The sequence below is a fragment of the Ulvibacterium marinum genome, from assembly GCF_003626755.1.
Taxonomy (GTDB): Bacteria; Bacteroidota; Bacteroidia; order Flavobacteriales; family Flavobacteriaceae; genus Ulvibacterium; species Ulvibacterium marinum.
Genome location: NZ_RBCJ01000007.1, coordinates 1 through 57414 on the forward strand (window position 1 = coordinate 1; position 57414 = coordinate 57414).

Annotated in this window: 47 protein-coding genes and 1 pseudogene; 18 read left to right on the forward strand and 30 right to left on the reverse strand. The window is 40.7% G+C overall.

The features are described from left to right. The 15 genes and pseudogenes from D7Z94_RS24945 to D7Z94_RS25010 form a co-directional block, all read right to left on the reverse strand. A partial coding sequence (locus tag D7Z94_RS24945) for a PKD domain-containing protein (RefSeq protein WP_147416006.1) occupies positions 1–1769 on the reverse strand: 1769 nt, incomplete at its 3' end. Between the two features lie 466 nt (positions 1770–2235). Next, the gene (locus tag D7Z94_RS24950) at positions 2236–2685 is read right to left on the reverse strand and encodes a hypothetical protein (protein WP_120714394.1); all 450 of its coding nucleotides are present in this window, start codon (positions 2683–2685) and stop codon (positions 2236–2238) included. A 217-nt stretch (positions 2686–2902) separates the two neighbouring features. Then, on the reverse strand, positions 2903–3271 hold the full coding sequence (locus tag D7Z94_RS24955) for a hypothetical protein (protein WP_120714395.1): 369 nt from the start codon (positions 3269–3271) through the stop codon (positions 2903–2905). Between the two features lie 128 nt (positions 3272–3399). Then, a pseudogene (locus D7Z94_RS24960) lies at positions 3400–3962 on the reverse strand (REP-associated tyrosine transposase). A 238-nt stretch (positions 3963–4200) separates the two neighbouring features. Beyond that, the gene (locus tag D7Z94_RS24965) at positions 4201–4647 is read right to left on the reverse strand and encodes a hypothetical protein (protein WP_120714396.1); all 447 of its coding nucleotides are present in this window, start codon (positions 4645–4647) and stop codon (positions 4201–4203) included. Positions 4648–4654: 7 nt separating this feature from the next. Then, on the reverse strand, positions 4655–4819 hold the full coding sequence (locus tag D7Z94_RS25730) for a hypothetical protein (RefSeq protein ID WP_158594730.1): 165 nt from the start codon (positions 4817–4819) through the stop codon (positions 4655–4657). 138 nt (positions 4820–4957) lie between these two features. After that, positions 4958–5479: a hypothetical protein gene (locus D7Z94_RS24970; protein WP_120714397.1), complete on the reverse strand. Its 522-nt coding sequence runs from the start codon at positions 5477–5479 to the stop codon at positions 4958–4960. After that, entirely contained in the window at positions 5457–6926 is a 1470-nt protein-coding gene (locus tag D7Z94_RS24975; RefSeq protein ID WP_120714398.1) for an RHS repeat domain-containing protein, read from the reverse strand. The genes D7Z94_RS24970 and D7Z94_RS24975 overlap by 23 nt, the downstream gene beginning before the upstream one ends. Before the next feature lie 292 nt (positions 6927–7218). Continuing rightward, complete coding sequence (locus D7Z94_RS24980) at positions 7219–7677, reverse strand: hypothetical protein (RefSeq protein ID WP_147416008.1); 459 nt, start codon at positions 7675–7677, stop codon at positions 7219–7221. A 9-nt stretch (positions 7678–7686) separates the two neighbouring features. Further along, positions 7687–8808, reverse strand: a complete 1122-nt coding sequence (locus D7Z94_RS24985) for an RHS repeat-associated core domain-containing protein (protein WP_120714400.1) — start codon at positions 8806–8808, stop codon at positions 7687–7689. Positions 8809–9116: 308 nt separating this feature from the next. Further along, positions 9117–9545, reverse strand: a complete 429-nt coding sequence (locus D7Z94_RS24990) for a hypothetical protein (protein WP_120714401.1) — start codon at positions 9543–9545, stop codon at positions 9117–9119. A 6-nt stretch (positions 9546–9551) separates the two neighbouring features. Further along, complete coding sequence (locus D7Z94_RS24995; RefSeq protein ID WP_158594731.1) at positions 9552–15416, reverse strand: Ig-like domain-containing protein; 5865 nt, start codon at positions 15414–15416, stop codon at positions 9552–9554. A gap of 34 nt (positions 15417–15450) precedes the next feature. Further along, the gene (locus D7Z94_RS25000) at positions 15451–19089 is read right to left on the reverse strand and encodes an RHS repeat protein (RefSeq protein ID WP_120714403.1); all 3639 of its coding nucleotides are present in this window, start codon (positions 19087–19089) and stop codon (positions 15451–15453) included. 45 nt (positions 19090–19134) lie between these two features. Beyond that, positions 19135–20214, reverse strand: a complete 1080-nt coding sequence (locus D7Z94_RS25005) for a hypothetical protein (RefSeq protein WP_120714404.1) — start codon at positions 20212–20214, stop codon at positions 19135–19137. A 6-nt stretch (positions 20215–20220) separates the two neighbouring features. Then, positions 20221–20598 (reverse strand): hypothetical protein, encoded by a 378-nt coding sequence (locus D7Z94_RS25010; protein WP_120714405.1) that lies wholly within the window; start codon positions 20596–20598, stop codon positions 20221–20223. Between the two features lie 270 nt (positions 20599–20868). Between D7Z94_RS25010 and D7Z94_RS25015 the strand changes: the two genes are divergently transcribed. Both D7Z94_RS25015 and D7Z94_RS25020 read left to right on the forward strand, forming a co-directional pair. After that, on the forward strand, positions 20869–22788 hold the full coding sequence (locus tag D7Z94_RS25015) for a DUF294 nucleotidyltransferase-like domain-containing protein (protein WP_120714406.1): 1920 nt from the start codon (positions 20869–20871) through the stop codon (positions 22786–22788). Continuing rightward, positions 22788–23447 carry a 3'-5' exonuclease gene (locus tag D7Z94_RS25020; RefSeq protein ID WP_120714407.1) on the forward strand — a complete coding sequence of 220 codons (660 nt, stop codon included), beginning with the start codon at positions 22788–22790 and terminating at the stop codon, positions 23445–23447. The genes D7Z94_RS25015 and D7Z94_RS25020 overlap by 1 nt, the downstream gene beginning before the upstream one ends. Before the next feature lies 1 nt (position 23448). On the opposite strand, the gene D7Z94_RS25025 is transcribed toward D7Z94_RS25020, so the two are convergent. Continuing rightward, complete coding sequence (locus D7Z94_RS25025) at positions 23449–24402, reverse strand: phosphoribosylaminoimidazolesuccinocarboxamide synthase (RefSeq protein WP_120714408.1); 954 nt, start codon at positions 24400–24402, stop codon at positions 23449–23451. 7 nt (positions 24403–24409) lie between these two features. After that, complete coding sequence (locus D7Z94_RS25030; RefSeq protein WP_120714409.1) at positions 24410–25363, reverse strand: PhoH family protein; 954 nt, start codon at positions 25361–25363, stop codon at positions 24410–24412. A gap of 132 nt (positions 25364–25495) precedes the next feature. Here D7Z94_RS25030 and D7Z94_RS25035 point away from each other — a divergent pair, with 132 nt between their 5' ends. The 5 genes from D7Z94_RS25035 (at position 25496) to dnaN (ending at position 30291) form a co-directional block, all read left to right on the forward strand. Continuing rightward, a complete protein-coding gene (locus tag D7Z94_RS25035; protein WP_120714410.1) occupies positions 25496–26326 on the forward strand; it encodes an SAM hydrolase/SAM-dependent halogenase family protein in 831 nt (276 codons plus the stop codon). Continuing rightward, a complete protein-coding gene (locus tag D7Z94_RS25040) occupies positions 26327–26623 on the forward strand; it encodes a putative quinol monooxygenase (RefSeq protein ID WP_120714411.1) in 297 nt (98 codons plus the stop codon). Between the two features lie 4 nt (positions 26624–26627). Continuing rightward, a complete protein-coding gene (gene gldF, locus D7Z94_RS25045) occupies positions 26628–27359 on the forward strand; it encodes a gliding motility-associated ABC transporter permease subunit GldF (protein WP_120714412.1) in 732 nt (243 codons plus the stop codon). Then, positions 27359–29023, forward strand: a complete 1665-nt coding sequence (gene gldG, locus D7Z94_RS25050) for a gliding motility-associated ABC transporter substrate-binding protein GldG (protein WP_120714413.1) — start codon at positions 27359–27361, stop codon at positions 29021–29023. The genes gldF and gldG overlap by 1 nt, the downstream gene beginning before the upstream one ends. Positions 29024–29172: 149 nt before the next feature. Next, on the forward strand, positions 29173–30291 hold the full coding sequence (dnaN, locus tag D7Z94_RS25055; protein ID WP_120714414.1) for a DNA polymerase III subunit beta: 1119 nt from the start codon (positions 29173–29175) through the stop codon (positions 30289–30291). A 69-nt stretch (positions 30292–30360) separates the two neighbouring features. Here the strand turns inward: dnaN and D7Z94_RS25060 are convergent, their stop codons facing one another. Then, positions 30361–30726 carry a DUF4870 domain-containing protein gene (locus D7Z94_RS25060; RefSeq protein WP_120714415.1) on the reverse strand — a complete coding sequence of 122 codons (366 nt, stop codon included), beginning with the start codon at positions 30724–30726 and terminating at the stop codon, positions 30361–30363. 161 nt (positions 30727–30887) lie between these two features. On the opposite strand from D7Z94_RS25060, the gene mnmE reads away from it, so the two are divergent. Together mnmE and D7Z94_RS25070 are read left to right on the forward strand one after the other, a co-directional pair. Beyond that, positions 30888–32276 (forward strand): tRNA uridine-5-carboxymethylaminomethyl(34) synthesis GTPase MnmE, encoded by a 1389-nt coding sequence (mnmE, locus tag D7Z94_RS25065; RefSeq protein ID WP_120714416.1) that lies wholly within the window; start codon positions 30888–30890, stop codon positions 32274–32276. Between the two features lie 192 nt (positions 32277–32468). Next, a complete protein-coding gene (locus D7Z94_RS25070) occupies positions 32469–33605 on the forward strand; it encodes a tyrosine-type recombinase/integrase (protein ID WP_120714417.1) in 1137 nt (378 codons plus the stop codon). On the opposite strand, the gene D7Z94_RS25075 is transcribed toward D7Z94_RS25070, so the two are convergent. From D7Z94_RS25075 to D7Z94_RS25105, 7 genes are all read right to left on the reverse strand, one after another. After that, on the reverse strand, positions 33595–35370 hold the full coding sequence (locus D7Z94_RS25075; protein WP_120714418.1) for an efflux RND transporter periplasmic adaptor subunit: 1776 nt from the start codon (positions 35368–35370) through the stop codon (positions 33595–33597). The two genes, D7Z94_RS25070 and D7Z94_RS25075, sit on opposite strands and share 11 nt — an antisense overlap. A gap of 6 nt (positions 35371–35376) precedes the next feature. Further along, a complete protein-coding gene (locus D7Z94_RS25080; RefSeq protein WP_120714419.1) occupies positions 35377–37878 on the reverse strand; it encodes a heavy metal translocating P-type ATPase in 2502 nt (833 codons plus the stop codon). Next, positions 37875–38603, reverse strand: a complete 729-nt coding sequence (locus D7Z94_RS25085) for an acetolactate decarboxylase (RefSeq protein WP_120714420.1) — start codon at positions 38601–38603, stop codon at positions 37875–37877. The genes D7Z94_RS25080 and D7Z94_RS25085 overlap by 4 nt, the downstream gene beginning before the upstream one ends. 79 nt (positions 38604–38682) lie before the next feature. Beyond that, positions 38683–38940 carry a heavy metal-binding domain-containing protein gene (locus D7Z94_RS25090; protein WP_120714421.1) on the reverse strand — a complete coding sequence of 86 codons (258 nt, stop codon included), beginning with the start codon at positions 38938–38940 and terminating at the stop codon, positions 38683–38685. Between the two features lie 11 nt (positions 38941–38951). After that, positions 38952–40172: a TolC family protein gene (locus tag D7Z94_RS25095; protein ID WP_120714438.1), complete on the reverse strand. Its 1221-nt coding sequence runs from the start codon at positions 40170–40172 to the stop codon at positions 38952–38954. Next, positions 40172–43930, reverse strand: coding sequence for an efflux RND transporter permease subunit (locus D7Z94_RS25100; RefSeq protein WP_120714422.1), 3759 nt, complete (start codon positions 43928–43930; stop codon positions 40172–40174). Before D7Z94_RS25100 ends, D7Z94_RS25095 begins: the two co-directional genes overlap by 1 nt. Positions 43931–44049: 119 nt before the next feature. Beyond that, the gene (locus D7Z94_RS25105) at positions 44050–44478 is read right to left on the reverse strand and encodes an HYC_CC_PP family protein (protein ID WP_120714423.1); all 429 of its coding nucleotides are present in this window, start codon (positions 44476–44478) and stop codon (positions 44050–44052) included. 194 nt (positions 44479–44672) lie between these two features. On the opposite strand from D7Z94_RS25105, the gene D7Z94_RS25110 reads away from it, so the two are divergent. From D7Z94_RS25110 to D7Z94_RS25150, 9 genes are all read left to right on the forward strand, one after another. Beyond that, positions 44673–45041, forward strand: a complete 369-nt coding sequence (locus D7Z94_RS25110) for an ArsR/SmtB family transcription factor (RefSeq protein WP_120714424.1) — start codon at positions 44673–44675, stop codon at positions 45039–45041. Beyond that, complete coding sequence (merTP, locus tag D7Z94_RS25115; RefSeq protein WP_120714425.1) at positions 45038–45634, forward strand: mercuric transport protein MerTP; 597 nt, start codon at positions 45038–45040, stop codon at positions 45632–45634. Before D7Z94_RS25110 ends, merTP begins: the two co-directional genes overlap by 4 nt. Next, positions 45634–45840 (forward strand): GDCCVxC domain-containing (seleno)protein, encoded by a 207-nt coding sequence (locus D7Z94_RS26050; protein ID WP_120714426.1) that lies wholly within the window; start codon positions 45634–45636, stop codon positions 45838–45840. Before merTP ends, D7Z94_RS26050 begins: the two co-directional genes overlap by 1 nt. Positions 45841–45845: 5 nt before the next feature. After that, positions 45846–46640: a cation transporter gene (locus tag D7Z94_RS25125; protein WP_120714427.1), complete on the forward strand. Its 795-nt coding sequence runs from the start codon at positions 45846–45848 to the stop codon at positions 46638–46640. Between the two features lie 498 nt (positions 46641–47138). Further along, the gene (locus D7Z94_RS25130) at positions 47139–47855 is read left to right on the forward strand and encodes a hypothetical protein (protein WP_120714428.1); all 717 of its coding nucleotides are present in this window, start codon (positions 47139–47141) and stop codon (positions 47853–47855) included. A gap of 146 nt (positions 47856–48001) precedes the next feature. Next, positions 48002–48289: a helix-turn-helix domain-containing protein gene (locus tag D7Z94_RS25135; RefSeq protein WP_120714429.1), complete on the forward strand. Its 288-nt coding sequence runs from the start codon at positions 48002–48004 to the stop codon at positions 48287–48289. 275 nt (positions 48290–48564) lie between these two features. Beyond that, positions 48565–48861: a mobilization protein MbpA gene (mbpA, locus tag D7Z94_RS25140; protein WP_120714430.1), complete on the forward strand. Its 297-nt coding sequence runs from the start codon at positions 48565–48567 to the stop codon at positions 48859–48861. Positions 48862–48866: 5 nt separating this feature from the next. Beyond that, the gene (locus D7Z94_RS25145) at positions 48867–49727 is read left to right on the forward strand and encodes a relaxase/mobilization nuclease domain-containing protein (protein ID WP_317125795.1); all 861 of its coding nucleotides are present in this window, start codon (positions 48867–48869) and stop codon (positions 49725–49727) included. 4 nt (positions 49728–49731) lie between these two features. After that, positions 49732–50187 carry a DUF6730 family protein gene (locus D7Z94_RS25150; protein WP_120714432.1) on the forward strand — a complete coding sequence of 152 codons (456 nt, stop codon included), beginning with the start codon at positions 49732–49734 and terminating at the stop codon, positions 50185–50187. 178 nt (positions 50188–50365) lie between these two features. Here the strand turns inward: D7Z94_RS25150 and D7Z94_RS25155 are convergent, their stop codons facing one another. The 5 genes from D7Z94_RS25155 to D7Z94_RS25175 form a co-directional block, all read right to left on the reverse strand. Then, the gene (locus D7Z94_RS25155; protein WP_120714433.1) at positions 50366–51748 is read right to left on the reverse strand and encodes an amidohydrolase family protein; all 1383 of its coding nucleotides are present in this window, start codon (positions 51746–51748) and stop codon (positions 50366–50368) included. Positions 51749–51758: 10 nt separating this feature from the next. After that, positions 51759–53072: a metal-dependent hydrolase family protein gene (locus tag D7Z94_RS25160; protein WP_158594732.1), complete on the reverse strand. Its 1314-nt coding sequence runs from the start codon at positions 53070–53072 to the stop codon at positions 51759–51761. Positions 53073–53409: 337 nt separating this feature from the next. After that, entirely contained in the window at positions 53410–54870 is a 1461-nt protein-coding gene (locus tag D7Z94_RS25165) for a serine hydrolase (RefSeq protein ID WP_120714435.1), read from the reverse strand. Positions 54871–55091: 221 nt separating this feature from the next. Then, on the reverse strand, positions 55092–56198 hold the full coding sequence (locus tag D7Z94_RS25170; protein ID WP_120714436.1) for a serine hydrolase domain-containing protein: 1107 nt from the start codon (positions 56196–56198) through the stop codon (positions 55092–55094). 94 nt (positions 56199–56292) lie between these two features. Beyond that, positions 56293–57096, reverse strand: a complete 804-nt coding sequence (locus D7Z94_RS25175; protein WP_120714437.1) for a helix-turn-helix domain-containing protein — start codon at positions 57094–57096, stop codon at positions 56293–56295. Positions 57097–57414 lie beyond the last annotated feature (318 nt).

Below are 57414 nucleotides of genomic sequence, written 5' to 3' on the forward strand. Positions count from 1 at the left end.
GCGTTATCGGCATCTGCTTGGGTAGTATGGTAGCTTACCGAGAAATCGGCCGGATCCTGTCCGTCCAGTACCTCATTGTCCTTGGTGGAGAGGTCGAAGTCAAAAAGCCCGTCCGTGTCCGTATCGCAGACCGTCCGATCGGTTACCGGATGCAGTACCGGGGCCTGTTTTACCACGAGATCGAAGCTTGTTATATCGTAACAGGCGGTATTGCCATTGTTCGAGATACGGGCGAAGATGGTCTCTACGGGATCTGTGTTCACATACATCGTCGGCAAAGGGTTTGTCCCGCCTTGGGCGTCCGCAAAGCTTGGGTAGTAGGCCACCGTAAAGTCCGTAGCGGGCTGTGCGCCCAAAACCTCCGCATCCTTTGTGGACAGGTCGAATTCGTAATTCGCGGCCAAGCTACAGACCTCGTAGTCCGCCGCCGGGTTAGCCGTTGGTGTTTCATAGATGGTAATTACTTCCGACTCAATTCTGGTCCCGGAGGCCGAGGTGACCGTTGCGTTAACGGTATAGCTTCCTGAGTTGACGTATATATGGGATGGACTTTCCTCCGTAGAGGTATTGCCATCTCCAAAATCCCAGGTTACCGAGAGAATAGGCTCCGTAAAATTTAGTTTGAAATCTGTAGGTGAACCGGAACAAAATTGATTCACCTCAAAGGATACCAGGAAGAACGATTGGATAAAAGGAGGAAGTCCATAATGCGATAATCTCCCATTGAGGTCTACGGCAAACTTTACAAAACTACAAGCCAAACCAGGATTGTTGGGCGCCTCGATAACACTTAAATGGGTCTCATTGCGATGGGTCATATAAATTTTTCCATCCAGGGCCAATTGAAGCCCTCCAGTAAAATCGCCAATTTGTTGATAAATAAGTACTTCGCTTGACCTCAAATCGGCACTTTCCGTATCATATTGATATAGACTGCCGTAGATATCGGTTATATAAAGCATTCGACTATCCGGCGAGAATTCGAGTCCGTAGTAATCGCCATCAGGATCATCGGCCGCAATTCTCAAGTTGCTCAAGACACCAGTTGCACTGTTGAAATCAAAGACCTCCACGGTATTGTAATAGTTGCAGGAACCTATTTTGGACCCGTCCGGAGATGCCTTTAGATAACCCAGGGCCTGATCTCGTAAATAGGCTTGGGAAAGATCTACGCCAATATTCGTATTGACCGGGGTTGCGGAGACGCCCATATCCGTGACCAAGTAGGCCATATAGGTATCGCTCCACCGTTCATGGGCCAATACCCAGATATCCCTACCGTTGGCATGCTCAACAGCGGTCAATTTTTCGGCTACCCTACTCCTGAGCTGTACATTCTTTACCGCTGTAACATCGCCCAAACCACCATTAAGGTTCATATCCACCTCGGAGTACATCAATCCGTCCGCACCGCCAACATCATCCACCGTAAAAATGTAGAACAAGGTAGAAGAACCTGGCCGGGGTACTATTATAGCCGATTGGGTACTGGAAAAATCCCCCATTAGACCATTGCCATTGGGCATTACCTGATGATTACGGTTCCATACATGGGTTCCATCGGTATAGAACAGAATGTTGCCATTAGGGTCCGATATGGTAGCGCAGCCTTCCTCAGTGTCCAACGCCCCATCCGTTAAGGCCACAGGGGCCCCGCTATTAAAATCCAGCCCCGCATTGTGGCCAAAATACCAAATGGCGGTTTCTTTCTGGGCGTTTAAAACGAATGAAAAAACTAGGAAAAAAACCAGGGGGAATACGTTTTTCAAGGCAAGGTTTGGTTTTAGTACTAAATTGCTATAAAAGTACAAAAATAGTGGGTAAAATACTACAAAACGAATTGGTTTTAGATGAAATGCAAGGGATTTCGATGGGAGGTCACGAAAATGACGAACTATGAAAAACCCTGCGTAACCTTTATATTAGAATAAGAACCGCTATAAAGGGCTTATAGATTGCGCCAACAATTTTGAGCAGTGTCAATTTGGAACCTTATTCGCTTCCAAAACCTTTTGCAATCTGCCTTAAAAAGCTATAAAAAGAGTAATAAACCAGAACAGGCCTTGGAATAAAGGCCTGTTCCTTTTGTAATGCATTAATTATTATCTTACACTTCTAGAAAATTCACAACATGCCAATTTGGAACATTATCCTTCCCTAGTCTTTCAATTTCCCGGTTATGTCCAGCACACAATTAAAACCTCACAGATTAGGGTCACAGCATTACATTATCTCTTATTCTTCAACACCAATAAGTTTTCGTTTGTTAAACTCTTTGATATAATCAGCCTTGGTGATATTATCATTTATATAATCCTCCATAGTTTTACCCTGTAAAATTTTTGTGTATTCTGAACTCATTTTACCACCGGATATTTTTAAACTATTTCCTGAAACAATAAACTCAAAACTAAAGATTGTATCCTTTTTGTTCTCTTCAAGGACGAACAATTTTCCTTCAGCTATTCGATAATAATTGGAAAATATTATCTCGTTAACCTCTTCCGAAAAAACATTAATTGTTTCGTCATCAATGAAGAGTTCAGTATGAATCTCAGAACTGTCATCAGATTCAATACTTTTCCAATTACCTAGAATGCTATCGTTTTCAGTTTTAACAACATAACTAATTGATATTAGAATTAATCCAATAATTATTATTGTTAATGCTCTTTTTAAACCCATATTAATCTTTTATTTTGTTCTAAAAGTTTTTATGCCAAGCGCCAATGGAACACTTTTCAGTTCCAAGGCCTTGTTTAATGGGCCAGAAAAACCTATCAAAAAAGGCGATAACCAGAATAGGCCTTGATTACAAGGCCCATCTTTTTTATGATTCATTGATAATCAGTATACACCTTTAGAGAATTTGTTAAGGTGCTACTTTAGGACACTACCCATACTATCTTCTAGTAAGTACAACGTTTTTAAACTTTATCCTGTTTCTGTTTATCACTTCAAGTTTATGTTCTTTATCTGGCATATTCCCTGAGGATAATATTTCTCCAATATCATCTGACTCATTACATTTTAGGTATACGCTTTGCCAGTTCAGCTCCCAAGAGCCTTCACATTTAGGGTTAGCATCTTGAGACTTTATGGAGAACACAAAAGTATTATCAGGCCTTAAGTTTAGACTATAGCTAACACTAATAGTTTTGTTTGCAGTCTGCTTTTTATAAAATTCTCCCGCCATATCAGATTGTAAAATCTTTGATGCTCCACAAGAATACAACAAGCAAACAACACCTAAATGAATTAATTTTCTCATTATCTTTTAAAATAAATTGTTGGTACCATACGCAGATTAAGATTTGAAGGTTGTTTCCTCAAATTGGCCCCTCGCTACCGCCAGTTTATAACTGGTGGCGCACCTCATACGATAAACGAACATAACCGCTATCCCAAAAAACCAATATCACCTATTTCCAAAACGGTTTTATCCTCGGCAAAGTTTCTGGCACTACTGTATTTCCATTCTGTAGGCTCGGTAACAAAACCTGATTCCACGGGGTTGTTGTGGATATAATCGATTTTTTGTTTGATGACCTTAGTACTCCATAATTCAATGGGTCTGTTATGGTGTTGCCAAAATTGATACTTCGAAACATTGCCCTTTTTCTTGCCCGCTCTTTCGAACATTTGTAAAAGCCATTCCCTTCTACTTTCTTGTGGATTCCCTTCAATCGCCTTTACAACCTTTTTTGAAGTATGTTTCTTAAAATCACGTAATACCCCGGAGGGGTCCTCGTTCTCGGAACGAAAAACAAAATGGACATGGCTTGGCATAAAACAATAGGCATATAGTTCCATCCCATCCCTTTTTCCTTTCTACAATGATTGATACTCTCCGCCAGTATCTTGAAATACTCCTGTCTCGTAAAGACATCGATCCAATGGATCGTGGCAAAGGAAACAAAATAAGCAGCCGAAGGATTATGGAATTTATAATTTCTACTCATACGTTAAAAATACGAAAGCCATGGAATTTGATTACAGTTCTTACAAATCTACGGTAGACTGCTTTGAGCAGTGGAAGAAAGCAATTTGACCACCAGTCACAGACTGGCGGGAGCGGGGAACCAAGACAGGCCCTGATTGCAGGACCCGTCATTTTTTAATCCATTGATAAACGAAATACAATTCTAAAGCTCACAAAATTTTCTATTCGGAAAAGCTACCGTTAATCACTAAGGATAGTTATTGAACAGTATCCTTTTCAAAAACAAATCCTGTTTCATAGTATATGTAAATCTTTTCCCTATACCCATTTCTTGACTTTTTCCATATTACGCTCGGCAATAGACTTTTATCCGGTTTATCCAAGATACTGTCAACCTGGAACATAAAACTATAATTTAGCCAGTTGGAAAATCTGAGAGTATTATCTGGTTCTTCTGACCATTTACCTGTATTTTTCAAAATGGGACTTACTCCTATTCTAAAGCTAGATTCGTCCTTAAAAATTTGTTGTTTAAAAGTATTGTCTCTATTAATGGTCAAAACTTCCGTCTCATATGAGGGGTATTGGAATATATAGTTTCCATAAAAGTCCTTAGTGATTTTATCGGGTCTTAACTGCTTCCAACAAGATATGTTAGTAAAAAGAAGAACTGAAAAGGTAATTACTTTAATAAAGCGTTTCATATGTGAATCAGTTTTGTATAAATTTCCAAACCTCCATATTATAGTTAACGTTAATCGTTCTGAATTGACCTTTGGGCCCATAAGGATTTGGTTTAGGATATACTGCAGTGGGGTCTTCTATATCGTACCCACCTGCTGTGGCCGAAAGTCTGGTACCTGAAGTCGCTGTCATATGGTCCCTTATTACTACGCGTATCTTAACAAAGGAACCTTTATCCGTATTGACTTTTTTAATAAAGCTAACACTAGCAACAAAACTACCATGAAAGCCACGTGCGGGGGACCTTTTTACTAGTATAAATTTTTACAATTATTTTGATTTTGGAACTTTAGACGAACTAATTAGTTCGTCTAAAGTCATGTAGGAAGCATCCTTTATTAATCTTAAACACTTGGTCTCTTTATTTTCTAAAACAACCCACTCCGGGTAATTGGAGTCTATAAGTAAATTGTCAAACGTATAAAAACCGTTCTCAACCAAGTTTCTTTTCATTTTAAATTTTTCAGATTTCCCCAATTTTTTAAAATGAAACGTTATTCTAAATTCCGAGTAAATGTCAAAATCACTCGGTACGTCGTCTTCTTTTTCCATTAATGACGAAAAAGCGTTGATTCTATAACCCAAATAATCTTGATTTGAAGAATCGATAGTTACTTTAACCAAATAGTTTATTTCTCTTAAATCATAATTACTCTTGAAATAATCTATATACCCATGTGTCGTGCTATAAATATCCAATGCACACTGTTCCTCTTTACAAGAGGCAAAAAACACCACCATTGGAACTACAGTTGCCAATATACATTTTCTAATACTCTTTCCAACCATCATATCGCGAATTTATGAAGTGAGGATATTTTGAATTTACCCCTCTGTTTCTGTTCGTTTTGTCTTCAGGACTAGGACGTCCATACCCCAAGTTAGGATTATTGCGGTCACCTGGATGGGTGTGTACCTTTGCAACCTTGCTTCCCAGAACATTTCCTGTGAACGCATCCTTTACTTCGGAGCTGTTTCTTGGACCTACCACATCTTTTGAAGAAGAGGAAGTATTCCCTAACCATGGAGATATGGCCAATCCAGTACCCTCAACTTCTGGAGTATCAAATTCCCATGCACTTAGTTCTATTTCAGAACTAAAAGAAATAAACTCCATAACCTCTAGGCCTTCTTGTTCAAAACCTTCGTTAAATACCAAACCTTCATTTTGAATATCGTTTTCAGCAATGCCGTCTTCATCCAACTCTCCAGCAACATCCTTTATATTACTAGCCTCCTTAGAAAAAGTCTTTCTGTCACCGTCTTTTTTGAATTCAGCTTCACCATCATCATTTTGTTCCCAAGTACCTGTATAAATAGTATCCGTATCATCATTAGTCTCCTTTAAAAGAACTAATGATCCAGTTTCTGTGTCTAGTCCATAGTCATCCAATAGACCTGATGGGTCTACCCTCAAAATCGGATTATTCTGTACAAAGTTGTACGGTGTCAGCCAATCTCGTTCTTCCGCTAGGGGGTCAATGGATATAAACCTTCCAATGGCTGGATTATAGTTCCTAAAGTCCATTTCATAAAAATCAAGACCTAATGATTCCTCTAACTCTACCCCTTGGAACTTCCATTTCTGCGCCGTGCTATTTCCATTGGGTGAAATGACATCATTATATCCCTGATGTTTCAACCCATAGGGATAGTAATTGTTCTCCTCCACAATCTCCAACTGGCCGTTGTCATCCGTATAGCTCAACCGCACGTTGCCTAAATGGTCCAGATATTGGTAGACATAGTCATACCCCTCGACTGCGCTCGGGGTGACATAACCCTCTGGATCGATAAAGTAGATCGGGTTGTCAAAGGCATAGTTGTAGGGTGAATGCCTACGCATCTGATCCGCCAAGGGATCGATGTTCATCCACCTACCCAAGGCCGGATCGTAGTTCCTGGCCGTAATATCAAGCCATGCAAGGTCCAATTCATCCTGCTCTTCCTTCCCGCCATAACCGTACTTGTGGTTGCGGCCGTTTACCACACCATTGTACCCCATGTGCTTTAGCCCGAAAGGATAATAGTTGTTCTCTTCCCGGATCTCGGAAGTAGCTACACTACCATCTCCGTCATCGTCCGCAAAGGACAAACGGATATTCCCCAGATGGTCCTTGTACTGGTAGATATAGTCGTACCCTCCGGATCCGTCCGGCTCAATGTAGCCCTCGGGGTGGTTAAGGAACTGCAGATTTCCACCTTCATACACAAAATTACCTGCATAATCGGTTGTCACAGAACTTCCGTCGGTAACCGTTTTTTGTAATTTGATACCGTTGGCGTCGGGAATACCATTAGGATTTCAAAGAACTTTTACGAGATGAATGTCAAGCGCCAATTTGGAACACCATGCAATGCCAAAGCCTCATTTAATGGTCTCTAAAAAGCTACCAAAAAGGCGATAGACAAGGACAGGCCTTTATTATAAGGCCCGTCCTTTTTATAATCCATTGATAATCAAGTTATACTTATAATAAATTTACAAAAGCGCCAATTTGGAACATAACCGAGATTGACTTATTATCGCATTAAGCCCAACTTTCCAACCTCCAATTATTCTCTAAATTTTCTATCAATAAAGTATCGTTCCATATACCCCAGGGAGATATTTTTTTTTGTTCTGCGGTCAGTACTTCAACCGACTCCCGTTTCCAAGTTTTAGAATCGATAATTTGCCATCCGCTATCAAACATATGTTCTGTTCTGTAATATCGGGGACAAGAAAAGTCTTTGGGCAAGGGAACATTTTCAACAAAACTCACAATCTTCTTTTTGTATGCTGCGCTCAAGGGAAAATCAACATAGTAAAATTCCTCCGATATTACATCTTTGATTGTTTTAGGTTTCTGCTCTAGTAAATGATAAAAAACCTTAACTTTTTCAACCTCTGAGGTGTCTTTGGGCAACTTTACGCACTGTAAATATCCCTTGCCTTTAGATGTTTCTATTTCAAAAACATCTCCTAATTCTAACTTCTTTTTTGTCATTGTAATCATCTATTTAATCCCAACTGTTTCTAATAATTCATAGCCTCTTTTAAGAGCCGCCGCATATTTAGGGTTAGTTTTAGCTATGCTATTTATCTTATTCAGTAACTGTCCTGTCTGACCTTCTTTGCCTCCCAATTTATAAATTTCAATCAGTGCTTGTTCTACTGCACGCGCATCCGCTTTAGTTAGATTTTTCAGTAAAGGCTCTATTATAAAGCCTCTAGTCCTTAGGTGTTCAGCAGCTCTTCTAGCGAGATTATTAGTGATTCCTACATATCTGAACCCTTTGGAGCCTTTAACAAAATAAACAATGTATTTCGCAGTATTTTTTATTCCTCCGATAAGTGGAGAGATTTCAAATTCTTCAACATCTTTGCTATATTGGAGTACAAAACCTTCTGGTAAAGTTTCTAATGAGCTTGAGAAAAGGTCGTCAATTTCTAAATATCCTCCTTCTGAGTATTTTTTCCCTTTTTGCTCTTTCCCAATAACATTTTCAGCACTTCTCTCATTCAGATAAATATTGTCATCCCCATCGTCCTTATAATCTATTATTCTACCTGTATCATCAACTACCGTGGAAGTAATATGTTGCGGTCCAAAATCCGTTGCACCAATGAAGTCATGATTATCATCTTCATTTAATTCGTCTGTTGCATAAGGTGCCATCCCGTCCGGATCTATATAAAATATCGGATTGTCAAAGGCGTAGTTGTATGGCGAATGTCTCCGCATCTGGTCCGCCAAAGGATCTATGTTCATCCACCTACCCAAAGCCGGGTCATAGTTTCTAGCCGTAATATCAAGCCATGCCAGGTCCAGTTCGTCCTGCTCTTCCTTGCCGCCATAACCGTACTTGTGGTTGCGGCCGTTTACCACACCTTTGTACCCCATGTGCTTTAGCCCAAAAGGATAATAGTTGTTCTCCTCCCGGATTTCGGAAGTAGCTACACTACCATCTCCATTGTCATCCGCAAAGGACAAACGGATATTTCCTAAATGGTCCTTGCACTGGTAGATATAGTCGTACCCACCGGATCCGTCCGGCTCAATATAGCCCTCGGGATGGTTAAGGAATTGCAGATTTCCACCTTCATACACAAAATTACCTGCATAATCGGTTGTCACAGAACTTCCATCGGTTACCGTTTTTTGTAATTTGATACCGGTGGCGTCGGGAATACCATTAGGACTTCAAAGAACTTTTATGAGATGAATGTCAAGCGCCAATTTGGAACACCATGCAATGCCAAAGCCTCATTTAATGGTCTCTAAAAAGCTACCAAAAAGGCGATAGACAAGGACAGGCCTTTATTATAAGGCCCGTCCTTTTTATAATCCATTGATAATCAAGTTATACTTATAATAAATTTACAAAAGCGCCAATTTGGAACATTACCCCCCATGAGGATGGCTTTGCTTTAAAAAGTTTAATCCTAATTTGCAAGACCGTTTAACCGCTCTATGTCTTTTAACAATTTACTGTCACTAGAAGCAAATTCCCAAAAAGAAGAATCGCAAAGTTCCACAATGTATTTTGGAGCTTTTAACGAACCATTCTTATAATTCTCCAAATTGTAAGATTTTATTCCCTCTTCTGTATCTCCTCCTATTAATAATAGGTTGGTTAATTGAACATTAGGGGGCGTAAGCTTCTGTAGAAAAGAAGAATCAACAAAAACTCCAGAGCTCTTATTTATATCATTTTCTAGCTTTTGCATAGGGGTTGCTTCAACTTTACCAAATCCGTCTATCCACAATATTTTCCAGTAAACTTTGTTGGAAAGCTCTACTTCATTAATAATATCCATTAAACCGATGTTTAAAATACTATTAGAAGTCCCATTTAATTTGATCTTTTTCATAATTAATTATTCTTCTAAAGGTTCTGCTTTTCCTCTTTGTTGGGTACCCCCTGTCTGACTTTCATTGTATTTATGCTGATGAGGGTTTGAATGTTCATTTGGTCGACCATGATCAGTAAAATCAACATCCCTGACAGGTTTTCCTTCTGAATCAAATTCCCTTGCCTGTTTATAATTACCATTTCTTCCTTCTTTAGTTCCAAGTTGGGTATGTGACGTGCCTTCCGCTTCGGGATCGGGTTTTGGCTCGCCATTTTTATCTCTTCTTAAGGAATCATTACTTGTTCTTTCTGAATTTGACGAGCCCTTATTGGAATCGGCCTTCATGTTATCAATGGTGTTGCTCATCGTATTCACACCAATGGCCGTAACAGCTGCTCCGACAGCCATGGTCGCACCACTTGCAGCTGCTCCTGGACCACCAACGGGAGCACCTACGCCAGTAGTGGCCACCGCAGCGGATGCCACAAGACCGGCACCGCCCGCTGCCGTCATTCCACCTCCCTCTATTGTGGTTATCACCGAGATAGCGATTGAAGTCGAATGACCTGCAATCCTACCGGACCTGAACTCTTGCGATCCCGTATCGTGTTTATTCCTGAGATTGGTCCCGAAAACGTTGTCTGAAATGGTCAAAAGGAAACCTTTTGCACGATCGCAGCAACCTTGGGGCTTCATACCGTCAGGATCCGCAAAATAAATAGGATTGTCAAACGCATAGTTATAAGGTGAGTGCCTACGCATCTGATCCGCCAAGGGGTCGATGTTCATCCATCTACCCAAGGCCGGATCGTAGTTCCGTGCAGTCACATCGTACCACGCCAGATCCATGTCCTCTTGGTACTCCTTACCGCCAAACTTCCAACGCTGGGCCACATCATTACCTAAGGCGGAGACATTACTATTATACCCCAGGTGTTTCAACCCGAAGGGATAATAGTTGCTCTCTTCCACAATCTCTAACTGTAAGTTTTCGTCCATATAGCTCAACCGTACGTTCCCCAAATGGTCCACATACCGGTATACGTAATCGTAAGACTCTTGTATTGCGCCTGGTGTAACGTAGCCTTCCGGGTGGGAGAAAAACTGTAAGGTGGTACTGGTGGCATTGCCCTCATAGATGTAGTTTCCACTATATTCAGTATGTACTTCAGAACTTCCCTCGGTCGCAATCTTTTTCAATTTCACGCCCGTGGCGTCGTAAATATAGGCAATTGTTCCGTTATTTCCGTTACCATTCACCACAATAGTTGTAGGAAGGTTTAGATGGTTGTAGGAAATGGAGGTTATCCCCTTATTGGCGTCGCTAATCATATTTCCGTTATCGTCATAGGTATAGTCCGTTCCAGTGGGGTTGCCGTCCAAAAAGCCGGTATCTACCGTACTGATGTCCGTTACCGTCTGTAACTGGTTGCCCGTATATTGGTAATCCAGATTGTCCATGGTGCCAAAATCGGCGCTACCGCTCGGGTTGGCCACCAGGTTCCCCTTCCGCATCAGTTCGGTAATATTTCCGTTCTTGTCATACCGCACATTGGTAAGGCTATACCTGTTGTCTGTTGTATCGTCCGTGGCGGACGTTATGCGGTTCAACGCATCATAGCTATAGGTATAGGCCGTACTTACCGTATTACCACTTGGATTGGGGCTTTGGCTATTCCATTCCGTTCGGGAAATATTGCCGTTGTACAGCTTTTTGCTCGTGTCCGCAATATCATTGTACTGTAGCGCAAAACCATAGAGTTGGCTGCCCAGATTGCCGGGATCATTGATCTGCTTTAACCAACCCAGCACGTTATAGGTATAGGCTACCTGTTGCAAGCCCGTGGATTGCAATACATTGGCCTGGCTGTCCCCGCCTACTTTTTTCTGTTGCAACAGCCCCAGATCATCATATGCGTTCAGTACTATCAGTTCCTGCCCTCCGCTTACGGCATTGGGGTCTATTCGCAAATGGGCGCCGGGCAAGAGGGTGGCATTGGTAACCGTAATACTGGTACCGGCCACCTGCTCGGTACTTACCGTAGTTCCGGTAAGGCTCAAATCGGCCGTTCCCCCACTACCTGGGCAGGAATCGCCAAGCGTCCCGTCACCGATACATTGGGTCTGGGCCAAGAGGCGACCTACATGGTCATAGGTATAATTATCGATTGTTACGATCGTGGTACCGTTCTTGGTATGGGCACTCCGCATTTTTTGGGGCCTACCGGCAAAGTCCAGCTGGGTCTCAACGACATCTATGGCATTGAGGTATTCGTTTTCGCCATAGGTATAGATCGGCCGTGCCTTGTCATCATAATAGGTAAGGGTAACAATCCAGTCGGCCTGTCCTGAGCCCGCCGAAGGATCCAATACCTTTACCTTGGTCACCGTGGCCAGACCTTTTACCTGGGTGGTATTGGTCGCTACACTTCCCAAAAGCGTGACCGAGGCAGGTGCACCGGTGGGCATATCGATATTGGCATAGCTATCATAGTAGCTTATCGTCAAGACCTCTGTACCGGTGCTGTTCGGATAGGCGCCATTGTCATAGTAGATTTCTACGTCATCGGTAAAATTGGCGTTCTGGTCCGAAGTCTGTCGGCTTACCCAGAGGTCACCGGAAATACCTTCGGCATCGGTCTGTACCTCCGTACGTGTTTTGGCCGTACCCCCGTTCATCTCAATAGCCTTACCCGTATAGGCCACGCGGCCAAAGGCATCGTACTTGGTAAAGAGCCATTCCCCAGTAGCCCGCTGATTGGCATCCTGGGTCATTATGGGGCGGTCCAATTTATCATAGACGATGTATTCCTTTTCCTTGCCCGGCAGTTGTTTTTCCACCAAACGGTTACGATGGTCATACACATAACGGTAACCCAGATCTGGCATCGCCGTATTGATGATTGCAAGGGTGGCCGTACTGCCTTCCATCTCCGGGGTCAATACAAAACTGAGATTGCCATAATCGTCATAGATATAATAAGTATCATGGGTGGTAGTCTCCGGAGTGGGGGATCCGGAAACGGCATAATGTCGCCTAAGCAAGATACGGCCCTGTTTGTCCTTAAATTCTTCGGTGGTATGCAATTTGGAACTGGTACCATCATGATTTTCGTCCCGGGTTATGGTCTTGCTCAACTCCCGTACCGGATAGTAACCGTCCTCCACCAGGGTGGGCGTATAGGTTTTGGCGGCAAAAGCCAGGGTGACCTTAAAACGGCGGACCTCATTGGCCACATTGGTCTGGTAGGCCAGTTCTTTTTCATGGCCGTTGCCCAATTTCCAATCCTCCCCGGGCATGGCCTGTTTGTCCACGCGGTTCAAGGGCGAGGCCTCATAGCCCTGCTGACCAAAGGGGTTGATGTCCGCCACATTGATGCCTACGAAATCGTCGGCATAGCGGTTCTTGTAATACTGTTTGGTCAACGCTTCCACATTGCCGAAGCGGTAACTTCCCAAGGTACTGTCCGGTTCCAGGAAGGGCAGCCATTCCTTGTCCTGGCGGCCGTAATCGTCATAGCCCATATGGGTGATGATGTCCAAACTGTCCGGGGACTGGCGAATGGCATTCTGCTGCATAGGCCGTCCCAGCCCATCAAAATAGGTGATGTCCTGAATATAGCCATCATCCTCCAAAAATTTGGCGTTGGGTACGGCACCGGCCCGTTCCACTTGGTAATTCCGGGTATAGATATAATTCTGGTCCGCCAATTCGGTAGCGGAACAAACATTGCCCGGCGAATAGAAATTGGGACACTGATCCAGGGCATTGCCCACATAACCTGCGGGAGGGGTACACAATACCGCACTGGCACTACCGGAATCCCCCAGGCCGTCCTCATCCAAATCCTCATACCATATCCGGGCATCCTGAATCAGTGGGTCGTTGTCATCGCAATCGCCCATAGGGAGTATGGCATAGGTATAATCAACACCCGGGCTGGTACAGGAAACCTGGGAAGAAACGGCATGGTCGTCATTGTCCGCATCCAAATACCAGACTGTATCCGGGTTTATATACTGGTTGTCATCATCGCAATCGTCCAACGGAAGTACGGTTTGGGTATAGCCGGGACCGGGATCGTTGCAGTCCACCGTGGTGGAAACGGCATGCTCATCGCCATCGGCATCCAAATACCAGGTAATCCCGGTGGTGATGGTGGCGGTAATGGGATGTTTGGTCCCCGCAAAACATTCCGTTTGCGTATGATAGCTCTCCGCATAATAGATAGTAGTAGCACTTATGCTGGGAGTGGTATAGGTCAGCCCAGTAGCCAGATAGTTGTCGCCGGAATCATACCAACGGATGGTATTGCCATGCTGGCCTGGAGTAGCACTCAACGTGAAGGTGTTGGTACCACATTTGCTTTCGCCATTGCCCGAGGCCACCAATGGAATGGGATCAACTCGTACACTAATGGGCTGCCTTACCACGATATTCGTAGGACAACCGAAGGAGTTCATCAAGGTACCGTCCACATAATAGATCTTTTCGCCGTTTACATCCATATCGGCATAGGTCAAGGTAGGTTGAAAACTAGCCCCTACATGTACACTAGATCCCCCAGTGACGGATTCGTACCAATTGTAGGTACTGCCGGCCTCCCCGCCGGTGGCGGTCAAGGTAAAGGTGGCCGATCCACAGATATCCATGGCGGCCGGGGAATCGTCTCGAAGATTTAGGGTCCGTACATCCGTTTGGTCGCTATAGGTGGCGGTAACCTGTTCCCGTGGGCCGATACAGCCGTCGTTGTTGCGTACGGCCACCCAAAAACTCTGGGTCTGCGCCGTAACCGTATAGGACGTCCTATACTCTCCCACCTGACTCACGATCTGGGGGGTGACCGTTCCGGAACCGGTGGCACTGGTATACCAGATATGCGCATCGGTGGTACCGGTGCCGGATTCCGCTTCTAGAACAATGGTATCATCGCATTGATTACTTGCATTTGTAACGAAAGGAACAGAAGGGAGGGCATTGATCATTGCCGTTACGTTTCTTTTGGTCCCCTCGCAACCGTCCACCAGTATGCTTACCTGATAGGTGCGGGTACTGGTTATGGTCCCCGTGGAAAAGGTACTTGACGAACTGGTCTGGGCAACACTTCCATTGGGATTGTACCAACGGTAGGAAGCTCCCGAAGGGGCACCGCTCGCGGTAAGGTTGAAGTTGGTGGGGCCGCAGTCCTCCACATCGGAGGCGTTCGGGGTGGGTACGGGATCCTTGAAGCTTACCGTAATGGTCTTGGTCTCCGTGCGGGTACCACTATAGCAGTTGGTACTGGTCATAGTGGCCCTTACCCAAAAGGTGGTATCCCCGTTGCCGCTGTAGGTCAATGTGGGGTTATAGCTACTCCCCGTATGTACCGGGGTACCCGAGGTGTTGGAGGTAGTGTACCACCTATAGGTACTGCCACTGCCCCCGCCCCCGGCACCGATGTTGAAGGTGGCCGTAGGACCACACTGTTCCCCGCTGTAGTTCAGCGTTAGCGAGGGTGGAGTGGTATCCGGGGTGATAAAGGTGACCTGCACCTTGGTCCGAGCGCTCTCCTGGCCGCTACTGTTCCGAGCTGCCACCCAATAGGTGCCGCTTTGGGTCATTGTTTTTTCCGTTGTATATAGCGTAGTCGGAAAACCGGGCACTACGATATCATGTGATGCCGTCTGGCTACCGGTCTGTGTAGTATACCATTTGTGGGTAACTATACCTCCTGAAAAATCGTTTTTATTGGAGGTCACGGCAAGCTTTCTACTCGAGTTACATCCATTGGTCACATTTGCCGTACTTGTAGTCGGTGCCGGGGGGGTTTGGGAAAAGCCAAATGCACTGATCATCACAGCGATTAAGAACATCTGGTATTTACATGGGAACTGAAATAAATTCTTCATGATATTGGGGGTATGTTTTGTTATCGATTTGGTCTTAGTTGCTCTGGCCTTTGTAATGGTACTCATAGTCCGTCACCAGATGGCCATCGGCATCGCGCACCTCAACAAGGCGGTTGGCCGTATCATAGGTATAGGTCATGGTATAGCCCCTGGGGTCGGTAACGCTGGTTACACCCACAAGAGGGTTATAGGTATAGGTGGTTACCATGGCCTGTGGTAGTTCGGACCGTAGTTTTTGCAGCTCGGTCCGCATGGCGATATCCGTGGTGGCGGGATTATCAATGACATTGAAATTCACCGTGGTCGCCAATGCCTGGGTATGAGTGGCATGTTCTATCTTGGCCACGGGGTATTTCCCATCATAGCCCCAGATGTAGGTAATGGTGGTACCGTCCTGTTTGGAGACTTCCAGGGGATTTCCCAAATCGTCATAACTCAAGTAATTGAGCCGCGTCTCCATGGGGTTGTTCGTAAGGTGGTAATTTCCCTTTAAGGTCTGTACCAACTCGGGCCATACCTTATAGGAATTGGGACCCGGAGCGGTATCCCAGTCCTTGTAGATCGTCCGTTGTACCGTTCTTTCCCCATTGATGGTGGTCTCGGTCTGTACGGGTTCGGCAATCCGGTGCAAAAGACTGTCTCTTTTTAAGCGATCAATCAACGCCTTTTCAGGAGCTGATAGGTCAGGACTGCCCAAAGAGCTTAGGGTAGTCACGTCATCCGGATAAAAGGTCTTGGTGATGACCTCCTCGCCTTTACTGTTGATCAGTTTACTTTCCGTACGCTGTAGATGCAGGGGATTTTCATACTTGAATTCCTGAAGGGTCACCAGGGAATCGATACCCTCACTGTTATAAATGGTCTCCTTGGTTCCCGTCTGTTGGATCAGATTGGAATAGTGCGGATAGAGTTGAAACTTCATGGCATCGCAATAACGGTAAACCAGACCATCCTGGGTGATATCCGAAATGGGTAGTTCCTTACTGGCACTGATTACCCGATCTTGGTTCTCGTACAAACGAAAAAGATTGAACTGACCACTAGTAATCCCATTGATTTCATAGGTATTTGCCATTTCACTGACCAAGCTATAAGTACCTCCTACCCTCTTATAATTCTTTTCCGAAATTAAAAGCCCGTTATGGGGTACCCGTATGGGCGGAAACTTATGATAACTATCCTCGTATGCCGGTTGTGTCACCGATCTAAAATGATCCTGCTGGTTGTGAAAGGTTTTAATGGTCTTACCATTGTTGCCACCGGCACCGATTGTCGTTATCTCTACTTTATCGTATCCTACATAGCCTCCTGCATCCTTTGAAAAGGCATTATGGGAGCTTGCCGTACCTAGAACCCGAGGCTGAAAACCGGTGGTTCCGTAAAAAAAACCGTTGGGATCGACAGAACTGTAACCCCGTACCGCTGTCTCATCAATGGCAAAATTGGGTAAGGTCTTGATCTTTCCATAGGACCGCTCCACTTCCAGATTGTTTTCAAGGGTCGTATAGTGGTAATTGTACATCCGTTTGATTTCCTCTGTACCGCTGCTGTCAAAATCGGTTATAGATTTTACCCGTAATCCACCACCGATGGAGTACTGCTTATCAACGCTTATTTCTATGTCCTCCCATTGTGCATGAATATCTGCCATACCGTAATAGAGGCCATTGCTACTATTAAAATGAGCTTCGATTACATATTCTTGATCGGTCAATTGAAAATTACCGGCATTGACATCATAATACCATTCCTCAGTATCGGAATAGTTGATTACGGCTCCGTAGCCGGAGTTTTGCTCAACAGTTAGGTTGTCCCATTCCGTATTCCCAGTGGATATATGAAAACGTGGTCTGATCAAAGTACCGTCCAGCTTTTTAATCTCCACATAAAAGTCGTTTTGAAAGTCTGGAGCAGGTGGCTTGCTATTACTATAGGCCCCAGAGGCATTCCATCCGGTTACCGTTACATTGTAGGTTAGTTTTAAGACCCCAAATTGATTGGGTTTAATGGTTATCCGCACGGTATCGTCAGTAGACTCTGGAGTTGAAACTACGGCCGCCCGTTGACTTACGGGTATTGTTGGGGTCGGGGCTTCATTAAAATTACCGGTATCAGCATAGGTATTCAGTTCATAATCAAATTCAGTAGATCCTTTGGTCGGATAGGTTATCTTTTTTAAACTGAATGTTTTGGTGTGTTCCTCGGAAGGTAGCCTGTTGGCCTTTTTGTCCTGTACAAAAGTAGAATATTGGGTAAGATGACTATAGATGTACGGGATAAAAATGTCCGAATTGAAAGAACCATTGTAAAAACCCCAGTAATCCTGACCCATGGTTGTTTTATTGGGGATGAAATTAGGTTGGAAGTACTCGAAAGAGTGTTGGCTAATATCATTTTCAATGACCGAATCCAGTTTTAGACGGAGATTCAGATCTGGATAATCACCGTTCAAAGCTCCTATCCTTTGGCCAAAATCACCATTTTGTAGCGATATGTTCTGATACTGGTAGGTCTTTTCGGAACCAAAATAGCTGTAATTAAAATTGTGCTTATTCACGGTATCGCCTACTGCATTGGTAGTTATTATAGATTCCAAATATCTTCCATTGAGATCCTTCCGGTCAATAAGCGATGAGTAATTTAAAGCAGTAGTTTGTGTGCTTTGTCCGTCCGCCTTCTTTGCGGTAATGGAATCAAGATAAAAGTTATCCGTTTCCGTGATGGGACCGGAATAGCTCTCGTAATTTTTCGTAGGATTTGTAGTACCACCAGTGGTTGCCAAATAGCTCTGGGTAAAAGAAGGGAAAGGTTTTGTTTTTTCGGTAGTGTCATAACTAAATTCGGCGGTGTTCCCATAGATATCCGTAATTTTTTTTAAAAACCACGTGGAGATATACGTCTTAGGACTCGGCCCTGCGAGAAATGAGGTTGTTGCCCTTTCTGTGAATTCGTAAAGAGTACCATCTTCGGTTATTATGTTAAAGTTTACCAAACCCATATCGAGTGTGGTGAAAACATCCAGACCCTTCTTGTTCAACAATACGACATCTCCCTGTTTGTTGAACACAAATGAACCGGAGTAGCCATTAAAATTGAAGTGGAACATATCGGGCATAAAATCAAAGTCGTCCGTACCGGAGCCGGGTGCCGGGGGTATGTTATATGTTGCTTCTTGCGAGGTTTGTTGATTCACGATAAAACGACATATTTCTTCCATCGAATTTGCAGGATTCAAGGCATCCACAAAGGCATGGGTATCCGGGTTCCAGGCATTGGTTATCGGGTCGCGTTCCGGAGGAAGATCAGGATGAACCTTGGCATGGTTCAAATACCCAAAAAGAGGTTCAAAATCATCCATGCCATTTACGCTACGAGTTATGGCTCCACCGGCATTTAAGGCCCAGCCCAGACCTACGATACCGGACTCCTCGGAGACCTGGATACCGCCAGTGGCGTAGCTTAGGGAAAGAGGAACGGAAATACCGCCCTCATTTACCGTATATAAGGGAATGGATACGTTGGGTAGACCGCTATATTCCGTAACCGGGGTAATCACCGATTTAAATAGGGATGCCACATTGGGATTGGGGGGAACCACCTGTTTAAGGTCTACCTGTGCGTTGGACCATAATGCGCATAGCATCAGGGCTGCGAATAAGGGAATACTTTTCATGATAAATCGTTTATAGTATATTTGATTTGGGTTGTTGTAATCTACCTATTGGGTTTTGGGTCGTTCTTCCAGTTTCAAAATCCTTTTTTCCAGTTGAAGGATGTATAGCATCTGTTCCTCTATCTTCTCTAGGAGCAGTTTGTTCATCTCCCCAAGTTCAATACCATTGACCTCTACCTCGGCTGCCGAAGGAATATTGATCAAATGGCCCTTTTCGTTGATGTGTTCTTCTACTTCTTTCAAGGTGGGCAGGTCATAACCTTCAGCAAAGACATAGTCTGCCCAGCCGACAAGGTCTACTTTGACCTCCCTGGTATGGACCGTCCCGTCTACCGCCAGGCGATAATTGGCCTGAGCCGTAGTCCCTATACCCACATTGCCGGCCGTATAATCGATATCGTTCCCTGAGGTGGTCCAAACCGTCGAACCACCCGAACCGCTATTGGGATCAATCAATTCTGCTATAGTAGGTTCAGAACCATTGATTTCATAAAGGGTGGGCCTAGAGAAAAACTGGCTGTCCGAAGTGTTCGTATCTTGATACAAATAGTTTCTATGGACGAGCCAATGGGTCGTTGTAGACATTTTGAAATCCGTTAGATTGGCGACCTTTACGCCATTAATATCAAAGATTCCCCCTTGATTGGTAAGATCAGTATGGCCGTGTCCATAAACATATCCTACCAAAAGATACCATTGGTCCAATTGGGGCAAATCCCCCCAAAAGAAATAAGGACTGGTAATTGAAGTTCCATCCAAATTTCTACTGGATGCAGTTTCACTTAATGTAAAGGCATGGAAACCAAAAAGTGTAGATCCATCAGTAGAATTGGTTTTTTTAATCCAAGTGGTAAACCTATAGTCTTTGGACGGATCTATGGTGTTATAACTTGTATCCCAACCGCCATCTGCGTCATTGCCCGAATCCGGAGCGGCCTTCCATAGAACTTCAGCATCCCCATAAGGATTTGTTCCTACTTCACGTACATTCTCGGCATCCGTTCCAAATTTAAAAAAGTCGGTTACATTTCCATTACCTACACTCCAGCTAGAGGTATCCAAAAGATTGGTCTGGCACCATGCCAAGGCTGGAAATATCAAAAGTGCAAATACAATTTTTCTCATCTTATTTTATAGTTTATTATAGTTTAGGTCTCTTTCATTGTTTTTTAACTGCGAAGATTGTGTCCATGCGCTACCAAACCTTTTGAATTTTTCTTTTTTCAGCGCAGCAAGATGTAAATCCGATTTGCAACGATCAAGAGGAACGAGACCGTTTTTCCCGTTTCCTTGGTATTCGCATTTAGTCTGTGAAGAAGGTCCACCAGGAGGACCATCCGCCAAAAAAACAGAAAGCATAATGGAATGGCTTTCTCTATGAAAACTCCTCTTATGGGTAGTAGAACTGATAGTGAATAGATTCGAGGTATTCGGCAAGGGAAAACTCGAAAACACAAATGGGAATGTAACAAGACAGCCAAGGGCACGTCCAGCGGGGGAAGCTTTCATATCAAGTAGGTTAAATTTGGGTTTGGTGTTTGTTTTGAACTATTTAATTCACATATTTTGTAAGATTTGTTTTCAAATATATAGTTTTTAATCTATGTTCAAAAACGATTTTATCTCTTTTCGATGAAATGCAAATTCCATTAACTAAAAATGGTACGGGAAATACCCTTAGGTAGCCGATACTTTCATCACCCACCTAAAGATTATAATTCACCCTCTTTTTTCCTTTCTTTCCGAATCATGAAGTAACTTTAGCTCTAAAATAGCGGTATGAAAAATACCATCTCTGAAAGGGTGGCGGATTTTCTCCAAAACTTCCCTCCTTTCAATGCATTGGAAAAATTGCAATTGGATGGGCTATCCCAGCAGGTATCCATTGTCTATTATGAAAAAGGTGGTTTGGTCTTTTCGGAGGACGAAACACCCCATGATTTTTTTTACATTGTCCATGAAGGGGCCATTACCCTTCGAAAAACTGCTAATAACGAAATTGTGGACATTTGCGATGAGGGGGACATTTTTGGACTTCGGCCTTTAATGGCCCATGAAAACTACAAATTGGAGGCACGGGCCCATGAGGAAAGTATCCTATATGGCATTCCCATATCATTATTTAAGCCTTTTGCTAAAGAAAATGAAGAAGTGGGTAATTTTCTTATCGAAAGCTTTGCGTCCAATACCCGTAACCCCTACTCCAAAGTACATAGGGGAAAACTTTACGGTAACGAAAGTGCCCAAAGCATAAACCCCGAGGTAAAATTATTGGACCTACAACCCGTAAATTATTCCAAAAAATTGGTGAGTTGTACCCCCAATACCAGCATGAAACAATTAGCTGAAACCATGACGAAGCATAGGATCGGATCCATATTAGTAATAGAAGATGAGCTACCTATCGGTATTATTACGGACAAGGATTTGAGAAATAAGATTGTTACAGGCCACTTTCCTATAAACACCCCCGCCTCAAAAATAATGTCCCGGCCCTTGATTACCTATCCCAGAAAAATGACCGTGACCCAAGCCCAAATGGCCATGATGAAAAGCAATATAAGTCACTTGGTGCTTACCCGTGATGGTACACCCTATACCAAAGCCGTAGGTATTCTTTCCAAGCATGATGTTATGGTGTCCTTGGGGGACAATCCTGCTGTCTTGGTGAAGGCGATCAAACGCGCAAAAAAATACAAACAGATAAAGCCTCTACGAAAAAGTATTCAACATCTTTTACAGGGATATTTAGATCAAAATATTCCCATGGGGCTAACGGCCAAAATAATATCCGAACTCAATGACACCTGTATAAAACAGATTATCGCCATCTCATTAAAAAAAATGAGGAAACCGCCACCAGTCAAATTTGCATGGTTGTCCATTGGTAGCCAAGGGCGTAGCGAACAACTGTTGCACACCGATCAGGACAATGCCCTGCTCTTTGAAGATGTGGCGGAAAATCAGTTGCCCAAAGTCACCAAATACTTCTTGACCCTAGCCAAACATATTACTCATGGACTTAAGGTAATTGGCTTCGACTACTGCCCCGCCGAGATGATGGCGTCCAACCCAAAATGGTGCATTAGCCTGCAGGAATGGAAAGATAAAGTGTCCCACTGGATTATCAATCCAGGGCCGGATGAGGTGCTCATGTCCTCCATATTTTTTGATTACAATGTTTCCTATGGGGATAAGGAAATAGTAAATGCGCTATCCAAGCATATTTTCCAATCCATGGAAAAATATCCTATTTTCTTTCTGCATCTGGCTAGCGGTGCGCTTCAAAACCCAAGTCCGACTGGATTCTTCCGTCAATTTTTGGTGGAACAGGATGGAGCGCACAAAGATTTCTTCGACCTAAAACGAAGAGCATTGATGCCCCTTATCGATGCAGCACGAGTACTCATTTTGTCACATTCCGTTAAAGCGATAAGTAATACCTGGGAACGCTATGAAAAATTAGCGGAATTGGAACCTAAGAACAAGGAGTTTTATTTGGCCTGTTCCTATGCGACCAAGGCACTTTTGAAGTTTAGGACAAAACAAGGGCTATTGCATCATGACTCCGGTAGGTATATTGCCTTGGAAAAATTGAACAAAGAAGAAAAGATAAAGTTGAAACGAACCTTTAAGACCATAAAGGAAGTTCAGGAATTGCTTTCCGTTCGCTTTAAGGTAACCCATTTATTAGGGTAATGGGGCTTTTTAATAAAAAAAGAAGAAGCGATTTGCCTTTGTTCTGGAAGGAATACGAAGCTTTGTTCCAAAAAAAACCAACTGAAAATCTGCAGGAAGTCCGCTTTGTGGTATTGGATACGGAAACTACGGGTTTTGATTACGCGAAAGACCGTATCCTTTCCATTGGAGCCTTGACGCTACAGAATACTAAAATTAGCGTCGCCGATAGTTTTTCGGCCTATCTGGAACAAGAGATTCATTCCGAAAAAACCGTTAAAATACATGGCATCCGCAAAGAGGGAAGGAATGATACCATTCCAGAAGAAGAGGCATTACAGAGCTTTTTGACATTTTTGGGAAATGCCGTTATAATAGCGCATCATGCCCTATTCGACATACATATGATCAATGCCGCCTTAGACCGGTTAGATCTGCCCGATTTAAAAAACCAATATCTGGACACCTCTACCTTATATAAAAAAACACGTTTACGGTCCAATCTATTACAGCAACAGGAAAACTATACCTTGGACGAACTCGCCGATAAATTCAATATCTCAAAAAAGGATCGCCATACAGCTTTGGGCGATGCCTATATCACTGCAATAGCCTTCCTTAAAATATTGGCGAAATTGCGGGAGAAAAGAGAGGTGACCTTAAAATGGTTATTAAAATAAATCAGGAATTGTCAAGATATTCCAAGACGTTCCTTTCGATCCGTTCCTGAATATTCCCAATATCGGCTTTGATAAAAGTCTCCCCTGTAATATTTTCGTATAATTCTATATATCGCTCGGACACCGTTTGAATGTATTCATCCGTCATTTCGGGCACGGCCTGTCCTTCCAACCCCTGAAAACCATTCTGTATCAGCCATTGGCGGACAAATTCCTTGGACAATTGTTTTTGGGGCTCTCCCCTATCCTGCCGTTCTTGATATCTGTCAGCATAAAAGTAGCGCGAAGAGTCCGGAGTGTGAATCTCATCGATCAGAACTATTTTGCCTTCCTTGGTCTTTCCAAATTCATATTTGGTATCTACCAATAAAAGTCCTCTTCCGGCAGCAATTTCAGTACCCCGTTGGAATAATGCCATGGTATATTTTTCAAGAACCAAATAATCTTCTTCACCAACAATTCCCCGTTTCAGGATGTCTTCACGGGAAATATCCTCGTCATGATCCCCCTTTTCGGCCTTGGTAGCCGGAGTGATTATAGGTTCCGGAAATTTGTCATTTTCTTTCATGCCCTCGGGCATAGGCACTCCACAAAGGACTCGCTTTCCTTTTTTGTATTCCCTAGCCGCATGTCCGGAAAGGTAGCCTCGAATAACCATTTCTACCTTAAAAGGTTCACAGGCATGGCCTATGGCCACATTTGGATCTGGAGTGGCCAACAACCAATTCGGAACAATGTCTTGGGTAGCTTCCATCATTTTGGTCGCTATCTGATTCAAGATTTGGCCTTTATAGGGAATCCCTTTAGGCATCACCACATCAAAGGCGGAAAGTCGATCTGTGGCTACCATAATCAATACATCACCTTCCAGTGCATACACCTCTCGGACCTTCCCCTTATAGATACTTTGTTGGCCTGGAAAATTGAAATTGGTCGTCGTAATCGTGTTGCCCATATTCCTATTAATTTTGATGTTCTATGTTCTTATAGGCATCAATTACTTTCTTGACCAATTTATGTCGGATAACATCCTTATCGTCCAGATAGATCATTTCTATCCCATTCACATTTTTAAGAATAAGAAGAGCCTCCTTTAGGCCGGAAATCACTCTTCGAGGCAAATCTATCTGTCCTGGATCGCCTGTAATCAAAAACTTGGCACTTTTCCCCATTCGGGTCAGGAACATTTTCATCTGGGCATGTGTAGTATTCTGGGCCTCATCAAGAATTACGAATGCATGATCCAGGGTACGGCCCCGCATAAACGCCATGGGAGCAATCTGTATGGTACCGTTTTCTATATAATGGGCCAATTTTTCCGAGGGAATCATATCTCGTAGTGCGTCATATAAGGGCTGCATATAGGGATCCAACTTTTCCTTGAGGTCCCCCGGCAAAAAGCCCAGATTTTCACCGGCCTCGACTGCAGGCCTCGTTAATATAATGCGCTTTACCTGCTTTTCTTTTAATGCCTTTACGGCCAATGCTACCCCGGTATATGTTTTTCCCGTTCCGGCCGGGCCAATGGCAAAGACCATATCGTTTACATTTACTGCATCTACCAGTCTACGCTGATTTGCAGTCTGCGCCTTGATAAGTCTTCCGCTTACACCGTGCACCAGTACGTCGCCGCTTTTATCCGAGGACTTATAATCTTCTTCGGTCGTACTTGTGAGCACCCTTTCGATTACATTCTCGTCCAATTTGTTATATTTCGCAAAATGTGTTGCGAGCATATCAAAACGCCGATCAAACTCCTCGAGTCGCTCTTCGTCCCCGTATACCTTGATCTTATTGCCCCTAGCTACAATTTTTAACTGTGGGAAATACTTTTTTAATATGTCTATATTCTCATTTTGCCGTCCAAAAAACTCTCTGGGGCTTATTTCGGTAAGTTCTAAGATAAGTTCGTTCAAAAATTATTGGTATTTAAAGAATTAAGGGTAGGAAAATTATAATTTCGCCAGGCTGTTTTTTTGTTTAATTTTGTTCAACAAACTTAAGTAAAATTTCAGTTTGCATAACCAAAAACATATCAACATTGCTGCATGGCAATCATTACCCTTACTACAGATTTTGGATTAAAAGACCATTTTTCCGGCACATTAAAGGGTGCCATCTACAAGGAGCTTCCCGATGCCAAAATTGTTGATATTTCGCACCAGATAAGCCCTTTCAATATCCATGAGTGTGCCTATATCCTGGAGAACTCTTATAAGAATTTTCCAGAAGGGAGCATACACATTGTTGGAGTGGACGCAGAACCTACCCAAGAAAATCAACATATAGCGGTCTTGGTGGACGGGCATTATTTTATAACCGCCAATACCGGGGTAATCGGTCTTATCACCTCTGAGTTGAAGCCCGAAAAAGCGGTAGAAATACATTTGCCCAATGTAACTTCCGGTCCTTTCCCCACCCGGGATATTTTGGTCCAAGTGGCTTGTCATATTGCGAGAGGGGGAACTTTGGAGGTAGTGGGCAAACCATTTGACCAACTCAAGGAGTTAAGGGATTTCTCGCCAAGAACAAATGAGAATGGCAAAAAGATTACGGGTAGCGTGATTTATATTGATAATTATGGGAATGTAGTTACGAACATCCACAAAAAGTTTTTTTTGGGCTATAGAAAAGGAAGGGATTTTGAAATACAGGCAAGAACAACAAAACTAAAGGAAATTCATGATAACTATAGCGACATCATAAATTTTGATCTTGACAAAAACAGGCGCAAAGGCGCAGGGGACTTGCTGGCCATATTTAATTCTTCGGGCTATATTGAGCTGGCCATTTACAAAAGTAATCTAAGCACGGTAGGCGGAGCCTCTACCCTATTGGGATTGGACTATAGGGATACCGTAATCATTAATTTTCTCTAAATGTTGGTACGTATTGTAAAATTGACTTTCAAAAAAGAAAATATTGCTAGTTTTGAGCGGATTTTTGCCGAAACCCAACAAAAAATACAGGATTTTAAAGGTTGTTCATTATTGGAACTCTATCAGGACATCAACGATCCCGCCATTTTTTTCACTTACAGTCACTGGGAAGATACCAAGTATTTGGACGACTATAGACAATCCGATCTTTTTAAGGAAACCTGGAGCAAGACCAAGATACTTTTTGATGCAAAGCCGGAAGCTTGGAGTATCTCCAAAAAGAATATGGTAAACTAGATATATGTTGGCGATTTTTAAAAGAGAAATACAATCTTTCTTTACCTCTTCTATAGGTTATTTGGTAATTGGACTGTTCTTTTTACTTAATGGTCTTTTCCTATGGGTATTCAAAGGCCCTTTCAATATTTTTGACTACGGTTTTGCGGATTTAGGAAACTTTTTTCTTTTGGCACCTTGGATATTCTTGTTCTTAATTCCGGCCCTGACCATGCGAAGTTTCTCGGAAGAAAAGAAATTGGGGACATTGGAACTGCAACTCATTAAACCGATAACCCATTGGCAACTGGTTATGGGGAAATTTCTTGGAACCTTTGTTTTGGTATTGGCCATTTTACTTCCCACCTTCCTCTACGTGTATACAATTTCGCAACTAGGTGTCACCATCGGAAATCTGGATATGGGATTGGTCTATGGATCATATGTTGGCCTTTTGTTTTTGGCGGCGGCATACAATGCCATTGGCTTGTTTACTTCGGTCTTGACCGAAAACCAGATAATTGCCTTTATTCTTTCGACCGTATTATGCTTTTTTATGTATTATGGTTTCGAAGCTCTTGCTACTGTATTTTCGAACGGTAAATTGGGGCTATTTATTAGGGAATTGGGCATGAAATCCCATTTTGAAGGTGTGGCCAGGGGAGTCTTGGATAGTAGGGATTTCATTTACTTTATAAGCGTCTCGGGATTCTTTTTACTATTGGTCGTAGTTCAACTTAAGCACGGAAAACGGTGATGAAAAAGAACGCTGCATCCATTCTAAAAGGGGTTGTCCTATTGCTGGTCTTGAACATCCTTTCCAGCTTTTTCTATACTCGTTTTGACCTTACAGAGGACAGGAGATACACCCTGACCGAGCCTTCGATTAACGCCGTATCTAATGTTGAAAGCCCTATTATTGTCGATATTCTTTTGGAAGGAAATCTTACACCCGAGTTTTTAAGGTTAAAGACTGAAACAAAATCCATATTGGAGGAATTTGCGGAAGTAAACTCCAATCTAAAATTTAATTTTATAAATCCCTTGGAGGGGGAAGAGCAAATTGATGGTGTTATAACCGACCTTCAATCCCTTGGACTTACCCCCACTCGGGTTACCACAGGGGACAACGCATCCGTTTCCCAGGACATCGTTTTTCCCTGGGCCATGGTGAATTATAGAAATGCCACGGTAAAAGTACCCCTTCTAAAAAATAAGTTAGGCGCCACCGCCGAAGATCGTATTAACAATTCGGTGCAGCATTTGGAATATGCCTTTGCGGATGCCTTTACCAAGATTTCGCTAAAGGAGAAGAAACGCATTGCCGTTATTAAAGGAAATGGTGAACTGGAGGATATCTTTATCGCAGATTTCCTATCCACTATCCGCGACTACTATAATCTTGGGGCCATTACACTGGATTCGGTTGCCCCTAATCCGCAAAAAACGCTGGATGACCTTAGCAAATATGACCTGGCACTAATCGCCAAACCTACTGAGGCTTTTTCCGATGAAGAAAAATTCATCCTGGATCAGTTTATTGTAAATGGTGGGAAATCGGTTTGGTTGATTGATCAGGTGGCCATGGAGTTGGATAGTCTTTTCAATGAAAAAGGCACTGCTATGGCCCTACCCAGAGATTTAAACCTCAACGACTTCTTTTTTAATTATGGTGTCCGTATCAACCCTGTCCTGGTCAATGACCTATATTTTACACAGATTGTCTTAGCCAGTGGAGAAGGTAATAATTCCCAATACGAACCGGTTCCATGGTACTATAATCCTATGGTGTTTTCCCAAAATGGCCATCCTATCACTACTAATTTGGAAGCCTTACGATTTCAATTTGCAAATGCCATGGATACGTTGTCCAACTCCAATACCAAAACTATACTTTATAGTAGTTCGCCCCTTTCCAAAGTAGAGGGCACACCCAAACAGATTCGCCTGGACATTTTGAACGCCCCTCCGGACAAGGATTTGTATACCAATGGAAACAAGGCATTGGCCGTACTGATCGAAGGGGAGTTTAAATCCGCCTTTGCCAATCGTATAAAACCGGTACAACTTGAGGGGACTTTGGAGCAAGGAAATGAAAATAAAATGCTAGTCATCGCCGATGGTGATGTTATAAAAAACCAACTGCAAAATGGAAGACCACTTGAATTGGGTTATGATAAATGGACCAATAATTTTTATGGCAACAAGGAATTTTTGGTGAACGCCTTCAATTACCTGTTGGACGATACCGGACTTATAAACATCCGCAACAAAAAAGTGGCGATTCCTTTTTTAAGCACTCAAAAAATAGCAGAGGAAAAAATGAAATGGCAGCTAATAAATATAGGTGTTCCCATACTGCTGACGCTGATTTTCGGCTTTGTTTTCAACTACTGGAGGAAACGAAAATACGCCTCCTAACTGTTGATAAGTTTGTTTCGGTAAAAAATTCATTTAAAATATCTTTGTTTGATTACCATTGGCCGATAGTCGCCCCATTCAAATAAGGTTGGGGACAATTCCCCTGACATATCGTTAAGTCCATGGTCTAAAAGTAAAAAGAACAGCGAATGAAATTTATAGTATCCAGCACTTATCTGTTAAAACACCTACAGGTGTTGGGCGGAGTAATCAATAACAGCAATACCCTGCCCATCTTGGATAATTTTCTTTTTGATCTAAAGCAAAATGAATTAACAGTCTCCGCTTCCGACTTGGAAACCACGATGAGTTCTGTATTGAAAGTAGATTCAGAAAATGAGGGTACTATAGCCGTCCCGGCACGATTGTTACTGGAGACGCTAAAGACCTTTCCGGAGCAGCCCTTGACTTTTGTTGTAGAAGATAACAATACTGTTGAGATAAGTTCCAATCATGGTAAGTATGCCTTGGCCTATGCAGATGGTGCCGAGTTTCCCAAGGCGGTAGAACTGGCAAATCCAAGCTCCACGGTCATCATGGGCGATATCTTGGCCACCGCAATTTCCAAGACCATATTTGCTGCCGGAAACGATGATTTACGACCCGTAATGAGCGGCGTTTTTTTTCAGTTTTCATCGGAGAACCTCACTTTTGTGGCCACGGATGCCCATAAACTGGTAAAGTACCAGCGTTCCGATGTATCCGCATCCCAAGTAGCGGAATTCATTATGCCCAAAAAGCCATTAAATCTCTTGAAGGGAATTTTGGCAGGAAGCGAGTCCGAGGTAACCATAGAATACAATGACAGTAATGCCAAATTCAGTTTTGAAGATACAGAACTAATATGTAGGCTGATCGATGGAAAGTATCCAAATTACGAGGCCGTAATACCTAAGGAAAACCCGAATAAATTGACCATTTCCAGAAATCAATTTTTGAGTTCCGTCCGCAGGGTTTCCATATTTTCCAATAAGACTACCCATCAGATACGATTGAAAATCGCGGGGGCTGAATTGAATATATCCGCAGAAGATATTGATTACAGTAATAAGGCCGAAGAACGCCTTACCTGTTCCTACCAGGGTGATGATATGCAAATAGGATTCAATTCCCGTTTTTTGACCGAAATGTTGAACAGTCTCGGTGCGGATGACGTTTCCCTTGAAATGAGCCTGCCCAACCGTGCTGGAATCCTGACCCCGGTAGACGGCTTGGACGAAGGGGAAAACATTACCATGTTGGTAATGCCGGTAATGCTAAATAGCTAGTTCTTACCAAATCCAAAAAGGTGCCTTTGGAATTCCAAAGGCACCTTTTTTATTTCATTTCATATAAGATCACGAAAAAAACCGAAAGGTCATAAAATAGCTCGGGGATTCCCCATTACTGGCCCTAACTGCGTTCACTATAGGGAGTACAAAGCTTACTATTCCAACAAAGATGAGTGATAGAATTCCCAATCCAAATAATAGGATAGCCGGAATACTTAGGATTATCAAAAGAATTATACTTAATTGAAAATTGATGATGGCTTTTCCATGTTCATCCATTCCAATGACCTTGTCCTTTGAGGTCAACCAAATGAAGAGTGGTACGATCAGTCCCCCAAAACCGGTGACATAAGTGAGTAATTGTGATAAATGTGTGATGGCCAATAAGGAGTTATCACTCCGTAAGGCCGCTTTCTGATTTACGATTTCCATTTTTTAGATTTTTTTGATTGATGTACTTATGTGACGCGAAAAACTCATTTTTGTTACAAAATCCACACGCCATAGCACCTAAAGCCTGGACAAATCCCTAATCTTCTGGATTTGCCTATCCCCTGCCTCCATTTTGACTATTTTTGCAAGAAATTAAACCGATGCTATCCGATGACACCATAATAGCTTTGGCCACACCTTCCGGTGCTGGTGCCATTGCGGTTATCCGTATTTCTGGAAAGGAGTCCATTGCGTTATCCGCAAAACACTTTCGCTCTGTTTCCGGAAAAAATCTGGCAAAGCAAAAGAGTCATACGATTCATTTGGGGCATATTGTGGACGGTAAAAGGGTATTGGATGAAGTTTTGGTATCCCTGTTCAAGGGCCCGCATTCCTATACCGGGGAAGATGTAATCGAGATTTCCTGTCATGGCTCACCATATATTCAACAGGAAATCATTCAGTTGTTTATTAGAAAGGGATGCCGAATGGCCCAAGCAGGAGAATTTACACTATGGGCTTTTTTGAACGGTAAAATGGATCTAAGTCAGGCAGAAGCCGTGGCCGATCTCATCTCTTCCGAGAATGAGGCCAGCCATCAAGTTGCTATTCAGCAGATGCGCGGTGGTTTTAGCGATGAAATCAAAAGATTAAGGGAAGAGTTATTGAATTTTGCTTCACTTATCGAACTTGAATTGGACTTTTCCGAAGAAGATATAGAATTTGCCGATAGGGATCAGTTTAAGGCATTGTTGAGTAGGATTCAGCTCGTTTTAAAACGTTTGATCGATTCGTTCGCGGTGGGCAATGTCATCAAAAATGGCATCCCTGTAGCCATTGTAGGTGAACCGAATGTGGGTAAATCTACCCTCTTGAATGCACTACTAAACGAAGATAGGGCACTGGTATCGGAGATTCCCGGAACTACCCGGGATACTGTTGAGGACGAAATCAGTATTGGTGGAATCGGTTTTCGCTTTATCGATACTGCGGGGATACGGCAGACCCAAGATGTGGTGGAAGGTATGGGGATTCAGCGAACTTTTGAAAAGATAGATACAGCCCAGGTAATCCTGTATCTCATCGAATCGGTGAAATTCAGCGGACAGGGTACAAGCTTTAAGTTGGAGATTGAAAAATTAAAGAGCAAATACCCCCAGACGCCTTTGGTTGTTGTGGCCAATAAAATGGATCTTCTGGATGCGGAAGGTGTTTCCCAGATCAAAAATGAAATCGAGGATGCACTCTTGCTATCCGCCAAAAAAGGCACTGGTGTTGAAGCGTTAAAATCCAAACTGCTTGAATTTGTAAATACCGGGGCACTGCGGAACAATGAGACCCTAGTGACCAACTCCCGTCATTACAATGCCCTCTTAAAGGCCTTGGAAGAAGTAGAGAAAGTACAATGGGGCATGGAAAATGGAATTTCGGGAGATCTATTGGCTATTGATATCCGCCAAGCCTTATATCACTTTGGTGAGATTACCGGTGAGATTTCTTCAGACGATTTATTGGGGAATATTTTTGCCAATTTTTGCATCGGGAAATAAATAAGTATTTCATTTGGTCTCATATGGTTCTATTTGGTTTCATATGACTGTAAATCAATAAGTTGTTGAAAAGTATTTTTCTTTTCTCTTTCTCTTAATCTCCTATTTTCATACATTTATTACACCATTTTTACACCTCATTTATTTTTTTTACCCAAAAGGTGTAAAAATTACACCTCGAAAGCAATAATTATGAAAATCAATCTAAAGCAGAAAAAATTAAAAAACGATAAGTCGAGTTTATTTCTTGAATTCTACAATGGTTATCGCATAGATAAAAATGGGGTTAAAAAACATCTGCGAAAATTCGAATACTTAAAACAGTATGTTTTTGACAATCCGAAAAATGCAGAGGAAAAAAGAAAGAACAAAGAAACGCTCCAATTGGCCGAAAATATATTAGCAATAAGAAAGGCTGAATATATCCAAGGGAAATACAAAATCAAGAACGATAAGAAAGGAGAATTAACCTTTTTAGAGTACTATGAGCAGCTTAAAGAAGACCGCTTTGAAACCAAAGCGAATTATGGCAATTGGGATGCAGCTCTAAAACATATCGAAAAATATTGTCCTGCCCATAAACAGCTAAAGGATATTGACACCGATTTTGTCAAAGGGTTTAAGCGATATTTGAACACCAAAGCCAAAACCAAGAGTGGTACTCCCCTATCCCAAAATTCCAAATACACCTATTTCAATAAATTTAAAGCAGCCTTACGAGAAGCATATACCGAAAACTATTTGGAAGAAAATGTACTGCGGTCAGTTAAAGGTTTTGAGCAGGGCGAATCTACTAGAGAATATCTTACCTATTCTGAATTACAGGCATTGATACAAGCAGAGTGTAAGTATCCAATTTTAAAGAATGCTTTTATTTTCAGTTGTCTTACGGGTTTAAGATGGAGCGATATTGACAAATTAAGATGGTCAGAGGTTCGCGATGAAGATACGGGGACTAGAATTATATTTAGACAGAAGAAAACAGACGGACTCGAATACCTCTATGTTTCAGAGCAATCAAGAAAACTGCTAGGAAAACGAGCCAACGAAAGTGATAGAGTTTTTAGGGGCTTGAAATATGGTGCTGTTTATAACACCGAGATTTTAAGATGGTGTATGAAAGCTGGAATTACAAAGCATATAACTTTTCATAGTGCAAGACATACCAATGCGGTACTACTGCTAGAAAACGGTGCGGATATTTATACCGTGTCGAAACGTTTAGGACATAGGGAAATACGAACAACAGAAATCTACACTAAGATAATCGATGAAAAAATGAAGGAAGCAGCTAATCTGATTCCTGAATTAGATTTAACTATTGAGTAGAATCAATTATACTGCCACAAGTCAACATTGCATCTCCGTAATATGGATTTTTTATTTCTTCATCTATGCTTAACCAAATTGCACCTTTGTTGCTATTGGCCATAGGACATTTTTGAACATACAATGTTTCTGTTGGCGATTTGATGTTCATTGCAAGGGCCACAATATTTTCATTTAAAACAACCAATTGAGCTCTTTGGTTTTTTAAATCCGTACTTGCTGAGATAGCACCCAAGATTTCAACACTTTTAGATAGATGCGATTTTTCCATCTTACCCAAATCACTTACATCTATTGCTTTCATTTTTGCTAATGCCGTTTTTGCTATAGCAGAAACTTGACTCGCGTCACTATCCACAAAGGCGTCTTCCATCTTAAAATAGGGTCTTAGTGCAGCTTGAAAAGCTGTTTGAAATGCCATTGGTAGTTTCATTTTCATTGTTGAAATAGCATTGGATTTATTTTCTGAATCTCCTTGCATTCCTAAATGACCTTCGTGACCCATCATTGTTTTCCCACCAGACTTGTTCATCATTGATTTCTTGCCTTGTAATTGGGCTGCTGCGTCTACCGTGAATGTACCATTGGTCACAATTTCTTCCCCATTCTCTAATCCTGAAGTAACCGTAAAATTATCTCCGCTACGAAGCCCAACAGTAACTTCTCGCATTTCAAAAACAGGCCTATTTGGATTTGGTTTTACATATACCAATGAGCGTTCTCCTGTCCATAATACAGCACTTGCTGGAATATTCAATGATTCTCCCGGAACTTGCGCTGTGCCTTTTATCTTTCCAGAAACAAACATCCCTGGCTTGAATAAACTTTCGTTATTCTTTAGGGTTGCACGCACCGTCGCAGTTCTTGTACTACTATTCAACACAGGGTCAATAAATGATATGACTGCATCAAATTCTTTATTAGGATATGCGCTCGTGGCAACCTTTATTTTTAGTCCTTTTTTAAACTGTGAAATTTGATTTTCATAAGCATCAAATTCTGCCCAAACTGAATTAAGGTTACTTACTTTTAGAATAGGCTGACCTTGTTTTAAATAATCACCTTCTGCCGCCATTACCATCGCTACTGTTCCTGAAACCGTTGCGTATAACGGGAAGTTTTCACGTACTTCTCCCGTTAACTCTATATTGTCGATTTGACTTGCAGAAAGCTTCCATAGTTTCAACTTATTACGAACAGCTTTATATAAAGCTGGTTGAGATTCTTTTAAAGAAGTCGCTGTAATTAATTCCTGTTGAGCCGCTACAAGATTAGGGGAATAGATTGTTGCTAATAATTGCCCTCTTTTTACTTCTTGCCCTTCAAAACTTACATTTAATTTCTCCAAACGACCATCAAAATAACTTGCTTGAATAGCATTGTTTTCCTCATTTGTAGCTATTTTACCAGATAATGAAATTACCCCATCTTCATTACCTTCCATAAGGTTTCCAACAATGGTAGTTTCAATATTTGCTAATGCTATTGCATTTTCTGTCATCTGGATTTGGTTTGCCAATAGACCTTCTGAACTTGCTTCTGCAGGAATCAATTCCATACCACAAATTGGGCAATCACCAGGTTCTTGCTGCATAATTTGCGGATGCATTGAACAGGTCCACATTTTATTGGTTGAATCCTCAGAATGGTCATGGACTTCCGTTATTTTTTGATTGCTTGAATCCGAGCTATTACCGAATATTAAGTAACCTCCTAGTAGTCCAATAATTACTGCGATACCGAGATATAAGATGTTCTTTTTCATAACTAATTAATTAATTGATTTTGTTTTGAGTCTGAGTGCATTTACAATTACTGAAACTGAACTAAAACTCATTGCTAATGCGGCAATCATTGGTGATAAGAGAATTCCAAAAACAGGAAATAAAACCCCTGCCGCTATGGGTATACCTAGTGTGTTATATATCAAAGCGAAAAATAGATTTTGTTTTATATTCCGCATTACTTTATCACTTAAATTTCTTGCTTTTACGATACCATGTAAATCCCCTTTTATTAGGGTAATCATTGCACTCTCAATTGCAACATCTGTTCCCGTACCCATTGCGATACCTACGTCACTTTTTGCTAGGGCTGGAGCATCATTGATTCCATCTCCTGCCATTGCCACGACATGGCCTTCGTCTTGTAGTTTCTTGACCTCTTCCAATTTATTTTCTGGTAACATTCCAGCCTTGAAGTTTGCTAAGTTGAGTTCGTTGGCAACGGCTTGTGCAGTATCGTGATTATCGCCAGTAAGCATTATTACTGAAATTCCTTTATTTTGAAGTGCTGCAATGGCTTTGGCACTTGTAACTTTAATTTTATCACCTATCACCACGTAGCCAGATACATGGCCATCTACTGCCAGATAGGAAACGGTTTTTCCTTGTTTTTGAAATGATTGCGCTTCGGCTTCCATTTCTGATGATATAGTTGCATTAGCATACTCCATCATTTTGGCATTTCCTAAGTCCAGCTTTTTACCATCTACTTTTCCTTCGACTCCTTTTCCCGTAACGGCACTAAAACCATCCACTTTACGGATTTCTATTTTTTGTTCTTTCCCATACTTGACGGTAGCTTCGGCAAGTGGATGTTCGCTAGAACTGTTCAAGGAAGCTATAAATTGAGTTATTTCACTTTCAGAAAATGAATCATTGAACGACCCCATTTTTTCAACAGTTGGTTTTCCTTCTGTTATCGTTCCTGTCTTATCAACTATCAAAGTATCTACCTTGTCCATTTTCTCTAAAGCCTCGGCGTTCTTTATTAGCACGCCATTCTGCGCCCCTTTACCGACACCTACCATTACTGACATTGGTGTCGCCAACCCTAATGCACAGGGACAAGCAATAATCAATACTGCAATCGCATTTACGAGCGCGTATACATATGCTGGTTCTGGACCCCAAATTGCCCAAACTGCAAAAGTGACTAGAGAAATGATAACCACCACAGGTACAAAATATCCTGAAACGGTATCTGCTAGCTTTTGAATAGGTGCACGACTACGACTCGCATCGTTTACCATATGAATGATTTGGGAAAGCAAGGTGTCGCTGCCTACTTTTTCGGCTTTCATTAAAAAGGACTGATTACCGTTAATAGTTCCGCTGCTTACTTTATCATTCTCGACTTTATTTACCGGAATAGGTTCGCCTGAAATCATTGATTCATCTACGGTGGTATGACCTTCTGTAATTACACCATCCACAGGGATTTTTTCCCCTGGTTTCACTCGAAGGATATCTCCTTTTTGGATTTGGTCTATGGCAACTTCTTCTTCATTGCCATCAACCACACGTACCGCTTTATTTGGTGCGAGCTTTAATAATTCTTTGACAGCTGAATTAGTCTTACTGTGCGCTCTAGCCTCTAAAACTTGCCCCATTAATACAAGGGTAAGTATTACTGTTGCGGCCTCAAAATAGACATGTACTGCTCCTGAATCAGTTTTAAATTGTTCAGGAAAGAAATCAGGAAACAACATCCCAAAGACACTAAACAACCACGCCACACCGGCACCGATGCCTATGAGCGTAAACATATTGAGATTCCACGTTTTTATACTTTTATAGGCACGTTCAAAGAACATCCAAGTTGCATAGAAAACTACGGGAATAGATAACCCGAACTGAATCCAATTCCACGATTTTTGTTCCATTATATTGTATAATGGATGATTAGGAATCATCTCGCTCATTGCGATTATGAAGATAGGCAGCGTAAAAGCTACTGCTATCCAGAATTTCTTGAGTAACTTTTTATAGGTCTTCTCTTCCGAGGAAAGGTCTGGCTGCATAGGTACTAAATCCATTCCGCAAATGGGACAAGCTCCAGCTTCGTCCTTAACAATTTCGGGATGAATTGGACAAGTCCATTGTTCTGAACTCGTCGCAGATAAATTTTGTTCTTCTACTAAGTCCATTCCACAAACTGGACAATCACCTGGCTGGTCATATGTTTTGTCGCCTTCGCAATGCATTGGACAATAGAAAGTACCAGTTCCTTTACCTTTCGGCTTTTCCTCTTTGGTTTCTTTTGCTTTATGATGTTCTCCTAATTTATGTATGCTATAAGAACTTCCATCTTTTTGCATTGCTTTTTGAAATGTCTCAATTGGAATATGAGATTCCATTTCGATAGTTGCTTCTGCTTTCTCTAAATCTACCGAAACATTATTCACACCTTCCACTTTAGAAAGTGTTTGCTCTACGTGATTACGGCAACCGTTGCAGGTCATACCGTCTATGTGAAAGGTGTGTTTCATTGGTTTGGAAGTTTTAGTATCAATTGCTTGTCTAACATCAGTTCGTCAACGTGCCCAGCAATTGCATTATCATCAGTTTTGAAATGCATATGCATATTAGTGGTATGATGCGTAAATACTGCCTTGTGTTTTGTGGAATAGAAACCAATAATTTCAACATCTGCTTGCTGTATGCTTCCACTCAAACCAGATTCTTTATGCTTCTTATGATTATGAACAGTATCTCCTTCTTTCCAATTTATCACGTGCCAGTCTAAAGTAGCAACTTGGCCTTCTAACAAGAAAGGAAAAGGTTCTTCCACATTAATACCATTAGATTTCGCAGTTTCAAAAATTCTCTTTTCTAAATCAACTTTAGTTGTGACATTCTCAATATTAAAACCATTCCATGTTTCAACTTCCGCATAAACAAGTAAAGCAGCTTTGATGGCATAAGAATCGGTGATACTAATACTACTATCAATTACAACACTATTATGTGGTTGACTGTCAAATATTTGTATTTCACCTTTTAAATCCGCTATTGCGCCAAGAGCATAAAAATGTTTCTTTTGTGACAGGGTATCTAATGAAATTGTAGCATCTATATTTCCTGACATTACGTTTCGCAAAGCTCCCGAATACCTAACTTTTACATTAGTAGATTCATCAGTACAAGAATTAGTTAAAAAACTCAACAGAGCCATTCCAAGTAACACGTAAAAGCTGTGATTATACATCTTCATTTTCTTATGATTGTTTAGAAATGCAAAGAGGTTTAGTCTTCTCTTTCAGAATACCTACTCTAATTATCTTTCGACTTTTCTAGTGAGTATGGCCATTTGCCGTATGGTCTTCGTTTTTCACTAACGTCATTCCACAGGTAGCACATTTACCTTCTTTATCGCTACCACTATCTTCGCAATGCATTGGACATACGTAAGCCGAAGTATATTCTTTTCCTTGGTTCTCAGCGTTTGTTTCCGTTTCCGTTAGTACCTCTTTTTTATTGTCTTTACAAGAGACCATTGTAATTGAGGCTATTACTAACATTGCTCCTAAAATTGTTCTGAATTTTTTCATTGTTTTTCTGTTTATTGAGTTATTAAATAATTGACTACCGCACTTTGGGCATAGTAGGTTGTTATGGCACTTATCTGATTGATTTGGAACTTTAATTGCAATTCTTGTATATCGAGAACATCATTAAAATCTATAGTACCAGTTTCATAATTTTTAATGAGGATTTCTTCCGCATCATTAGCTTGCTTCAAGTTTTTCTCTTGTGTATTGTATTTAATTCTAGCTTGATTGCGTTGTGATATCGCTTGAGCAAAAGCAGACTCTAAAACATTCAGGCGATTGTCTTTTTGAGCTGTTATTTCAAGCTGTCTCAGTTCGTTCTGTTTTGAAGTAGACTTGTACTTATTATTGAAAAGTGGTACAGAAACAGAGACCATGGGCATAAAAATATCCTTACCATTATCACTAAAACTCATATCAGGTCGCTCGGAAACTGGCACATAATCCAATCCAAAACCAATCATAGGATTGCGTTCTGCTTGATTTAATTCTTCTGATTGTACTACAGATTCATAGAGTTTATCATATTTGAGCAATTCTGGATTAAGCGTTAAAGCATCCTCGGCAAACACGCCATCCTCATCTGGGAGCATTAATTTTTCAAGAATAACTACTTCTGTGTTCCCATCTCGATTAAGTAATGTATTAAGGGTTGTTTGTTCGCCTAAATACCCTTCATCTAATACTTCTTTTTGCTGCTGCAACTCATTTTGTCTAATCTGCAACCGTAATACGTCTACCGCAGATGCCTTTCCAACTTCCACAGAAGTAAGTGCCAGTTTTTCATAGGTTTTCAATAACTGAATATTCTCCTCAAGTACTTTTTGTTTTTCATTTATACTATAGAGTCTATAATAGGATTGAGAAACCGAAAGTGCCAGTTTACGTCTTGCAATCACGATTTCTTCATATTCTGAATCTGCCATTGCGCTCGCGTAATTCTCTCTAGCCGTAATCGTACCGAACCAAGGCAACATTTGTCTCGCCGAAAATCGAGCACGTTGCGCGCCTGTTCTAGTTTCAGGTTCACTTACAAAATAACCTGCGCTGAATTCTGTATTGGGAATCCAGTCTGCTTCGTTTACTTTTTCTTCAGCTATGTTATGACGAAGATTGTACGCCTGAATCTCAGGACTATTACCTACTGCCTCGCTAATAAATGATTGTAATTGTTGCGCTCTCGAAAAAGCGGAAACAAACAAAAGACAGATAACGATATTTATATTTTTCATTAGTTTGCTCTTTTTAGTTTTAATTCTTCTCTCCAACTGTACAATACCGGTACAATGAAATAGGAGGTAATATCAATCACCATTCCCCCAAAAATTGGGATAGCCATTGGTATCATTATATCACTCCCCTTTCCTGTGGATGTCAATACGGGAAGTAAGGCAAGAATTGTAGTTACCGTGGTCATCAGACAAGGGCGTATTCGCTTTTTCGCTGCTTCTAATGCTGAATGCCTGATACCCTTTTTATCTGTTGGTTTGTCACGGTCAAAGGTTTGTGTGAGGTAGGTTGCCATTACTACTCCGTCATCGGTAGCAATACCAAATAGTGCAATAAACCCGACCCATACCGCCACACTCAGATTGATGGTTTTCATATTGAATAGGTCACGCATATTCTCTCCGAACAGATTGAAATTGAAGAACCAGTCTTGACCATACAACCAAATCATAATGAAACCACCAGCAAAAGCCACCGTGATTCCAGTAAAGACCATAAGTGAAGTAGAAACAGATTTGAACTGGAAATACAAAATCAAGAAAATGATTGCTAGTGCCAACGGGACCACAACAGAAAGTGTTTTCTCTGCTCGCAACTGGTTTTCATAGGTTCCAGTAAATTGATAACTGATTCCTTTAGGAACGGTTAATTCCCCGGCAGCGATTTTTTCCTTGATTAAAGCCTGAGCATTTTCTACGACATCTACTTCAGCAAAACCATCAAGCTTATCGAATAGAACATATCCGATTAGGAAGGTATCTTCACTTTTAATCACTTGTGGACCTTGCTCGTAACGTATGTCAACGAGTTCGCCCAATGGCACGGGACTTCCCTTTTCTACAGGAACATAAATTTTTTTAAGGTCTTCTTCATTCCCACGTAATTCTCTAGGGTAACGCACACGAACTCCATAACGCTCACGACCTTCAACTGTCTGCGTCAAAGGCATTCCGCCAACAGCTACTTTTAGAACTTGCTGAACATCCATAATGGATATTCCATATCGCGCTAGTTGCTCTCGTTTGATATCAATTAATAAGTAAGGTTTACCCACAATACGGTCTGCAAAAACAGCCTGCTCCTTAACACCTTCGGCTTGTTTCAGAATACCTTCTAACTGTAAACCAAAGGCCTCTATTTGGGCTAAATCTTGCCCTTTAACCTTGATTCCCATAGGTGCTCGCATTCCTGTTTGTAGCATTACCAATCGGGTTTCAATGGGTTGTAATTTCGGTGCGGAAGTTACCCCTGGTAATTTGGTCACCTTAACTATTTCATTCCATATATCATCTGGGTTATTAATCTCTGGTCGCCAGTTACGGTAGAATTCGCCATCGTCATCTTCAACCAAATGCTTCGAATGAATAGCAAATGGGTCTCTTAATCTTGATGCATCGTAACTCGAATTTTCACCATCTATATCCGTATTTGGGTTGATAACAAGATTACCATCTTTTAGTACAAAAAGTCCGTCGTCATTTATTTTATAGCGTTGCTTTTTACCCTTTGTATTATGCATGTATTCAGATTTATACTGAATCATATTTTCATACATGGATAGCGGTGCCGGGTCGAGTGCGGATTCTGTTCTGCCAGATTTACCAACCACCGTTTCTATTTCTGGAATAGTAGCAACTGCCATATCCAGTTGTTGCAATACCCGTTTGTTTTCTTCTACACCAGCGTGAGGTAAAGAGGTGGGCATTAAAAGGAACGAGCCTTCGTTTAGAGATGGCATAAATTCCTTTCCGGTGTTGTTCATAATCCAGACACCAGAAATAAGTACTGTTGCAGGAATGATTAGGAACAAGAGTTTATTCGCTAATGCCCATTCCAAAATCTGACCATAATACCTTCTCAGTACAGAAAATATCCCTAGAACTCCAAAGCAAATTAGCGCTACAAAAATCAGGTTGACAAATACACTTCTATCAAAGCCTAAGGGTCTCCAATATTCTGCTAGCATAAATATTATAGCAGTTGACGATATAATAATGTTAATCAGATTTACTTTCTTCTTGTTAAGATTACCCCTTAAATTTAAAAGTCCCGTTACACCAAAAGCAATCAAAACAATCCCTAACCAATAGCCTGAAAACATTGCGATTGCTCCCAATACTAAAAGCGAAATTTGAAGTACATAGCTAAACGAGGCTTTTAGGTTCTTCTTTCTAAATAAATATGCCGCCAATGGTGGGATTATGAACAAGGCGATAACCAATGAAGCCGAAAGTGCCATTGTTTTAGTAAAAGCAAGGGGACGGAATAGCTTTCCTTCTGCACCAATCATAGTAAATACTGGCACAAAACTTATAATGGTAGTTAGGACTGCAGTTAAGATTGCTCCAGAAACTTCAGACGTGGCATTATAGATAATTTCATTTGTGGTGTATTCAGTTCCGTTTTCGCTAAAACGCAACTTTTTATCATCCATATGCCGTATCATGTTTTCGGCTAGAATAACACCAACATCGACCATGGTACCAATAGCGATGGCGATACCTGAAAGCGCGACTATATTGGCATCTACATTAAAGATTTTCATGGCAACAAAAACCATCAAAACAGCAACCGGTAATAGTCCAGAGATTAATATAGACGCCCTTAAATTGAAGACCATTATGATAATTACCAAAATGGTAATTAGTATTTCTAATGTCAATGCTTCATTAAGTGTATCGAGTGTTTCTTCAATAAGCTCTGTACGGTCGTAAAAAGGAACTACGGTCAATTGAGAGGTGCGTCCATCGGCCAGTACTTTTGACGGTAGGCCATCTTTAAGTTCATCAATTTGGGCTTTTACATTCGTGATGACTTCCATTGGGTTAGCACCGTATCGAGCAACAACCACACCACCAACGACTTCTGCTCCTTCCTTATCCAGAATACCACGTCTAGTTGCTGGACCAAGACTTACGTTGGCTACATCCTTAATTCGAAGTGATGTGAAATTTTCAGAAGAAACAACCGCATTCTCTAAATCTGCAATGGTCTTGACATAGCCCAAGCCGCGAACAAGGTATTCAGCTTGGTTTATTTCTAATGTCTGCGCTCCTATATCCTGATTGCTCTCCTTTACTGCCTTTACAATTTGGCTAAGGCTTATTTTATATTGGCGCATTTTCTCAGGATTCACGTCAACTTGATATTCCTGTACATAACCACCAATAGAAGCGACCTCTGATACTCCACTAGCACCTGAAAGTGCATATTTCACATAGTAGTCTTGAATGCTGCGTAGTTCCTGTAAATCCCATCCACCAGTTACATTTCCATTTTCATCACGCCCTTCTAAAGTGTACCAATAAATTTGACCTAATCCTGTTGCATCGGGACCCAGAGCTGGGTTTAAACCTTCAGGCAAAAGATTTGCCGGTAATGAATTTAGCTTTTCTAAAATCCGACTACGTGACCAATAAAACTCAACATCTTCCTCAAATATGATATAGATGCTAGAAAAACCGAACATAGAAGAACTACGGATAGTTTTTACACCTGGTATACCAAGCAGAGAAGTGGTCAACGGGTACGTAATTTGGTCCTCAATATCTTGTGGAGAACGACCTTCCCATTTCGTAAAAACAATTTGTTGATTTTCACCAATATCCGGAATAGCATCTACTGCTACGGGGTTTGAAGGCAGAAAGCCTGTATTCCAACCAAATGGTGCATTTACGATACCCCAACCTACAAATAAGGCGAGCATTAATACTGCAACGAGTTTGTTCTCGATAAGGAATTTGATAGCTTTATTAAGCATGTGATTTGATAATTAAACAGTTATGAAAGATTTGAAATTCTAGAAAACAGAAAAACAAACACAACAAATTGAGCCCTAAACGATAGTTATCGCAGGGCGCACTTAATACTGTCTAATAATCAAATAAGGAAAGTCTGGTCTAAAATTTGAACATCCCGTAATAGTGGAGGCGGGACATAGTCTCTAAACGGAGTTATATTTTCGTCTACCGCATCAAAGAGATTTATAAAGGAATAAGCAAAAGAATAAACAAATTGTTGCTGTTCAAAAGAAAGGTTGTCGAATGAGATTTTTAAATCATCTTGACCTTCAATTGTAACTTCTATATCGGAACAACAGCTTGTCTCAGTCTCCATTTCCATAACTTCACAGGAATTAGAGTCTTTCGACTTTTCTGCTTTCATCATGCAGGTGTCTACCTTATCGAACATACTGAAATCTACCAAATGGTCACCACAGTAATGCATATCCACAGAGAAAGACATGGTGGATAATAGCACAATAAGTGCCATTAAAGTAGAGGTTATTTTATGTAGCGTTTCTTTCATTTGAATTGCAAAATTACAAAAATATTAAATGGTAGTCATTTGTTTAACAGAAGTTTAAAAAGTGAATTGCAAAAGAGATGTTTACTAAGACTTTATATTTTTCCTGCTTGATTCTATTAATAAGTTGTTTTATAAAGAACAATTTTAATTAAGATATGTATTTAAGCAAATACTAAAATACATATCTTTGTTTTATGGGAAAACAGATATGTATCCGATTGGAAGCAGACGCAAGACAGATAATGGACTGTAGGTCTTCAATAGCGGAGTTGGACAGTTCTTTAAGTTTTGTTTCCGAAGTCTTAAACTTGGCAGGAAATAAGGTTAGACTTCAAATTCTCTTTTTGCTCCAAAGGGAAGAAAGACTATGCGTTTGTGATTTGAGCGATATACTTCAAATGAACGTATCGGCAATTTCACAACACCTTAGAAAGCTAAAGGATAGAGATTTGGTCTACGCCACAAAAGAAGCTCAGACGATTTTTTATGCGCTTAACAAGGACAAGTTGACGACATTGAGTCCAATTCTCAATTTATTGAAAAAGGAAAGTATAGTGTTATGATTGGAAATAAAAAATTGATTGGTACGTCGGTTCTAACTGCTCTTGCTGCATCTATATGTTGTATTACACCTGTACTTGCAGTATTGGCAGGAACTACTGGTTTAGCCTCTACCTTTTCATGGATAGAACCTTTTAGACCTTATTTAATTGGCTTTACGGTTTTGGTGCTAGCATTTGCATGGTATCAAAAATTCAAGCCCAAAACCCAAGCGAAAATTGATTGCGAATGTGATGACGAAAAATCGAATTTTATCAACTCCAAGGGTTTTTTGTTTTTGATAACCCTATTCGCCGGAGCCATGTTGGCATTTCCATCCTACTCCCATATTCTTTATTCCAGTACAGGTTCAAGTAAGCAAATCGTTTACGTGGAGCAATCGAACATTAAAGAAATCAGGGTAACTATTGAAGGAATGACCTGTACGGGTTGCGAAGCACATATCGAAAGTGAGGTAAATAAACTTGACGGCATATTAAAAGTCAATGCAGATTACGAAGCGGCGAATACAATCGTAAAATATGATGAAACCAAGGTCGACCTTCAAAAGATAGAAACTGCCATATTAAGTACTGGATACAAAATAGTCAAATAATGGAAGTACAGTTAGAATCTACGATTATATGCCCCGAATGTGGACATAAGGCGAAAGAGGAAATGCCCACAACGGCATGCCAGTTTTTCTATGAATGCGAAAATTGTAAAACATTACTTAAGCCCAAAGAAGGCGATTGTTGTGTTTATTGTTCCTATGGAACTGTTGCTTGCCCACCAATTCAGGAAAATAAAAGTTGCTGTTAATTAGCATGAAGAAAACAATATTTATAATTCCTAAAATGGACTGTCCGTCAGAGGAAAACCTAATCCGAATGAAACTCGACGGAATTTCAAGCATTGCAAATTTGGACTTTGACATTGCTAACCGAAAATTAACTGTTTTTCATAGCGGAGAAATCGACCAAATCGAAAAGTCTGTTACTGAGCTGAATTTAGGCGGAAAGAAAATCTCTACAGAGCAGACCGACCAAACGGAATTTAAAGAAAATACAAACCAAAAAAAGCTACTTTGGTCTGTACTTATAATCAATTTTGCTTTTTTCATCATCGAAATGACAACAGGTCTGGTTTCAAAATCTATGGGGCTTGTTGCCGATAGTTTGGATATGCTTGCAGACAGTTTCGTTTATGGGATTAGTTTATTTGCGGTTGGCGGAACTCTGATTAAGAAAAAGCGGATTGCAAAACTTGCCGGTTATTTTCAAATCATACTTGCGATTATGGGGTTTGTAGAAGTTTTAAGGAGATTTTTCGGAGACGAGAAACTTCCTGATTTCTCAACAATGATTATCGTTTCGATTTTTGCTCTTATCGCAAACGGAATTTGTCTTTATATTTTACAAAAATCAAAAAGCAAAGAAGAGGCGCATATGAAAGCAAGTATGATTTTTACTTCAAATGACGTTATTATCAATGTGGGAGTAATAATCGCTGGCCTTTTGGTAAATTGGTTGAGTTCGAACAAACCTGATTTGATAATAGGTACAATCGTTTTTGCTTTGGTAATACAAGGTGCGTTTCGAATACTGAAATTGAGTAAGTGAGCGGAAAGCATTAAGCACAAAAAGCCGACAATCCTTTTAAATCAATATTTTCAATATCCTTTATTCCGCACCTATTCAAAATCAAGCACACAACTAGAATCTAAACATCTGTAATCAGGGTCATATTTCATTAGATAACGGTTTACTTATAAACCCCAAGCACCTACGGAAGTCTGGCAAACCTTCCACTCCAATCCTCCCCTTGCTAACACGCTTCGCCGGTCGGCTCGGGAAGTCTTTCCGCTCCAGTTTTGCCAGACATCCTCGGAGCCGCGCGAAAGAACAAGCGGCGAAAAAGCCGCTTAACCTTTCCTCCCCTACCCACAATAAGTTATCTTAAATTATATGGAATCTTCAACCTGTTTTATTGTAGTCCTCCATATTGCACATTGAAACATCCAAGTACTAAATAATCATTTATGGTCTCTTCTATCCCAAAAACCCATCAGTATATCTATGATTCACTTCATTACCCACATAAAATAGTAACTTAGAAGTATGCCTGATTTTATTAAATACCTCCTATTGGCATCTTTCGCATATGTTTACGTGCGATTGCTAATTCCGTATGTAGGTTTCTTTGCCCGTTTCATGTTCAATGAATCCACACAATGGGATAAATACATTGAAAAACCAAGATTGGTTTTTTATGGAATTGGGTTACTATTGATGCATGGAAGTTATTCAGCATTGGTCGATACGAGTCAATCTCAACTAACATCGCTTTTATATCCTCTTAATTGGTTCATTTTTTTAAGTGGTATAATGCTGTCACAAATTACATGGACTAAAAAATTCAGAAATGTTTTTATCCCAAAAATTCAAGAAAAACTTAAAAAGAAGAACAACTTTAGCCTTTCAGCTACAAATGACCAACTGAAAGAACTGTATCGTGGATTGGTTAACTACGATATGATACTAACAGAGAAAACGGATAAAGATGATTTTATCAAAGTTTTTAAGGAGGATTGGTATTCTCACCAATCCAAAATACATTTCAAACTTGACGCTCCAAGCTGTCGGGAGTTCTACGAATTGCTTAAAGTTACCTTCCCGAAAAACACAATGAGCGTTATCGACTTTTTCAAAAGGTCGGACACTATCCACAGGGAAGATGGCAAACCTTATAAATACTCCACCGTAAAAGATGCCAAATCGAGAACCCCGATATCCAAAAAAAGTGAAGAACTCAAAACCATTTTTTCTCGCCTTTAGTTTCGTTTGCTTGCATTTTTCCTAATTCCGTGTGCATTGCATGAATTGCACACATTTCCCTTTACTTCCTATACTAGTTTAGCACCAGAATTCTGTTAATAAGAACAAAAGCTTTTGTGCATTGTTTAATCCAAAATTTGAAGGAAATGGACTATCTGGAATTAGAAGAACGACTCGACCGCATCGAACGCTTATTAGTGGCGAATAAAGAAGTACTCACATTTGAGGAAGCTTGTGAATACACAGGTATATCACGGAGCTACCTCTATAAGTTAACTGCAGCAAGGGAAATCCCCCACTCCAAACCCAACGGTAAAATGCTGTTTTTTGAGAAGGCCAAACTTAATATTTGGTTACTGCAAAATCGTAGAAAATCAAAAACTGAAATTGAGAAAGAAGCATTGGAATACACCTTTAAAAATAGACAGGTTTAGATTTGTAAATGACTTTATAAATCATATTGAAATACGCTTTCCAAACTAAATATTTAAATGAAAATACATGATTAAATTTTTATGGATAGGGAGAAGTAAGAAAAATGAAAACAGTACTAATAATTACATCTGAGTGAGAATTCAAGATGTGTCATTGTCATGACAAATCTTGCTTTTGCTCCCGAAGGTCGCAAAAGGATAGGATCTGGTAATCGAGTTTTCGATATGTGATTTAGCAAAAAGTATTTTGATGAATAAAGATTTAAAAATCTAGAATGAAAAAGGAGTTTGTACAATTTCGATGTTCTATTTATGAGAAGAAGCTCTTAAAAATTAAGGCCAAAAAGAGTGGGCTTTCCATAAGTGAATATTGTCGTCGTGCTGCTTTTGACCATAGGATTGTTGAACGCTTTTCCGATGAACAAATCAATGTTTACAAATTACTGGTTCAGTATCAGGTCAATTTTAAACGTATTGGAAATATGTACAAAAAACGGAATCCAAAATTATCAGAAGAGGTTGTGCAATTAGCGAATGAAATACGGAAACATCTTTACAACTTTAAGAAATGATAGGCATGGGGAAATCCATATCGCATACAGGTGCTTCCATGGGCTATGGATGGGATGAGGAAAAAGAGGCCGAAGTAATCTATCGAGAACATTTGGCGGGCGACAACCCAAAAGAGATTACCCAAGAATTCAAAATAATTCAAACACAGAACCAGCGATGTAAAAAGAACACTATGAGCTTTGTGTTGAGCCCTACTATAAAAGATGGTCAAGATTTGAAGGACAAACAACTTACAGAAATCACACAACGGTTTGTACAAGAAATGAAATTACAAGAACGACAGGCGATTGCATTTGTGCATCGGGATAAAAGTCATTTGCACATTCATTTATACGTGAACCGTATCGGTTTTGATGGCAAGGCTTACAAAGACAACTTTATAGGTAAAAGAAGCCAACAGGCCGCAGAAAAAGTGGCGCAGCAAATGGGATTAACCACAGTTAGAGAAGTGCAGCAAGAGAGATTGAATGAAATTCAAAGTATACGGCAAGAAATAAAACAAGTAAATGAAAAGGTTCTAACCGAAATGAAACCTAAAGATTTTGACCAATATATCAAATACATGAAACAAAGAAATGTGGAAGTTATTCCAAGCATCAACAAATCAAAAAGGTTACAGGGCTTTCGCTTTGAATACAAAGGTCAAAATCTAAAGGGAAGTGAAGTACACCGCTCCATGTCTATGGCAAGAATCGCAGAGCGAATTGGTTTTGATAAAACTGCTTCCCAAAAGATAGTGAAGGACAATAGACTAGAATTATTAGGCAAGACTGTTGGGATATCGCCCAACATAGCGGCCACTATTGCCAAACGGGTTATCAAGATGACCGTCAAGAAAACAATTGGTTTAGGAATGGAAATATAAGATTATGGCAAAATTAGATGAAATAGCAGAATTGCTAACGGAAGAAATCAAAGGCTTCGAAAACTCGGTCAACCGAATGGAAAAATTGAAAGCCTTTTTGATGACCTATAAAGTACAAGCGGATACCTCACATATCGACTTTATTCTAAAAGAATATAACGACTATCAAAAGAAAGCGGTTGAAGACCAACATAAGCTGATGGCCAATGTGGTCTACCATATTAAAAAGTCCATCACGTTTCCAAAATGGGCGATAAAGTTGTTTTGGGGTCTTTTGGTTTGCATCATTTTGGTATTGGGATTCTCTGTTTACCAAGTCTCACAAATTTCTGTAGTAAAGCAAGAAGCCTTCGAGCAAGGAGAAGAAAAAGCGGTTGCGCACTTTCGGGTTTTCTTTGAGGCCAGTCCTGAGGCAAGTGAACTCTATCAAGAATGGCGCGAACCCAAAAGCAAAAAGTAAGATGCGCCCTATCCGGTTTTTGCTTTACGTTTATCTGCCGGAACACTACAAAAACCGGACAGGATCCACGCGCAAAGTTTTTGGGTAAGATTTGGGGGCTTTTGTGTGTCCCAAGAATTGTTGGTTTTATAGAATTCGATTCATACACTTTTAATTACAGTCAAAGCCATTCCATTAATCATTCAATCCGAGTTTGAGCTTTACCATTTTTAAACACGCTATTTATTTTTAAGGTATTGCTGATTGATTCCAGAGGATTCCCATCTAAAAGTACCATATCTGCTATTTTACCTTCTTCAATAGACCCAAGTCGGTCCTCAACTTCTAGCATTTTAGCGGCATTTAAGGTGCCCATTTTAATGATATCCAATGTGGGCATACCACCGAGTTCCAATAGTTGCATTTCTTCATGTAAACTGTACCCGGGTAAAATGAAATCATTCCCGGTATCCGTTCCAAGAACCATATTTACTCCATTCTTAGTTAGTTGAATAAAATCCTCCACTTGAAATTGCACCACTTGTTTCAGTGAGGGATTATCGAAGTCGTAGTACTCCTGAAAGTATTTCATAAATTCCTCGGCCCGGAAAATATAATCCGGATCATTCATTTTTTCGAATTCCTCGGCGGGATAAATCTCTTTTAGACCTTCCACCTCAAACCATTCAGGGTTCTTAGGGTACATCATGCTCTTGTCCAACATTAGGGTGGTTACCCATGAGATGCTATCGCGATAGATTCTTTGAATCAGTTCTTTGTCCTTCTCAAAATCTAAATCCACGCCGGTATAATGTAGCAAGTTCTTGATTCCTGCATCAATGGCCATTTGAAGCTCAAGATTATCACTTACATGGGCGAACACCCTCGTCCCGTTCTTTATAGCCTCTTTGTTAACATGATTCACAAACTCTTGCGGCATGCGCTCTACGTAGGGAGGGTAGGGTCCGTCTTCAATGGTTAGCTTAATTCCGGAGATAGGGTATTTTGACACCCTTTTCACCAATTCGGAAATTTGAACAGTATCTTTCAAAACGAAGTAAGTCGCTCCCTCTGTCCAATTACTGCTACTATATGTCTTCACAGGGTGGCTGCCTTCTGTAATAAAGTGCTGACTTGTGTGGAACACCCTTGGAGCCGGAATCGAATCTTGTTCACCCATATCCCGCATTTGACGAAAATATTCGTTCGTGCAGGTGCCTCCTCCGGTTATGAATACCGAGGTCACCCCATAATGCATGAATTTTGGGAAATCCCCTTTATAATAGCCGGTATGTGCATGACAATCAAAAAGGCCGGGGATAAGGTATTTCCCCTGCCCACCGATAACGTTTTTATGATCGCTTGATTCAATGGTCATCGTATCTATTTTCGAAATTTTTGAATCCTTAATATAAACAGTTACATTTTTTTGCAGGTCTTTGCCAGTGCCATCGATTAGGTTGACCTTTGAAATGACCAAATCATAATCCGTTTTTTTCGCTATTTCCTTTTTGCAGGAAGCACCGATTATTAGCAATAGGCAGAAAATGATGTTTGTTGTTGCGTTCAAAAGCTTTTTCATGATTCGATTTTCATTTGATATTATTTTTATGAACCTTGCCCTCCCTCATTATAAACTCGACGTTTTCCAAAACAGTAATATCCTCCAAGGGATTTCCTTTAACGGCGATGATATCTGCCCATTTTCCTTCTTCGATGCTTCCAGTGTTATCTTCAATTCCTATAAGCTCTGCGGCGATAATCGTAGCTGATTTTATGGCATCTATTTCGGTCATTCCAGCTTTGACCATTAAATTGAATTGCTCTGCATTACGACCGTGAGGGTAAATTCCGGAATCGGTGCCAAATGCCATTTTGACTCCTTCTTTATAGGCCAGGTTAAAATTATTGGTCAATTTTTCGTACATTTCTTTATTATCTAAATCTATTTCCTTATCACTGTAATCTTGATCTTCTTCGAACAAATCCCAATGTGCAGCAAGTAAATCCATGGTCAGATACACTTTATGTTTTATCATAAGTTCAATGCTTTCTTTGTCTAAAAAAGTTGCATGTTCAATGGAATGCACACCCGCTTTTATGGCGTTTTTTATTCCGTCTGCACCATGGGCGTGGGCGGCTACCTTGAGTCCTCTTTTTTCAGCTTCTTCCACCGCAGTTCGGATTTCTTCGAAAGTAAAAGAAGTTGCACCGGGAATGGTGCCGGTTGTACCAAAACCTCCCGTTGCCATAAGCTTGATTACATTAACACCGTTCTTGATGTGTTTTCTGACTTCCTTTCTAACCTCATTCTCCCCATCTACAACACTACCTGGATTTTGCCTAAGCTCTAATTGTGGACTCATCCAATTGCCCCATGCAGCATGCCCTCCAGTGATTGTCAAAGCGGCTCCGCTTACATACATTCTTGGTCCCTCGGTCCAATTTGAATTAATGGCATCTCGAAGGGCTACATCACTATAGTAATTCGCATGTAGGTTTCTTACGGTGGTAAAGCCTGCTTGCAAGGTTTTTTTTGCGTTGATCGCACCTAAAATCCCAAAAGAAGCTGCGGGTAACTCCCAGGCGTCAATACTCTTGTCATAATAATTATAGGTTAGATGGGCGTGACAGTCTATCAAACCAGGGAGAACTGTGTACTCTGACAAATCGATAACGTCGTTGTATTTCGTCTTTTCGCTGCCCTTATCAATTTTTACTATTTTCTTCTTCTCGATGACCAAAAGAACATCATTGACAACTCGCCCCTTTTCAACATCTATCATTACACCTGCATGAATAACTTGGGCATTGTTCGATTTAAGGGATTTACCTTGCTGAGGAAATATTTGGATACTGAGGACTAGGATAAAAAATAAAAGCGAAAAGATTCTGTTGTACCCCATAATAGAATATTTAGAATTTATATTCTTGGGGGAAGTATATTTTAAAAATAATGAATTAGCGTTTGTTTCCATAAAATATTTTATACTTAGGCCCCTAGAGTGTATAACTGGTATCAGATATCAATAGCTTATCTCCAAAACGACTTAATACATGCAAACATGCTATAAGGCCATTTCGGAAACTTTTGTTTTTCCATTTCTTAAGATATCTATTAAACGAGTAGTTAATAAAAGTGAAAAGAAATAGTACCGAAAAACCTTCGTTTTCTGGGATATCAATACGGAAAAGTGTTTTGTTCAAGAAATCCTGCCATCGGGCGATAATTAATTCAGGGGCCTAATTCCCGCGTAATTTTTCAAGCATTCTTTTTACCCTTTTATTCCCTTTATCAAGCTCTAGGGATTTGCCGTAATGTTCAATGGCCAGTTCTTTGTTCCCATTTAGCATATAGGCCTCCCCTAAATCATCAAAGACCTTGGCCGAATTGGGGAAAGCTTCCACGTTGAGTTTATAGATTTCAATGGCCTCCTCCATATGATCCGATAATACCAGGCCATATCCTAACTTACTGAATTCATAGATAAATTCCCGCTCCCCATATTCATCGAGTTTTGTTTCCTTTAGTTCCAGGAATTTTTCCCTGGCAGCGTCAATTCCTTTTTGCCTTAGAACATCCGCAACCATATTTTTTACCTCCAGCTCGGGCAGGTCATAGGGCCTGTCGTATAGAATGCTCCTGATCCTATTCCTGATAAAACCTAATTTGGCCTCATTTGTATTGGTCAATAGAATAATCAGATTTTTATCATCGATAGATCTGAATATCAAGGTATTGAACCCGACATTTGACCCGCCATGCTCCATAAAGGTCAGCAATTCCTTCGTATTCGGATTTTCCCATTCCCATATCCAGAACCCATAACCATATTCGTTCTTATATGGGGTGCGCATTTTTCGCATCAACGAGTCCGCCACAAGTTCATCGGTGTAGAGCGCTTGGTCCCATTTGTAAAGATCGTCCAAGGTTGAGTAGATGCCACCGCTTCCCAGCGAAATTGAATTATCGAAATAAATGGGATTGATATACCCGTCAAGCGGGGCCCAACGATATCCACTGGCATAATCCTTTACGACCGTTTTACTGGAAGCATAACCCGTATCCTTCATACCCAATGGACCCAATAGCGTTTTCAAGGCCATTGCATATGAAGTACCGGTAACCTTTTCGATAATGGCCGCCAATACCGAATACCCCGTATTGCTATAACCGAACTTAGAACCAGGCCTGAAATCCAGTTCGAGAGATTGGAAAGTACCTAACAGTTCCTTGGTCGTAAATTGCTTATGGGCATATGCACTATCAAAATCCGGGAAATTGGTTATATCGGGGATCCCGGAGGTATGATTAAGAAGTTGATGAACAGATATTTCCCTACCTACAGGTTTTGGATAATAATCCAAATAGTCGGATATTCTGCCCTCTAATTTGATCGAGCCCTCGTTTACCAACTTCAAAATAAGCATTGCCGTAAATTGCTTGCTAACGGAGGCCAAAAGAAATTTAGTCTCCGAACTATTCGGAACCTCCCATTCCATGTTGGCAAGACCAAAACCCTCTTTAAATATGATCTCCCCGTTCTGGGCAACCAGAACAGCTCCATTGAACTGGTCGAGCTCGTGATAGGCCTTCATCAGTTCATCGATTTTATCTTTTTTTGATTGACCTGAAACAGCGATAAAAATGAAAAAGGAGAAAATACTTAGGAGCAATGAACGATCCGTTCCAAGAAAATCCATATTCAAGAATTTTAAAGTGTTCACTTTAAAGATGGTGATCGCATCTAGTTGTTACAGTTGAACATCCATATTGTCCTGCTTCTTGCACTTTGTAGAATGATTCCCGGAAAGCCTTGGGTTTAAAGAACTATTAAAACTACATCTATAGATAGATATTGATTTCAACAACTATGCTCGATTTAATGCAATATTTACTCTGAAAGGATTTTTTGAGTTTCTTCCTAATCCATTAAATATATTTTTGAAATATTATCTACTAAATCATGGGTGTAGACCCCAGATAGATTCACAAAAACAACAATTGCCATATCATCCTTTGGATAGATTCCGAAAGCAGCTCGTCCTCCTCCAATTGGCAAAACTCCGGGATGCTTTTCTCTATTCATTACGGGCCAGCCTAAGGCATAAGCATTCAAAATACCACCAAATCCTTCATACTTCCCATTGTTCAATTTAACCGGTTGCCACATAGTTCGTAAACTGGTTTTATCTTCCAGGAATTTACCCGTTTGTAAAGCAACAATCCATTTAGCCATTTCGTCAGCAGAACTGAAGGCTCCGGCATCTGCCCTAAGTGTTGTGGGAAACTCTTCGCTAACTTCCAACAGATGTTCGCCTTGCACATATTCTCCAACCGATTTGTCGAGATAATAATAAGAATATGTCGGACTTTTGTTATCAACAACGTCAAATGAGTTGCCGAACGTTGTCCTGTCCATTTTAGCAATGTCAAATTGATTTTTCTTTATGAATTCCTCGAAAGTACTTTCGCCATATCTCTCAATGAGCTTTTGAATTAGAAGATAGTTTGTGGCACTATAATTAAATTCTTCGCCCGCTTTAAAACGCAAAGGCATTTTTTGCACTTTAATCCATGCCGAATCTTGACCTTTTCCACCAATTAATCCTTCAGAATCCGGGTCTTCAATATCAGGTAATCCAGAGGTATGACTAAGTAATTGCTTTATTGTGACTTTTCCCCAATTTTTAGGAAGTCCGTTTAAGTGCATTGATATAGGGTGGTTAATTTTAAAGTACCCTTTTTCGATTAATTGCATTACCGCAGTGGAAGCAAAAACCTTGGCTATAGAATTAATTGAAAAAATGGTCTTTTCATTTACTTCGACCTTAAATGGAACGTTTGCAAATCCCAAACTTTTAGATAATATGATTCTATTATTCTTAATCACTGCAACTTGCAACCCAGGGATTTTCTGATTTACCATTTCTTTTTGGAGATATTCAACTACCTTCTCATTATAATTTTGAGAAAGACAATTCCCATGAAATAGAAAAATGCATAACGTTGTCCACAACAATTTTTTCATTTTAAGTCTCAATTATAAGTTTACAATAGCAAACTTAATTATTGCTGCTAGGGTAAAATAGTACGGATTTAGTCGTTGATCCAAAAAATCGACCTTAGTATCTTAACCTATAGTTTTTGGGAGAAACGCCAATAATTTCCTTGAAGGTTCGGGTGAAATGGCTTTGATCAAAAAAGCCGCATTCCAATGCTATTTCACACAAAGATAATTCTGAAGATAAAATCAAAGGTAGAGTCTTCTGTACCATTAATTTTCGTTTGTACTGTCCAAGTGTACAGTCAAAATATATTGGGAATAGCTTAGAAAGGGTTACAGGATGCAATTTGCAAATACTAGAAAGCTCATTTAGTGTGAGTTTTCTATCCAAGTTAGAACGCAAATACTCATCTATAATTGAAACCCATTTTGGATTGCGTTTAAGCGACTGATCAATAAATTTGGGAGAGGTTAATTTGAGAAAAAGCATTTGGATAGAGAGGTCCGAAAAAGCATCATTTACCAAAAGTTCCTTATAAACTTTTAATAAGAGAAATCTTGACTCCGGATTTTTGCTGACCGAAGCCTTAACGCGATTATTTGACAAACCGTAACTGTCGAGGAAAGCTTCATTGAATTCTAAATTTATCCGCTTTGAATCCTTTGCAACTTTTATTACTTGGTGTTTTTCACCGGCATTGTAATAGGTAAGATCGCCGGGTAATAGTTCATAGTCAAACTTCTTTTTTTCCATGCACCCACCGTTTATCATAAAACTAAAATGTGCATTTTTATGTACGTGAAGTTTATCATTGTAATTATCCCGATTATACTGTGTTAAACTGACCGTATAATTCTGGCCGGATTTTGAATATAAAATATTACCAGAATACGCGCCTTGGTACATAGTTTCCTTAATCATCTTTTACTATTCTATTTCTAATTTAAAACTTATACTTAAGACGACTCTTATCAATTATTGTTACCGTAGAAATAAATACGTAGTGGTTCTTATTAAATGGCTACTTTTTAAGACAGATTGAGAAAAACAATATAGTCTTATTAATTGTTCGTGGCCGTTGCAGAAGTGGTCCGTGAACAAGATAGGATGCACTCAGGCCATTTTCATGGAGTCTTAATAAGAACCTGTCTTGGTTGGATCTGCTGGTAAAAAGCAATCAGGTCGACTTGTAGGGTGTCCACAATGGTCCTTAAATTGCCCATTGAGGGTCCCTTTCCC

Bases quoted from the DNA above. Each gene is read 5' to 3' on its own strand.
- D7Z94_RS24950 (WP_120714394.1), bottom strand. From the start codon at position 2,685: ATGGGTTTAAAAAGAGCATTAACAATAATAATTATTGGATTAATTCTA.
- D7Z94_RS24955 (WP_120714395.1), bottom strand. From the start codon at position 3,271: ATGAGAAAATTAATTCATTTAGGTGTTGTTTGCTTGTTGTATTCTTGT.
- D7Z94_RS24965 (WP_120714396.1), bottom strand. From the start codon at position 4,647: ATGAAACGCTTTATTAAAGTAATTACCTTTTCAGTTCTTCTTTTTACT.
- D7Z94_RS25730 (WP_158594730.1), bottom strand. From the start codon at position 4,819: ATGACAGCGACTTCAGGTACCAGACTTTCGGCCACAGCAGGTGGGTAC.
- D7Z94_RS24970 (WP_120714397.1), bottom strand. From the start codon at position 5,479: ATGATGGTTGGAAAGAGTATTAGAAAATGTATATTGGCAACTGTAGTT.
- D7Z94_RS24980 (WP_147416008.1), bottom strand. From the start codon at position 7,677: ATGACAAAAAAGAAGTTAGAATTAGGAGATGTTTTTGAAATAGAAACA.
- D7Z94_RS24990 (WP_120714401.1), bottom strand. From the start codon at position 9,545: ATGAAAAAGATCAAATTAAATGGGACTTCTAATAGTATTTTAAACATC.
- D7Z94_RS24995 (WP_158594731.1), bottom strand. From the start codon at position 15,416: ATGAAGAATTTATTTCAGTTCCCATGTAAATACCAGATGTTCTTAATC.
- D7Z94_RS25000 (WP_120714403.1), bottom strand. From the start codon at position 19,089: ATGAAAAGTATTCCCTTATTCGCAGCCCTGATGCTATGCGCATTATGG.
- D7Z94_RS25005 (WP_120714404.1), bottom strand. From the start codon at position 20,214: ATGAGAAAAATTGTATTTGCACTTTTGATATTTCCAGCCTTGGCATGG.
- D7Z94_RS25010 (WP_120714405.1), bottom strand. From the start codon at position 20,598: ATGAAAGCTTCCCCCGCTGGACGTGCCCTTGGCTGTCTTGTTACATTC.
- D7Z94_RS25015 (WP_120714406.1), top strand. From the start codon at position 20,869: ATGAAAAATACCATCTCTGAAAGGGTGGCGGATTTTCTCCAAAACTTC.
- D7Z94_RS25020 (WP_120714407.1), top strand. From the start codon at position 22,788: ATGGGGCTTTTTAATAAAAAAAGAAGAAGCGATTTGCCTTTGTTCTGG.
- D7Z94_RS25025 (WP_120714408.1), bottom strand. From the start codon at position 24,402: ATGGGCAACACGATTACGACGACCAATTTCAATTTTCCAGGCCAACAA.
- D7Z94_RS25035 (WP_120714410.1), top strand. From the start codon at position 25,496: ATGGCAATCATTACCCTTACTACAGATTTTGGATTAAAAGACCATTTT.
- D7Z94_RS25040 (WP_120714411.1), top strand. From the start codon at position 26,327: ATGTTGGTACGTATTGTAAAATTGACTTTCAAAAAAGAAAATATTGCT.
- gldF (WP_120714412.1), top strand. From the start codon at position 26,628: ATGTTGGCGATTTTTAAAAGAGAAATACAATCTTTCTTTACCTCTTCT.
- gldG (WP_120714413.1), top strand. From the start codon at position 27,359: ATGAAAAAGAACGCTGCATCCATTCTAAAAGGGGTTGTCCTATTGCTG.
- dnaN (WP_120714414.1), top strand. From the start codon at position 29,173: ATGAAATTTATAGTATCCAGCACTTATCTGTTAAAACACCTACAGGTG.
- D7Z94_RS25060 (WP_120714415.1), bottom strand. From the start codon at position 30,726: ATGGAAATCGTAAATCAGAAAGCGGCCTTACGGAGTGATAACTCCTTA.
- mnmE (WP_120714416.1), top strand. From the start codon at position 30,888: ATGCTATCCGATGACACCATAATAGCTTTGGCCACACCTTCCGGTGCT.
- D7Z94_RS25070 (WP_120714417.1), top strand. From the start codon at position 32,469: ATGAAAATCAATCTAAAGCAGAAAAAATTAAAAAACGATAAGTCGAGT.
- D7Z94_RS25075 (WP_120714418.1), bottom strand. From the start codon at position 35,370: ATGAAAAAGAACATCTTATATCTCGGTATCGCAGTAATTATTGGACTA.
- D7Z94_RS25080 (WP_120714419.1), bottom strand. From the start codon at position 37,878: ATGAAACACACCTTTCACATAGACGGTATGACCTGCAACGGTTGCCGT.
- D7Z94_RS25085 (WP_120714420.1), bottom strand. From the start codon at position 38,603: ATGAAGATGTATAATCACAGCTTTTACGTGTTACTTGGAATGGCTCTG.
- D7Z94_RS25090 (WP_120714421.1), bottom strand. From the start codon at position 38,940: ATGAAAAAATTCAGAACAATTTTAGGAGCAATGTTAGTAATAGCCTCA.
- D7Z94_RS25095 (WP_120714438.1), bottom strand. From the start codon at position 40,172: ATGAAAAATATAAATATCGTTATCTGTCTTTTGTTTGTTTCCGCTTTT.
- D7Z94_RS25100 (WP_120714422.1), bottom strand. From the start codon at position 43,930: ATGCTTAATAAAGCTATCAAATTCCTTATCGAGAACAAACTCGTTGCA.
- D7Z94_RS25105 (WP_120714423.1), bottom strand. From the start codon at position 44,478: ATGAAAGAAACGCTACATAAAATAACCTCTACTTTAATGGCACTTATT.
- D7Z94_RS25110 (WP_120714424.1), top strand. From the start codon at position 44,673: ATGGGAAAACAGATATGTATCCGATTGGAAGCAGACGCAAGACAGATA.
- merTP (WP_120714425.1), top strand. From the start codon at position 45,038: ATGATTGGAAATAAAAAATTGATTGGTACGTCGGTTCTAACTGCTCTT.
- D7Z94_RS26050 (WP_120714426.1), top strand. From the start codon at position 45,634: ATGGAAGTACAGTTAGAATCTACGATTATATGCCCCGAATGTGGACAT.
- D7Z94_RS25125 (WP_120714427.1), top strand. From the start codon at position 45,846: ATGAAGAAAACAATATTTATAATTCCTAAAATGGACTGTCCGTCAGAG.
- D7Z94_RS25130 (WP_120714428.1), top strand. From the start codon at position 47,139: ATGCCTGATTTTATTAAATACCTCCTATTGGCATCTTTCGCATATGTT.
- D7Z94_RS25135 (WP_120714429.1), top strand. From the start codon at position 48,002: ATGGACTATCTGGAATTAGAAGAACGACTCGACCGCATCGAACGCTTA.
- mbpA (WP_120714430.1), top strand. From the start codon at position 48,565: ATGAAAAAGGAGTTTGTACAATTTCGATGTTCTATTTATGAGAAGAAG.
- D7Z94_RS25145 (WP_317125795.1), top strand. From the start codon at position 48,867: ATGGGGAAATCCATATCGCATACAGGTGCTTCCATGGGCTATGGATGG.
- D7Z94_RS25150 (WP_120714432.1), top strand. From the start codon at position 49,732: ATGGCAAAATTAGATGAAATAGCAGAATTGCTAACGGAAGAAATCAAA.
- D7Z94_RS25155 (WP_120714433.1), bottom strand. From the start codon at position 51,748: ATGAAAAAGCTTTTGAACGCAACAACAAACATCATTTTCTGCCTATTG.
- D7Z94_RS25160 (WP_158594732.1), bottom strand. From the start codon at position 53,072: ATGGGGTACAACAGAATCTTTTCGCTTTTATTTTTTATCCTAGTCCTC.
- D7Z94_RS25165 (WP_120714435.1), bottom strand. From the start codon at position 54,870: ATGGATTTTCTTGGAACGGATCGTTCATTGCTCCTAAGTATTTTCTCC.
- D7Z94_RS25170 (WP_120714436.1), bottom strand. From the start codon at position 56,198: ATGAAAAAATTGTTGTGGACAACGTTATGCATTTTTCTATTTCATGGG.
- D7Z94_RS25175 (WP_120714437.1), bottom strand. From the start codon at position 57,096: ATGATTAAGGAAACTATGTACCAAGGCGCGTATTCTGGTAATATTTTA.